Raw genomic sequence first — 54,914 nt, forward strand, 5'->3', positions numbered from 1 at the left:
ATGGCCGTGACCGCGCCCCTCTCTCCGAACGTCCTCAGCCTCAAAAGCCGATAACGCAACAGGCCCCTTGTGGGAGAGGGTGGCTCGCCGCGGAGCGGCGAGACGGGTGAGGGGTCTCTCTCCGCGCGTCCAAGTCTCATTTGAATGCGTTGAGAGAGACCCCTCATCCGGCGCTTCGCGCCACCTTCTCCCACAAGGGGAGAAGGGAAGAAGGCTCACATCAGCGTAAACTGCGCCCGCTCGCGCTTCGCCAGCAGCGGCAGCGCCTGGCCGGCGATGTAGGTCTTGAAATGCGTGCTCTCCTGGTGCGCCTTGAAGGCGGCCTCGTCGCGGAACAGCTCGTAGAACAGGAACTGGGCCGGATTGTCCCTGGCGCGCGAAATCAGGAACAGCTTGACGCCGTCCTCGCGCTGCGCCTCCGGCAGGAAGCGGTCGAGGATCCCTGCGACTTTGTCGGCCTCGCCCGGTTTGGCCTCCCATTGCGCGACCACGAGCAGGCCACCGCCGTCGACGGCGTCGCTGAGGGATTTCTGCGTGGCATAGTGGTTCATGGTCCTTCCTCCTTGCTGCTGGGCTTGAGATGACGCCGTCGTCCACGGCGACAGATAGATCGCCAGCACGGCTCCGAAGGCCCGGACGACTGACCTGCGGCTGAACGCTTCGTTGGCGCGCGGCACCGGCCGCTGATGTGTCGATCGCTGCATGTCTGCCTCCATCGGTTGGTCGCGACTGCGATCGGCGCAGACTTGTAGCGACGGCCCGCCGGCTTTGGTTCGCCGATGATCGAAGTGTCGATGTCGTGAACGCTTCGATCATGATCGAGGTGTCGATGCTGCGCCCCGGCAGGAATCCAATCGCGCCGGCGATGGTCGTTGGCGTCACGCCGCATTTGATTTTGGCGGCGAATTTCGCTACCGCCTTTTCCCGTGGATACGCTCAGGGTCAGAGACGCCAAAGACGTCGAAGAGGTGGTGCGCGCGGCGATTGCCAACGAGCAGCCGCTCGAGATCATCGGCCATGGCTCCAAGCGCAGCATCGGCCACGCCATGGCGACCAACGCCGTACTCGACGTCTCCGCGCTGAATGCCGTCACCTCCTACGAGCCCAATGAATTGATCGTGACGCTCCAGGCCGGGGCGCCGCTCGCCGACGTGCTGTCGCTGATCGATGCCAAGAACCAGCAATTCGCCTTCGAGCCGATGAACACCGCGCCGCTGCTCGGCACGCCGGCGCTGGGCACCATCGGCGGCATGATCGCGGCCGGGCTCGCCGGGCCGCGGCGCATCCGGGCGGGCGGGGCGCGCGATCACCTGCTCGGCGCGCATGCCGTTTCCGGTTTCGGTGACAGCTTCAAGACCGGCGGCAAGGTGGTGAAGAACGTCACCGGCTACGACCTCTGCAAGCTGCTGGCGGGCTCCTGGGGCACGCTGTCGGTGATGACCGAGGTCACGCTCAAGGTGATGCCGAAACCGGAGGCCGAGCGAACGCTGCTGCTCCGCGGGTTGGATGATGCCGCCGCCAACAAGGCGATGACGGCGGCGCTCGGCTCGCCCTTTGACGTCTCCGGTGCCGCGCACCTGCCGAAATCGGCGTTTCGGGCCAAGACCGACGGGCTTGGCGACATTGCAGGCCAGGGCGAGGCGCTGACCGCACTGCGGCTCGAGGGCATCACCGCCTCCGCCGCCCACCGCGCCGGCTCGCTACGTGAATTGCTGGCGCCGTTCGGAACCGCAACCCTGATCGAGGACGCGGTGTCGTCCACGCTATGGGCGACGCTACGCGACGTGCTGCCGTTCGCGGCCGGCGGCGCGCTGGGGGCCTGGCCGGTCTGGCGGATCGTCTGCCCACCGGCATCGGGGGCGGCGCTCGGGACGCAATTGGCGCGCGAGACCGGCGGCGACATGATCTATGATTGGGGCGGCGGATTGATCTGGGCCGCATTGCCGCCGAAGGGTGACGCCCATGCCCCGGTCGTGCGTGCGTGCGCGAATGCGGTTGGGGGGCATGCCACGCTGATCCGGGCGGCCGAGGATGTCAGGCGCGATGTCGATGTGTTCCCTCCGCAGGCGCCCGGCATCGCCGCCCTGAGCGAGCGGGTGCGCGCCAGTTTCGATCCGAAGACCATTCTCAACCGGGGACGCTTGAGCCGGGGCGCTGCGCCATGAAGACCGAATTCTCACTCGCGCAGCTCGCCGATCCCGACATCGCGGAAGCCGACAAGATCCTGCGCGCCTGCGTCCATTGCGGCTTCTGCACTGCAACCTGTCCGACCTATGTGCTGCTCGGCGACGAGCTCGATAGCCCCCGCGGCCGCATCTATCTGATCAAGGAGATGCTGGAGAAGGACCAGACCCCGACGGCCAAGGTGGTCAAGCATATCGACCGCTGCCTGTCGTGCCTCGCCTGCATGACGACCTGTCCCTCCGGGGTGAACTACATGCACCTCGTCGACCAGGCCCGTGTTCGAATAGAGCAGCGCTATCAGCGGCCGCTGGCCGAGCGGCTGCTGCGCCAGGTTCTGGCCTTCGTCCTGCCGGACCCGCAACGCTTCCGCATCAGCATGTGGCTGGCGCGGCTGGCCCGTCCGCTCGCCGTGTTCCTGCCGACGCCGCGGCCCTCGGCCACGCCCGGCCTGATCCAGCGCATCAAGGCGATGCTGGCGCTGGCCCCTCACCGGCTGCCGCCGCCGGGGCCTCTCCCGGGCAGCGTGTTCGCAGCCCTCGGCAAGAAGCGCGGCCGGGTCGCGCTGCTCCAGGGCTGTGCCCAGCAGGTGCTGGCGCCGCGCATCAACCAGGCCGCCCTCAGCCTGCTCACCCGCCACGGCATCGAGGTCGTCCTGGTCAGGGACGAGCAGTGCTGCGGCGCGCTGACCCACCACCTCGGCAACGACCAGGATGCGCTGGCGCGGGCGCGTGCCAACGTTGCGGCGTGGCAGAAGGAGGCCGCCGGCGAAGGGCTCGACGCCATCCTGGTGACGACGTCCGGCTGCGGTACCGTGATCAAGGACTACGGCTATCTGTTGCGCGAGGATCAAGCCTTCGCAGCCGATGCGGCGAAGGTGTCCGCGCTCGCCAAGGACATCACCGAATACGTCGCCGGCCTCGACCTCGCGACGACTGAGCGAAGCGACAACATCGTCGTCGCCTATCACTCCGCATGTTCGTTGCAGCACGGACAGAAAATCACGGGGCTTCCGAAAGAATTGCTTTCCAAGAATGGATTCGTGGTGAAAGATGTACCCGAGAGCCATTTGTGTTGCGGCTCGGCGGGGACCTACAACATTCTCCAGCCCGAGCTTGCGGGCCGGTTGCGCGATCGCAAGGTCGCCAACATCGCAAGCGTCAAGCCGGACATGATTGCCGCAGGCAATATCGGCTGCATGGTGCAGATTGCCAGTGGCACGTCAGTTCCGGTCGTACACACGATTGAGCTTCTCGATTGGGCTACGGGCGGGTCGCGGCCGGCACTGAACGCGCAAGTTTGAGCTTTCAGAGCCTGAACTTTCCTCCCGAGGTGACGACTGAAGGCGCCCGATCGACCATTGTTCGGCGGCAACAGGAGGACCACGATGGCGAAAGCGAAGAAGAAGAAAAGCAAGAAGGCGAAAAAGGCCAAGAAGGCTGTAGCGGCGAAGAAGACCGCGAAGAAGGCGACGAAGAAGAAGGCGGCCAAGAAGTCCGCGAAGAAATCCGCCAAGAAATCTGCGAAGAAGGCCGCCCCGAAGAAGGCTGCCAAGAAGACAGCAAAGAAGGCGGCGGCCAAGAAGGCTGCCCCGAAGAAAGCCGCCAAGAAGACTGCAAAGAAAGCGGCACCGAAGAAGGCGAAGGCAGCTCCTGCGCCGAAGCCGTCAGCGCCGGCGTCAGCTCCGGCTCCCGAGCCTGTCGCCGAGACGAGCTGGGCGATGCCTTCGTCTTCTGCGGAACCGACGCCGGCCGAGGGGCAAGGCTAGGCCGAAGGCCCGTTTCTCGATCTCTCGGACGATCTACAAGCAGAAGGCCGTGGCGGTAACGCTGCGGCCTTTTTGCATCGCCTCATGAGAGGTGGGTGCCGTCGCTACTTTGAGGCGGGTTGATTCGTGGCGCCGGCACCACGAGGCCAAAAGGTATCCGTACTTGCACGGCCCCCCTGTGCACTCTGGAGTGCAAATAATGTGATCGAGAAGCCACACAGGCCGACAACCTTTCGTGGAAACGTTAAAACGCCTAAAAAGTCGGCAGATGCCCGCGCTTTTTGCTTCACCGTTCGCACCCCACGCTCCAGATTGTCGCAGTAACGCAATTTTGCAGACAGGTCGCACGACCCCGGGGGGCTTCCGGGATCCGACTGGGTAAGTAAGAACGGGTAGATGGGGATCGAAATGAAAAAAGTGGCTTTGTTGGCAACGGCGCTGGCAATGGTGACGACGGGTTCGGCCTTCGCGGCGGACATGGCGGTGAAGGCCAAGAAGGCCCCGCCGGTGGTTGCTTTCGATCCCTGGGATATCGCCTTCGGCGGCGCGATCATGAGCGACTACATCTTCCGCGGTATCACCCAGTCGAACCACAAGCCGTCGGTCGCGGCCTATTTCGAGCCCCGCTACAACGTCACCAAGGACCTCCAGCTCTATGTCGGCGTGGCCGGTGAGAGCATTTCCTTTCCGAACCGCGCTGCGGCCGAGATCGACGTCTACGGCGGTATCCGCCCGACCTTCGGTGCGTTCGCTTTCGACATCGGCGTGTGGGGCTACCTGTATCCGGGCGGAACCTGCTACTTCGGCGGCACCGGCATCGACAATGCCGGCGTCTTCCAGGGCGCCGAGTGCGCCGAGAAGGCCTTGCTCAACACCAACGTGATCAAGAAGGACCTGAGCTTCTTCGAAGTCTACGGCAAGTTCACCTACACCGTGAACGACAACTGGTCGTTCGGCCTGAACGAATACTACACCCCGAGCTATCTGAACTCGGGCGCCTGGGGCAACTACACCTCGATCGTCGGCAAGTATACCGCGCCCAGCACGGTGTTCGGCTCGAGCGGCGTCGGCATGTATGTGTCGGGTGAGTTCGGCCGTCAGTGGCTCGGCACCTCCGACAGCTTCTACGGCGTGCCGGCCTTCCCGAACGGTATCAAATATGCCGACTACAACACTTGGAACATCGGCATCGGCTTCACCTACAAGGTCATGACGCTGGATCTGCGCTACTCCGATACGGACCTGTCGAAGGGCGATTGTAACGCCTTCACCAGCGATTTCTCGGCGCGCGGCAACATCACGGCGTCGAGCGGCACCTTCGTGACGCCGATCAATCCGACGGGCGTCGGCTCCAACTGGTGCGGCGCGGCCGGCATCGCCAAGCTGTCGTTCGACCTGACGGCGATGACCAACCTGAAGTAAGTTTCTTTCCAGAACTCCTCACGAGGGCGGCAGGGCAACCTGCCGCCCTTTTGCTTGGGGGGGAGGTGAGGCGGGGACGGCCTTGGGGGTGGGGCTGGCCAAGAGATTACAAAGCTGCGTCTGCGGCTCGACATGCGAGCCGGGAGAGTGGCGCTGCTGCCTCACACTCCGTCATTGCGAGCCACCGGGTCCGCGCGAAGCGCGCGGCCCGATGACAGGCTCAGCGAAGCAATCCAGAACCTTTCTGCCGAGGCAATCTGGATTGCTTCGTCGCAAGAGCTCCTCGCAATGACGAGGCCCGAGTTGAGGACGTCTCTTGGACCGCAAGGAAGCGGCCCATCCGGTTCCTTCGATGCGACAGCCGGCGAGGGAGCCCTACGCCTCAGCGCACCGCCGTCGGCTCCTTCTCGGCCGGCGCGGCCGCGTTGCCGAGGACGTGGATCTCGCCGTCCTGCACCATCGCTACCTTGCGGGTGTGGAAGACATCGAGCGTCGAGCGGTGGCCGATCGAGACGATGGTGGCCTGCGGCAGCTTCTCCGCCAGCAGCCGGTACAGCCGCGCCTCGGACGGCTCGTCCAGCGACGCCGTGGCCTCGTCCAGGAAGAGATAGTCGGGCGCATGCAGCAGCGCGCGGGCGAGCCCAAGGCGCTGCTGCTCGCCGAGCGACAGCATCCGGTTCCAGTGACCGTCCTCGTCGAGTCGTCCGGCGAGGTTGGGCAGCCCGACCGCAATCAGCGTGTCCCTCACACGTGCGGCTTCGAACGCATCAGGCTTTGCCGGATAGACCACGGCATCGCGCAGCCTGCCGACGGGGAAATAGGGGCGCTGCGGCAGCATCATCAGCCGGGCCTTTTCGGGCACGAGGATGGTACCGGTGCCGAACGGCCAGATGCCCGCGATGGCCCGGAACAGCGTCGACTTGCCGGAGCCGGACGGTCCGGTCACCAGCACGCGTTCCGAAGGCTGGATGGCAAAGGCATCGGCGGCGACCAGCGGCGCGCCGTTGGGCAGGTTCACGCACAGCTGCTCGAGGGCGATGATGCGGCTGCCGCCCGCGGCCTTGAGGGCGATCGCAGGTTCATGCGCCGGCAGGGTTACGGAGGACGCGACCGACATCTCGAAGCCGTCGAGGCGAGCGACGATCGAGCGCCATTCCGCCAGCGACCGGTAAGCCGTGACGAAGAACGACAACGCGCCCTGTACGCTGGAGAAGGCGGATGCGGTCTGCATCATGTCGCCGAGCTGGATCTTCTTGGCGAAGAAGGCGGGTGCCACCAGCACATAGGGAAAGATCACGGCGGCCTGCTGATAGCTCGCCGTGAACGCGGTGAGTCGCTTGGTCCGGCTCATGATGGCGTACCAGTTGCCGATCACGAAGCCGAAGCGATCCAGCAGCCGGCCGCGTTCGGCGCCTTCGCCCTTGAGCAGCGCAATCTGCTCGGAGTTCTCGCGGACGCGGACGAGGTTGAAGCGGAAGTCGGCTTCATAGCGCTGCTGCTCGAAATTGAGGTTGACCAGCGGGCTGCCGATCCAGTGCGTCAGCGCGGTGCCGAAGATCGCGTAGATCAGTGCGCCCCAGCACAGATAGCCGGGGATCATGAGGTCGGTGCCGAACAGGTGCAGCGGTGCGGCGTTGGAGAGGCCCCAGAGGATGATCACGAAGGAGAACAGCGTCACGATCGAGGAGAGCAGGCCGAGCCCGATCGTCAAGGTCTGCTCGACGAAGTTCTTGACGTCTTCGGTGATGCGCTGGTCCGGGTTGTCGGCCGCATCGCCCTTGAGCTGCATGCGGTAGTGCGTGGCGCTCTCGAGCCATTCGCCGAGATAGTGCCGGGTCAGCCATTGCCGCCAGCGGATCTGGAGCCACTGGTTCAGGTACAGCTTGTAGACCGCCAGCGCGATGTAGGTGGAGGCGAGGCCGACGAAGATCCAGATCTGCGTGACGAACGCGTCCCAGTCGCTCGCCTGCAGAGCGCTGTAGAACCTGTTCTGCCACTGGTTCACCAGCACGTCGATCGCCACCAGCGCCAGCTCCATGGCAATGACGGCGCCGAGCAGGCCGCGGCCGGCCCATTTGTCCTCGGATCGGAAATAGGGGATGGCGATTCGCCAGACGATCGCGAGCGTGGCGCGGATGTTGTTCACAGAGCTCTGTCTCCTCGAGGGGATGTGCACAAATGCCCTGAGCCAAAGACTTGAGGCAATGGCGGAAACGGGCGCGCTTAGACTAAAGTCGCAAGTTCTGCAATTTGCGTTGGATTGTCGCAGCCTGCAACCCTAGCATGGGCTCGACGGCGCGGGGCGGGGTGCTCCGGGATTTCGCGAGCTTGTGAGCGGAGGGGAACCGCCGCATTCGCGAGGAATTCGCGTCCAGCTCGGGGGTTATCGCTTCCAGCGAAAAAGCAGGATCGGCTCTCCACGCGGGCCGTCTGCCGCAAACATGCGTGGGGGAGGAAGACCATGTGGAATCAAATTTATGATCCGCTACACAGCTCGGTGCTGTCGACGATTTCGGCGGCGATCCCCGTCGTCACGCTGCTGGTCCTGATCGCGAGCGGTCGCGTCAAGGCGCATATTGCTGCAATCATCGCCGTGATCGTCACCAACCTGATCACGATCTTCGTCTTCACCATGCCGGTGAACATGTCGATCCGCGCCTCGATCCTCGGCATCGTGACCGGCTTCTTCCCGATCGGCTGGATCGTCCTCAACGTCATCTTCCTCTACCAGGTGACAGTGGCCACCGGCCGCTTCGAACTGTTGAAGCGCGCGATCGGCGGCGTCACCGAGGACCGGCGGCTGCAGCTGCTGCTGATCGCGTTCTCGTTCGGTGCCTTCTTCGAGGGCGCCTCGGGCTTCGGCACGCCGGTCGCGATCACGGGTGCCGTGCTGATTGGGCTCGGCTTCTCGCCGCTCGCGGCCTCCGGCCTCTCGCTGATCGCCAACACCGCGCCGGTGGCCTATGGCGCGCTCGGCACGCCGATCCAGGGCCTCGCCTCGGTCACCGGGCTCGATCCCTACATCCTCGGCGCGATGGTCGGCCGGCAATTGCCGTTCTTCTCGCTGATCGTGCCCTTCTGGGTAGTCTGGGCTTTCGCGGGCTGGCGGGGCATGAAGGACGTCTGGCCGGCGATCCTCGTCACCGGCGTGTCCTTCGCGATCCCGCAATTCGTGATCTCGAACTTCATCAATCCGTGGATCGTCGACATCGGTGCGTCGCTGATCTCGATGGGGGCTCTCATCCTGTTTCTGAAGGTCTGGCACCCGAGGCAGCTGTGGCTGTCGCCGGAGCTGCGCGGACACGACGAGTCGCATGCGACCATGGCGCCGGCGAAGCCGCTCGACAAAACTCCGCTCACGCAAGCCCAGCTCTGGAGCGCGCTCTTGCCGTGGATCATCGTCTGCGTCGTGATGCTGCTGTGGGGAAGCGGCTGGTTCAAGACCTGGGCGAACTCGATCTTCACCTTCAACTACGCGGTTCCCGAGCTCGACAAGATGATCAACAAGATGCCGCCGGTGGCGGCGAAACCGACGCCGGAAGGCGCAGTGTTCGCCTTCACCTACCTGTCCTTCACCGGCACGGGCATGCTGATCGCGGCGATCATCTCCGGCATCCTGATGGGCGTCGGTCCCGGCAAGCTGCTCGTTGAATATGGCCGTACTATCCGGCTGTGCGCGATCTCGCTGATCACGATCTCGGCGATGCTCGCGATCGGTACCTTGACGCGGCTCTCCGGCGTCGACGCGACGCTCGGTCTCGCCTTCGCCGCAACCGGCGTGCTCTATCCCTTCTTCGGCACGCTGCTCGGCTGGCTCGGCGTGGCGCTGACCGGATCGGACACGTCGTCGAACATCCTGTTCGGCAATCTCCAGAAGATCACCTCCGAACAGCTCGGCCTGTCGCCGATCCTGATGGCTGCTGCGAACTCCTCGGGCGGCGTGATGGGCAAGATGATCGACGCACAGTCGATCGTGGTCGCCTCCACCGCCACCAACTGGTATGGCCACGAGGGCACCATCCTGCGCTTCGTGTTCTGGCACTCGATCGTGCTGGCCTGTCTCGTCGGTGTGCTCGTGACGTTGCAGGCCTATGTCTGGCCGTTCACGGCGCTGGTGCTGAAGTAGCAGGCCACGCCCGGCTTCGACCAAATCCCCGCGGGGCTTCATCCCCCCGCGGGGATTTTTACGTCGCGCGCGGGCGAACCTTCTCAATGACGCCGCCGTCTTATAGAAGGTGCGGCAAATCAGGTCGGTCGAGAGGTTTCATGGTTTTGCTCAGGCAGGTGGTGTGCGCGGCGGTTGCAATGCTGGCGATGTCCACGCTCGCGCGCGCCGAGGACGGTTTTCCGTTCGGCACCGAGATGACGCTGGAGGCGTTGCCGCAAGCAGGCTCGAAGCGGATTCCGAACATCGAGATCGGCGACAATGGCGAGGTCGTGCTCGAGCTCTGGTGCAAGGGCGGCAAGGGCCAGTTCTCGGTCGCCGGCAACACCGTGATCTTCGTCCCCGGCCAGATCCAGGATCGATCCTGTCCGCAGGCCAAGGCCCAGGCCGACGACGAGTTGGTTGCAGCGCTCGGCAGCGTCGAGACCTGGAAACGCCAGGGCGATGTGCTGACGCTGATCGGCCCCAGGCCGCTGCGCTTTCGCGTCAACGGGAATTAGGTCTCGCGTGTCCCGGACAAGGCGTAGCGCGCAAGCGCTACGACGCAGAGCCGGGACCCAGCCTATCGATCCAGCACTTCGCTTGTGGCTTCTGGGCCCCGGCTCAGCAGCGCATCACTAACGTGCTGCGCTGCGTCCGTGGCACGATAGTTCAGCGCGCCTACTTCCACACCGACTTGTCGGCGTCCCAGCGCTGGCCCTTCAGCTCCTTGGCGAGCGCCTCGACCGATCCGTTGTCGTCGGGCAGATCGCCTTCCTCGTCGGCCGAAGCGTCGTCCGAGAGGTTGAGCTTGGCGCCGCTGTTCTCGTCGGCAGTCGTGGTCGCGGGGCTGCCGATCCAGAGCATCAGCTTGTCGGTGGTGCCGGGCTTGTCGGGCGAGACGAGGCCTGCGACCTCGATCGTGTCGGTGAGCTCGAGCGCCGGATGATCCTGGTTCGGCCGCTTGAACACCAGCTTGAGCTTGCCGGTCGCCGGGTTGAAGCTTTGTGAGACCGGCTTTGCCGCAAGCGTCTTGCTCAGCACGCCCGCAACTGCGGCCCCGAGCTTGTCGCGGTTGATCTTGTCGCCGTCGCGCCAGTCGGCGGCGGGGAAACGGATGGTGCGGTCCATCTCGGTCATGCCCGCGGTCCAGCCTGCCGCGGTGACGCCCGGCATCGCCTTGAATTTTGCCAGCAGCGCGGCTGCGCGTTCCGGGTCGACCGACATGTTGATGGTCTGCTCGCCGGCGCGCAGCGCGTCGCAGCCGACATTGAGGCTCGCCAGCGTCACCTCGACTGCCTGGCCCTTCAGGCTCTTCAGGAACTCGGTCGCCGCATCCAGCTTGACCTTCACCGCGATCGCCTCCGGCGAGACGTCGGTGAAATCCTTCGGCTGCGACGTGATGCCGTCGTCGGAGGTCTGGTTGTCCTGAAACTCCTTCTCGCTGAGATCGGAATTGTCGGGCGAGGTGACCTCGGTCACCGCCTGGCCAATGCTGATCTGGCCGCGGAACTCGAACGTGTCGCCGGCCTGCTTGCGCAGCAGCTTGACACTGACGGGCGCCTTCTCGCCGAGGCTCTGCGTCGTGCCGGTCAGCGTCTGGCCGGCAACCTGGAGATTGACGACGAAACGGTCCTTGCGCTCGGAATTTTTCGCGATCGGGTAACAGACGTCGAGTACGGCCGCCGTCACCGTCTTGCCCTGGCGCGTCTCCTTCAGGATCACGTCGGCATTGCCGTCCATCAGCCCGTCGATCGACGTGAAATAGCGCGTCTCGGTTCCGCCCGGCGCGGCGGCCTTGGGCGACAATTTCATCTGGGCGGAGGCGACTTCGGGCGAGACGGCGAGCAGGGCCGCCAGAAGGGCAGTCGAACAAACCAGGAGCGCGCGCATCGACGAAATCCTCGGGCAACGGGCATGATCCGGAAAAGTGTGAAGCGGTTTTCCGAGAGGGTCATGCCCAAACAATCAGAATCGGCGCCACCGTAGTGGGTTTTGGCCGCCGGTTGAATCGGAAAGCGGCGGGGCAGGGTCGGCAAAAAAGAAGGCCGCCCGGAGGCGGCCTTCGTTAGTGCTGTAAGATGAGGAAGGGCTTAGAAGCCGCCCATGCCGCCGCCGGCGGGCATGGCGGGCGGAGCTTCCTTCTTCGGCAGCTCGGCGACCATGGCTTCGGTGGTCACCAGGAGGCCGGCCACCGAGGAGGCGTCCTGCAGCGCGGTGCGCACCACCTTGGCGGGGTCGATGATGCCCTTCTCGACCATGTCGACATAGTCCTCGTTCTGGGCGTCGAAGCCGAAGGTCTCGGACTTGTTCTCCAGGATCTTGCCGACCACGATCGAGCCTTCCACGCCGGCGTTCTCGGAGATCTGGCGGATCGGGGCTTCCAGCGCCTTCAGCACGATGTTGATGCCGGCCTGGACGTCGTCATTGGCGTTGGACAGACGGCCCACCGCCTTCTTGGCGCGCAGCAGCGCGACGCCGCCGCCGGGGACGATGCCTTCCTGCACCGCGGCGCGGGTGGCGTTGAGCGCGTCCTCGACGCGGTCCTTCTTCTCCTTGACCTCGATCTCGGTGGCGCCGCCGACGCGGATCACCGCGACGCCGCCGGCGAGCTTGGCGAGGCGCTCCTGCAGCTTCTCGCGGTCGTAGTCCGAGGTGGTCTCCTCGATCTGGGCCTTGATCTGGCCGACGCGGGCCTCGATCTCGGGCTTCTTGCCGGCGCCGTTCACGATCGTGGTGTTCTCCTTGTCGATCACCACCTTCTTGGCGCGGCCGAGCATCTTCACCGTGACGTTCTCGAGCTTGATGCCGAGGTCTTCGGAGATCAGCTGGCCGCCGGTGAGGATCGCGATGTCCTCGAGCATGGCCTTGCGGCGGTCACCGAAGCCCGGCGCCTTCACGGCGGCAACCTTGAGGCCGCCGCGCAGGCGGTTGACGACCAGGGTGGCCAGCGCCTCGCCCTCGACGTCCTCGGCGATGATGACGAGCGGCTTGCCCGACTGCACCACGGCTTCGAGCACCGGCAGCATGGCCTGCAGGCCCGAGAGCTTCTTCTCGTGCAGGAGGATGTAGGCGTCCTCGAGCTCGGCGGTCATCTTCTCGGCGTTGGTGACGAAGTAGGGGCTGAGATAGCCGCGGTCGAACTTCATGCCCTCGACGATGTCGACCTCGGTGTCGAGCGACTTGTTCTCCTCGACGGTGATGACGCCCTCGTTGCCGACCTTCTGCATCGCCTGGGCGATCATCTTGCCGATGGCGGCATCGCCGTTGGCCGAGATGGTGCCGACCTGGGCGACCTCGGAGGAGGCGGCAACGGGCTTGGCGCGCTTCTCGATGTCCTTGATGACGGCGGCCACCGCGGTGTCGATGCCGCGCTTGAGGTCCATCGGGTTCATGCCGGCGGCAACCGCCTTGGCGCCTTCGCGCACGATGGCCTGGGCCAGCACGGTCGCGGTGGTGGTGCCGTCGCCGGCGAGGTCGTTGGTCTTGGAGGCGACCTCACGCACCATCTGGGCGCCCATGTTCTCGAACTTGTCCTCGAGCTCGATCTCCTTGGCGACGGTGACGCCGTCCTTGGTGATGCGGGGCGCGCCGAAGCTCTTCTCGATGACGACGTTGCGGCCCTTCGGGCCGAGCGTCACCTTGACGGCGTTGGCGAGAACATCGACGCCGCGCAGCATGCGTTCGCGCGCGTCTCCGGAAAACTTGACGTCTTTGGCAGCCATGGTCTGCAATCCCTTGTGTTTCGTGTTGTGTCTTGGTTCGGAATGTGGCCGGCGGAATGATGGATGCCCGGATCGCGCGATCCGGGCATGACATTCAGCGGCCGTTCAGGCGGACGGCCTTAGGCCAGAACGCCCATGATGTCCGACTCCTTCATGATCAGGAGCTCTTCGTTGTCGATCTTGACCTCGGTGCCCGACCACTTGCCGAACAGCACGCGGTCGCCGACCTTGAGGTCGATCGGAATCAGCTTGCCGGTCTCGTCGCGGCCGCCGGGGCCGATGGCGACAACCTCGCCCTGGGACGGCTTTTCCTTGGCGGTGTCCGGAATGATAATGCCGCCCTTGGACTTTTCCTCGGCGTCGATACGTTTGACCACGACACGGTCATGCAGCGGACGAAATTTGGATTTAGCCATGACGTTTCCCTTTGGAGGCTCGCTTCGGAAGTAGTGGAAGTGGGTGGGGCGGCGCTTCCGTTCCCCCTCGTCCCGAGGATCGAACGGCGCGCTTAGCAATCGGGCTTTCCGAGTGCTAATAGTGCGCCCGGGAATATGGCTTGGCCGCGATCCTGTCAAGCAAAGGTGGTTAAGCGATTGGTGAGGCGGATATAGGATGGTGGCATTGGAAATTTGTTCGGGGCGGCGGCGTACAGAAGGACGTCATTGCTCCGGCAGCGTTTTTGCGCTTGGCTGCGAGAGGGGTGCGGCCATGGTCTTGTTCGGGGGAATGCCATGATCAGTTCAGCTCACGCGCGCACGGTCGCCAACCTGGCGGCTGCCTCTTGCCTGGCGCTGCTGCTCGGCGCCTGCGGCGGCGGCATGAGCCTGCCGTCCTTCTCCTCGTCGACCCCGCCGCCCGAGGCCGAGCCCGGCACCGGTCCGGAAATGCCGGCGACCATCCGCTCCGACGAGATCGTCGGCCGCTGGGGCCTTGCCTCGTTCCAGAACCCGGCCGACCGCGCCCGCACCGAGGCCGCGGCGAGGGCTCAGTGCAAGAATCCTTATGTGATCACCGCCGGCTCCTCCGGCGGCGTGATCATGCATCTGGCCGACCAGGCAACGCCGCAGGAGCTGCGGCTGAAGGGCTCGCCCAGCGGCAAGAACTATATCGGTCCGGCCGGTCCGACCCCCGGCGAGCAGGACCGCGAGATCGTCTCCTTCGACGGCCGCGTCCTGATCACCCGCTTCATCGACAAGGACGCCGCCACCCGCTACGGCAACATGGTCTACGTCCGCTGCGCGCCGAGGGCGTGATGTTCTAACGTTACGTCGCGCTGCACCCTCTCCCCTTGTGGGAGAGGGTGGCTCGCCGCGTAGCGGCGAGACGGGTGAGGGGTCTCTCTCCCCGAGTCTGTCTCTTGTTTGAATTCGCGGAAGCAACCCCTCATCCGGCGCTTCGCGCCACCTTCTCCCACAAGGGGAGAAGGGGAAGTGCGCCTACGGTTGTGCCTCCCAAAAACAAAAACGCCGGCCCCAGGGCCGGCGTTTTGCTTTGTCTCTATCTCGCGCGCTCAGTCGAACAGCGCGTCGATGTCGTCCTGCGAGGCGTGGCCGACGTCGCCGGCGAGCTTGGGACCGTTGAGGAGCTTTTCGTCCTCGCTGCGCTGGTCGACCGGCGCCGGCACATGGGCCTTGATCGCGTCGACGCCGCCCCAGATCTCCATCATCGCATTGATGTGCTGCTCGATGAACTTCATCGTGGTCATGACCTTGCTGATGCGCTGGCCGGTCAGGTCCTGGAAGTTGCAGGCTTCGAAAATCGAGATGACGCGTTCCTGGATGTCGTCGGCGAGCCGCTTCTGCTGATCGGCCGAGTCCACCTTGGACATCGCGCTGGCGGCCTGGTCGATCGATTCGGCCGCTTCGAGGATCTGCTGGGTCGCCTGTTCGGTGCCGCCGACCACCGCGCCGAGCTCGCCATTGACCTTGGCCATCTCGCCGCCGTCGAAGCTCTTGCCGTGCAGGGTCGCGATCTCGCGCTTGGTGCGGTCGATGGCGTCGTGGATGAGGTCGAGCTCGACCTTCAGCTTCTCGCACTGCTCGATCTGCGCCCGGTAGGTCTCGAGCATGGTGCGCGCTTCGGACAGCTCATGCGCCGTCGACGCGTCGATCGCCGCCATCGCGGCGCTGCCGGACAGCGGGGCAGCCGTGATGCCCTTCGCCATCTGGGCGCGGATCGCGCGCAGCTCGGCCATGATCTCGCTGTGCATCGGCCCTGCCTCTTCAGTTACGTCTAGAATGGGCATCTCGCCACCGGCGATATCCTCGACACGAAAACGTTTGCGGTGAACAGCCATCAGGACACTCCCCCCACCTCACTCACGCGTCTTTGTAGGCAGAAGCGATTTAACACGAAGTTCACAGCAGGAACTGTCGTTGCGGCCGCGCGCGACGGCGCGCAAAGACGCGATTAACCATGCTCGTGCGGCGTTCATCGAAAATAAACGCTGATCGCCAAATTGCGGGCCCGCTGGCGACGTGGTGAATCGAAACGCCTGATACGTTTACCAAACAAAACGGCTTTTGCTTTTTATTGACCACGTCGAAGGGCGCGGATCAGCCACCAGCCCTGCACGACGCATGTGATCTAGACGAAACAGTACAGAGTACGTCGATGTTCAAGAAAATGTCTGTCGCGCTGCTTGGCAGCGCTTGCACCTTCATTGCCGGCATCAGCGGCGCCAGCGCCTTCGACAACACCGTGCCGAACGATCCGCCCGCGGTGCTCTATCAGCCGCGCGTGCCGCCGGCGCCGGTGCGCGTCGCCTCCAATGCAAACATGGGCGGCGGCTTCATCGAATTCCTGTTCGGCGACGGTCCGGGCCGCGGCCCCGCCTACGCGCCCGAGCGGCCGGTGTATCAGCAGCAGCCGGGCTATTACGACCAGCGTCGCCTGCCGCCGATGGGCGAGCCGCAGATGCAGGGTGGATATCAGCAAGGCGCAGGTCTGCAGCAGGAAGCAGTCGACCCGCGGCAGCGCCAGTTCGATCCGAAATTCGAGAAACAGGTTGTTGACTATAGCGGCAAGGAAAGTGCCGGCACGATCGTGGTCGATACGCCGAACAAGTTTCTCTACCTCGTCGAGGGCAACGGCCGCGCGATGCGCTACGGCATCGGCGTCGGTCGCCCCGGCTTCACCTGGTCCGGCGTGAAGTCGATCACCGCCAAGCGCGAATGGCCGGACTGGACCCCGCCGGCGGAGATGATCGCACGCCGGCCCGATCTGCCCCGGCACATGGAAGGCGGCCCGGAAAATCCGCTCGGCGCGCGTGCGATGTATCTCGGCTCGACGCTCTACCGCATCCACGGCTCCAACGAGCCCTGGACCATCGGCACCAACGTCTCCTCGGGCTGCATCCGCATGCGCAACGAGGACGTCATCGACCTCTACGGCCGCGTCAATGTCGGCACCAAGGTCGTGGTGATGTGATGTCTTTTTACCCTCTCCCCTTGTGGGAGAGGGTGGCTTCGCTGCAAGCGAAGCCGGGTGAGGGGTCTCTCTCCTCACGAACGCTTTCGCGAGCGGAGAGAACCCCTCATCCGGCGCCATAGCCGAAGCTTCGCTTCGGCGTTCTTAAGAACGGCGGCCGAAGGCCGCCTATGCCACCTTCTCCCACAAGGGGAGAAGGGAAGAGGTTCTAAGCAAGACGCAAAAAAAGGCCGCCTCTATAGGGGCGGCCCTTTGCATTGAGCTTCGTTTTGAGCCTCACGCGTAATCGCTGCCGCCGTCGTCGTCGCCGAAATCGCTGTCGTCGGCCATGTCCGTATTGTCGTCGTGATCGTCGTCGTAGTTCTGGTCGTTGTTGTCGCGGTCGTTCGAGGCCTGGTCGACGAAGCCTTGACGAGAATCTTGGCCGGAATCGCGGTTCGATCCGATGTCGTTGAGGCCGGCGTCGCGCGCGAGCGAGCCGCCGGACTGATCGCTGCCGCCCCAAGGACTTCCACCAGCGCTGCGGTCGCCGAGCGCGTTGGTGTCGCCGAAGGCCTGCTGGTGACCTCCGCCCATCATGCCGCGGATGCTCGAGAGCAGCAGCGAGCCGCCGACCACGCCGGCCGCGGCTGCCGCCGCCGTGCCGAGGAACGAGCCGCCGCCACCGCCGACCGGCGGGGCGCCATAACCCGGGGCCTGGCCCTGACCTTGGCCGTAAGCCTGTCCATAGGGAGGAGGTGCGCCATAGCCCGGCTGGGACTGCTGCATCGCCTGGCCGCTGTTCCAGACCGGTCGCGCGTCACGCGGCGGGACGTTCGGAACCGAGCCACGCGACGGGCTCGATCCGAACAGCGTGTCGCGCATGGTATCGAGGAAACCACCGGACTGGGCCGGCTCGGGCGCATGGGCCGCTTCCAGCTCCTGGATGCGGTTATGGGCGCGCTTCAGCGCTTCGTCCTGCAGCAGTGTGGTCTGCACCAGCGCATAGACGGCGCCCGGGGCCTTGCGCAACCCGTCGGAGATCGCGGTGGTCGCGTCGGGATCGCGCGGTGCATTTTCCAGCTTTGAAAGCCGGTCGAAAAGGTCGTCGACGAGCTGGCGTTCCTGCGGCGTCATGATCTGTCTCCTTCGCGCAAAACCAAGCGCGCAGGAGATGTAGGGTTCCATTGTGGCCCCAACAGTGCCGGCCGGATTAAATTTCGGTATGCGACAAGCTGCCCCTTAGCGGCCCCTTGGCCCGCTTTTCGCCGGTTTCATGCCAATGTCACGTTGCTGTCGGCCAGCAGGCGGGCGAAGGCGTCGCTCTTCAGATACCCGTACTCGCGCTCGCGGACGTCGGTCATTGGATCGAGGCTGGCGAGGATATCGTCGACGAAGCCGGGATGGCACATCACGAGGCCGCCGTCGGGCAGGCCGTCCAGGAACTGCCGCATCAGCTCGCCGAAATCGGCCCCGCGCGTAAAATCATAGGCGCCGGCAAAGCCGGGATTGAAGCTGAGGCCGGCGCCGCCGGCGCGGCGGCGGAATTGTGCGCTGAGGATGTCGAGCACCATGGCTTTGGGCGAGGCCAGCCGCTGCGCCAGCGGCAGCTTGCGGCCGCCCTGGCGCACCCAGGCCTGTGGCGCAGCCTCGACGACCGCATCGACAAAGCCGTCGCGCACCTGCGGATAGAGCTGCACGTGCTGATGGCCGTCGACGAAATCTGGCGCGCGGCCGAAGGCGTCCACGAAGGCCGCGAGCTGCGCCTTCACCTCGGCACGAAAGAATTCGCGGTCGAGCCGCCGCGCAAGGCCGGCGCGCAGCAGCTTCGGAAAGGGCATGAACATGTCGCCATCGAGGGGGCGGAAATGCATGGTGAGCGGCCGGAACGGCGCCGACAGCGTGACGTGCAATCCGATCGCGCAGCGCGGACTTTCCTTCGCCGAGGCCTGAAGCGCCTCGGCCTCGCTGCGTTCGATCGCAGATCCCACCATCATCACCGAGGTCGCGTTGAGGCGGCCGCGTTCGATGAGGTCACGGATGGCGCGGTTGACGCCCGGGCTGATGCCGTAATCGTCGGCGCAGAGCCAGATCCGCCGCGGGCTCGCGGCGGTGCTCATTCGGCTGCCGTCCTGCTCGAGGCCTCGTCGGCCTTGCCGGCCTCGAAATGCTTCTCGCTGTGCTCGGCGACGAAGTAGATCGGGCGCGCCTTCAGCTCGGAGAGGATCTTGCCGATATATTCGCCGACGATGCCGATCATGATGAGCTGCACGCCGCCGATCGTCATCAGGCCGACCACGAGCGAGGGATAGCCGGGCACCTGCTTGCCGGTGGTCCAGACCTCCCAGAGGATCGACAGGCCGAACAGGAACGCGCCGCCCGCGAGCACCACGCCGAGCAGGCTGGCGAAGCGCAGCGGCGCCACCGAGAACGAGGTCAGGCCCTCGATCGACAGACCAAGCAATCGCGCGGCGTTGAAGGTGGTGACGCCATGGGCGCGCGGCGCCGGCTCGTAGTCGACGCGGATCTGGCGGAAGCCGATCCAGCTGGCGAGGCCCTTGAAGAAGCGGTTGCGCTCGGGCAGTTGCCTGAGCGCTGCGACCGCGCGCGGTGACAGCAGGCGGAAATCGCCGGCGTCCTCGGGAATTTTCTGGCGCGCGCCCCAATTGATCAGCGCGTAGAAGCCGTGCACGGCGAGGCGGCGCAGGAAGGTCTCGTTGTCGCGATGCGCCTTGGCGGTATAGACGACGTCATAGCCGTCATCGATCCAGTGCCGCACCAGTTGCTCGACCAGGGCCGGCGGATGCTGGCCGTCGCCGTCCATGAACATCACGGCGCCGAGCCGGGCGTGGTCGAGGCCGGCCATCAGCGCCGCTTCCTTGCCGAAATTGCGCGACAGCGAGACCACCTGGACGCTGATCGCGTCAGCCGGCAGCGAACGCGCGATCGACAGCGTTGCGTCGGCGCTGCCGTCGTCGACATAGACGACTTCGCAAGCGAGCCGATAGCGCTCCCGCAAGGTCCTTGCGAGATCGCAGATGCGCTGGTGCAGGGCGGCGAGGCCCGCCGCCTCGTTGTAGACGGGGACGACAATCGACAATCCCTTCGCCGCGGCGGTGACTGCGGTGGTCGTCATGCCGGAAACGTCAGAGCCCAGCGTCATCGATCAAGGTTCCAGAGGCGATCAAGTTCATCTCAACAGCATATGGTAGCTGCCGTTTGCTGTCGCTACGCTGAACGAACCTGAGGCTCACCGCCGCAGGAACGCCTCGAGCTTGGCGAACAGCGGGTTCTCCCGGTCGAACACGTAGTCGAGCGAGACCACCGAGACGGTCTCGGCGCCATGCTCGCGCAGGAAGCTCGCCAGCGCATAGAGCTGCCCCGGCGGGCAGTGCAGCGTCAGCATGCCAGACGAGGTCGGCCCGCCGAACGGGGCCTCGACGCCGAACCGGCTGTGGGCTTCGCCGAGCAGGGCGGCATCGCACTGCCGGAAGCGGGTGCGGACCTCGCGGTATTTGTTGGCGCGCGCCCTGGCTGCGATGTGATCGAGGATGACGCGCGCGGTCTCGCGCGCCTGCGGTGACCAGTCGGCGTCCTTGGAGGCGACCAGATTGGCCTGGCTGCGCAGGATCACGCCGTCGTCGAGCACCCGCAGGCCGTTGGCGGCGAGCGTCGCGCCCGTTGTGGTGATGTCGACGATCAACTCGGCGCTGCCGGCCGCCGGCGCGCCTTCGGTTGCGCCTGCGCTCTCGACGATGCGGTAATCGGTGATGCCGTGGCTCTGGAAGAAGGCGCGGGTGAGGTTGATGAACTTGGTCGCCACCCGCATCCGCATATGATGTTGTTCGCGGAAGCCGGTGGTGACGTCGTCGAGATCGGCCATGGTGCGGACGTCGATCCAGGCCTGCGGCACCGCGACGACGACGTCGGCATAGCCGAAGCCGAGCCCCTCGATCAGCGACACGCGCTTGTCGGCATCGGCGATATTCTCGCGCACTAGGTCTTCACCGGTGACGCCGAGATGGGCGAAGCCGCGCGACAGCTGCGCTGCGATCTCGCTCGCCGATAGATAGGCGACCTCGACATTGTCCAGCCCTGCGATGGTGCCGCGATAGTCGCGGGCGCCGCCGGCCTTCGACAGCTTGAGGCCGGCACGGGCGAAGAAGGCTTCGGTGTTTTCCTGCAGGCGGCCCTTGGAGGGAACGGCCAGAACGAATGGCGCGCTCATGACTTAAGCTCCCACCTTGCGGCCGATGCGGTTCAGCGCGTCCACCCAGACCGAGAAGCCGACGGCGGGGATCGGAGTTGCCGAGCCGAGCTGGGTCATCAGCCCGTCATAGCGGCCGCCGGCGACCAGCGGCTCGGCGCCGTTGCCCCTGTGATGCAGCTCGAATTCAAAGCCGGTGTAATAATCGAGCCCGCGCCCGAACGCGGTCGAGAAGCGCGTCTGCTTCACGTCGATGCCGCGCGCGGCCATGAAGCCGACCCGGCTCTCGAACTGATCGATCGCCGAGGCGAGATCGAGCTTCGCGTCAGTCGTGAGCGCGCGCAGCTCGGCGACGGCATCGTCGGGATTGCCCGCGATCGAGAGGAAACGCTTGAGCACGGCGATGGCCTCGCGCGGCAGTGCGCCGCCCTTCAGCGTCGATTGCTCGAGGAAGCGGTCGGCGATCTCGGCCGTGGTGCGGCCGCCGACATTGGTGGTGCCGGCGATCGACATCAGGTCGGTGACGAAGGCGAGCGCCGCCTTGCGGTCGGAGCCGGCAAGTGCCGCCAGCACGCCCTCGTATTCGCTGCGCGTCGCGGTGGCCGCGGCCGCCAGCCGCTCCAGATCCTGCTCCAGGCTGATCTTGCGGTTGAAATCCTTGACCAGGCGGCGGCGCCAGACGGGATAGAGGTTGAGCGCGTCGAGCAGCGCGTTGAACAGCGCGACATCGCCGGTGCGGATCTCGACGTCGCGGACGCCGAAGGCGGCCGTCGCCTCCAGCGCCAGCGCCAGCATCTCGGCGTCGGCCGCGGCGCGGTCCTGACGCCCGAACGATTCGATGCCGGCCTGAAGGAATTCGCTGGCCTGGCCGCTGCGGTATCGAAACACCGGGCCGAGATAGCTGAACCCGGCGGGCTGGCCGGCCCGGCCGGAGGCAAGATAGTCGCGGGCGACGGGAATGGTGAGGTCCGGGCGCAGGCAGAGCTCTTCGCCCGACAGGTCGCTCGTCAGGTACAGGCTCTTGCGGATGTCCTCGCCGGAGAGGTCCAGGAACGGCTCGGCCGGCTGCAGGATCGCGGGCTCGGCCCTGACATAGCCGGCCTGCGCGAACGACAAGAGCAGCGTATCCGCCCAGGCGGCGGAGCCGGCAGCATTTGAGGTGGCAGTCGCGGTCATCTCAGGGGTCCATCGTCCCGGTGGAACCGGGCAGGGCAAGGGGCAAGGGGAGGCAAGCGAATTGGCGCAGCCCTTAGCATGGCCCGACAGCGGTTTCGACCTCCAAAGGATCAATCGCTTAACGGGCGGGCAATGCGCCGCGAAACCGCTGCCCTCCCTCTCCCGCTTGCGGGGGAGGGCCGGGGTGGGGGTGCTTCCGCGTCGGGATCGCCTGAGGTCTATGGATGAAATCCCCGAGTGGAGAGAGCCCCCACCCGGCGCTTCGCGCCGACCTCCCCCGCAAGCGGGAGAGGTTGAAGGCGCCCGCGGCACGACCCGTCCAACTCGGCTTCACCTGCCGCTAGGTCTTGCCGCCCCAATCGCCCAGCACCGCCTGCACCAGCGCCAGCGCGGCGACGGCGGCCGTGTCGGCCCGCATGATGCGGGGGCCGAGCGCCAGCCGCAGGATCCTGGGCTGCCGCAGCAGCAGCGCCCGCTCTTCCTCGGCAAAACCGCCTTCGGGGCCGATCAGCACGTCGATACCGTCTTCGGCCTCGCGCGCGCCGTGCAGGCTCTGAACGGGGTTTTGGACTTCCGCCGCCTCATCGCAAAAGATGAGCAGCCGGTCGGCAGGGCGCTGACCGAGGTATCGCTCCAGCGGCACCGGCTCGCCGACGCTGGCAATGCTGAGGATGCCGCATTGCTCCGCCGCTTCGACCACATTGGCCCGCATCCGCTCGGTGTTGACCCGGGAGGCCTGGGTGAACCTGGTCAGGACCGGCTGCAAGCTGGCGGCGCCCATCTCGATGGCCTTCTGGACCATGTAGTCGAGCCGGGCATGCTTGAGCGGGGCGAAGACATAAGTGAGGTCGGCGAGCCGGTCCTGGGGCCGGGTCTGCTGCAGGATCACGAGGCCGTCCGGCCGCTTGCGGCCTTCGATCGCGGCCTGCCACTCGCCGTCGCGACCGTTGAAGGCCAGGACCTCGGCCCCGGCCGCCAGTCGCAGCACATTGCCGAGATAATTGCTCTGGTCGCGGTCGAGCGGAACCCTGGCGTCCTGGGCGAGAGGGGCATCGACGAACAGGCGGGGAGCGCGAAAATCGTAGGATGGCATCGTTCAAAGGTCCGATTTGGGGCCGTTCTTAACCCAAACCAGTAGTTTTGGGGGTAAATATCGCCTAATCGGTGCGTCCCCGCGCCGCGCTCTTGCCCTATTCGGCGGGTTGTTAAGCGCCGGCGGGAATCGTAAAAACGCGAGCACGCTGGTTGCGCTTCAATTGGGAAGACGCCGAACCCCGTAAGCTCCTGCCGGAGAGACTGCCTTGATGATCCGTCATCTGATGGTTCCGATCACTGCCGCCATGGTCACCATGGGTGCCGCGGGCGCCTATGCGCAGAGCGCCTTCCCGGCGCCGCTGCCAAACCAGGCCGCGAGCAGTTCGGCATTTCCGCCCGTGAACGGCTCGGCGCCGACGGCCTCCGTCGGCACGGCGCCGCAATCCTCGTTTCCGGTGAACGGCGCAGCGCCGCTCGGCGGCGCTGGCGCGTTCAGTGCGGCCCCTCCGACGCAGGCCCCGGGTGAGGACTGCATGAAGGCTTTCGTTCCTCTGCGCGAGGAGGCCGAGAAGCGCGGCAAGGCGATCAAGGCCGCGAGCGACCGTCATGCGCCGCCGGACGAGGCCTGCAAGCTGATCCGCAATTTCAGCCAGGCTGAAACGAAGATGATCAAGTACATCGAGACCAACGCCGCCAAATGCGGAATCCCGCCGCAGATCGGCGCGCAGATGAAGGACGGCCACAAGAACACCGAGGCCATGCAGACCAAGGTCTGCAACGTCGCGCAGCAGATGCAGAACCAGCCGCGCGGTGCGGCCGGTCCGTCACTGAGCGAGGTGCTGGGTTCGGGCTCGGCGCCCGAGGCTAATGCCGGCAAGAAGGGCGGCAGCACGTTCGATACGCTCAACGGCAACGTTCTGACCCGATGAACGACACATCCGCCCGCGTTGCCGACTCCACCGGCAACTGGGTCGATACGCTCGCGCCGCAATGGGCGCGGCCTTACTTGCGCGTGTCCCGCTTCGATCGTCCGATCGGCTCCTGGCTTCTGCTGATGCCTTGCTGGTGGTCGGCGGCGCTTGCCGCCGGCATCGCGCACGATGCCAGCCGCCTGCCGCTCACCATCATCCTGTTCTTCATCGGCGCCTTCGTAATGCGTGGCGCGGGCTGCACCTGGAACGACATCACCGACCGCAACCTCGATGCCAAGGTCGAGCGCACCCGCTCGCGGCCGCTGCCCGCGGGACAGATCACCGTGAAGCAGGCGCTCGCCTTCATGATCGCGCAGGCCGTGATCGGTCTCGTCGTGCTGCTCCAGTTCAACCGCTTTGCCGTCGCGACTGGTATCGCCTCGCTCGCGGTCGTCGCCATCTATCCTTTCATGAAGCGCGTCACCTGGTGGCCGCAGGTCTTCCTCGGGCTTGCCTTCTCCTGGGGGGCGCTGATGGGCTTTGCCGTCACCTTCGGACGCATCGACCTCACCGCGCTGGTGCTCTATGCAGGGTCGATCGCCTGGGTGATCGGCTATGACACCATCTATGCGCATCAGGACGCCGAGGACGACGCGTTGATCGGCGTCAAGTCCACTGCGCGTTTGTTCGGCGCGCATACGCATCAGGCGCTGATCCTGTTCTACGGGCTTGCGGTGGTGCTGATCGGCGTCGCGCTGGCCTCAGGCGACGTGCGCTGGCCGGCCTGGCTCGGTCTTGCGGCCTTTGCCGCGCATCTCGCTTCGCAGATCGTGCGCTTGAGGATCGACGATCCCGAACTGTGCCTGCGCCTGTTCAAGTCGAACAAGCATGCGGGCGCGCTGCTGTTTGCGGGATTGCTCGCCGACGCGGTGATGCGGGCGGCGTAACGCGAATCCGTAGGGTGGATTAGCGAAGCGTAATCCACCACTTTGCTTTCCATGCGGATAGATATTGGTGGGTTACGCCTTCGGCTATCCCACCCTACGGCACCGTGATTGCCGCTCAGTTCCTCGCGATGATCTCGCGTTCGTCGCGATGGACAGGCAGCTCGCGCACCATGCCGGTACGCCGGCGCATCAAGAATTTCGGACGGCGGGCGCGGATTGCGTTGGCGCGGCGGCGGCGGGCTGCGGGCTTGCGCGCGCCTTCGTCGAGCTGCGGAAGCGCAAAAATCTCGCTCCAGACCGCCCAGGCCTCGGTAAGCTCATTGGCTTCGGCGCCGACCAGCAGCGGAACGGAGAGTGAGGGGTCGCGATGGACGAGGACGAGCGCCTGCGCCTCGTCATTGCCGCGCAGCGCGACGCCGGTGAAATCGCTGACGCGAACGTTGATCGCCATCTGCATGCCGCGGACGGCACGGCGCAGCACGACACGCTCGCGATGAAGCTCGATCTGCCTGGTGTATCCGTCGGCGCGCGGGTCATGCGCGTCGAAGCGGACCGGAAGGGAAAGGGGGTCGAGCCGCAAGCTGCGGCTCGACCCGGCGGGAGCGACCCCGCATGTTGATGTTTGACGCCTCACGGCTTTCGTTCTCCCCGCCGGGATTATGTTCCCGGTCGATGCGAGGACCTTAGCGCGGCCCTTTCCGAAACCGCTTAAAAAGGCTGGTTAACCCAGCGTCACCACGGCTCATGATTGACAAGACCTTGGCGCGCATGATTGACGAGACGTTGCGCCGGGGAAGCGAATCTGAGCTTTTTGCGGGCTGAAAATGCTTGAAGTCCGCACCATTTGGGCACATCTGGTGGGTTCGGCCGTTCCGAGCCCGCCCCCGCCCCAACAGGATTTCGTTTGTGAACCCTTCACCAAGCTCGACGCTTTCGCCCCAGGATTCTTCCAAGGCCAATCGCGACCTGTTCGATCAGTCCGCGCTGTCCGATCTCGCACAGCGGCTGGTGGAGGCGGCCAAGCGCGCAGGCGCCGATGCGGCCGATGCGGTCGCGGTGCGCGGCGTCTCGCAGGGCGTCGAGGTGCGCGACGGCCGCGTCGAGGAATCCGAGCGGTCCGAGGGCGATGATGTCGGCCTGCGCGTGCTGGTCGGCCAGCGCCAGGCGGTGGTGTCGACCAACGACGTCAGCGGCGATGCCGTGACCAAGCTCGCCGAACGCGCGGTGGCGATGGCGAAGGTCGCGCCGGTCGATAAATATGTCGGCCTCGCCGATCCCGCGCTGCTGGCGCGCGACTTCCCCGATCTCGATCTGCTCGATCCCGACGTGCCCGCGACGAGCGAGCTCGAGCGCCGCGCGCTCGCCGCTGAAGCTGCGGCGCTCGCGGTGAAGGGAGTCACAAAATCCGGCGGCGCCTCGGCCTCCGCCGGCATGGGCGGCATGGTGCTTGTCACCTCGACCGGCTTCCACGGCTCTTACTTGCGCTCCAGCCAGGGCATCTCGGCCACCGCCATCGCGGGCGAAGGCACCGGCATGGAGCGCGACTACGATTTCACCTCGGCGCCGCACGGCGCCGATCTGCTGTCGCCGGAAACCGTCGGCCGTTCCGCCGGCGAGCGCACCGTGGCGCGCTACAATCCGCGCAAGGTCGAGACCTGCAAGGTGCCCGTCGTGTTCGACCCGCGCGTCGCGGGCTCGCTGGTCGGCCATCTCGTCGGCGCCATCAACGGCGCCTCGATCGCGCGCAAGACCAGCTTTTTGAAAGACAAGCTCGGCCAGCAGCTGTTCGCCAAGAACATCCGCATCATCGACGATCCCCTGCGCAAGCGCGGCCTGCGCTCGCAGAGCTTCGACGCCGAAGGCGTCGCGGTGAGGAGGACAGCGCTGGTCGACGAAGGCGTGCTGACGACCTGGCTGCTCGACTGCGCGACCGCGCGCGAGCTTGGGCTGGCCACCACCGGCCACGCCCATCGCGGCGTTTCGTCCTCGCCCTCGCCGGGGCCGTACAATCTGCATCTCGAAGCCGGCGCGCCGACGCCCGCCGAGCTGATCGCCGACATCAAGCAGGGCTTCTACGTCACCGACCTGATCGGCTCCGGTGTCAACGGCGTCACCGGCGATTACAGCCGCGGCGCCTCCGGCTTCTGGATCGAGAACGGCGAGATCACCTATCCCGTCAGCGAGGTGACGATCGCCGGCCATCTGTTCGAGATCTTCAAGTCGATGCAGCCGGCGAACAATCTCGAATTCCGCTACGGCATCAATGCGCCGACGGTGCGCATCGAGGGTTTGACGCTTGGCGGACGCTGACGCGAACTCCCTCGACGCAACCATCCTGACCCGCGACGCGGCGCTGCTGAAAGACACGGTGCGGGAGGCGGGCGCGCTCGCGCAGTCGATGTTCCGCACCGAGCTGAAGAAGTGGATCAAGGGCGCGTCCTCCCCGGTGTCGGAAGCCGACATCGCCGTCAACGATTTGCTCGAAGCGCGCCTGCGCGCCGCGACGCCCGACTACGGCTGGCTCTCCGAGGAGAGCGCCGACGATTCCACGCGGCTGTCGCGGCGGCTCACCTGGGTGGTCGATCCCATCGACGGCACGCGCAATTATCTGGGCGGCCATGACGAATGGTGTGTCAGCGTTGCGCTGGTCGAGGGCGCCACGCCCGTTCTCGCTGCGGTGTTCGCACCGAGCAGCGACGAGTTCTTCTTTGCGGTCCGAGGGCAAGGCACGACGCTCAACGGCACGGCCGTGCGGGCGACCTCCGGATCCGAGCTCGATTTCTCGCGCGTGGCCGGCCCAAAACCCCTGGTCGAACGCCTGAAGACCTCGCCCGGCGAGATCAAGCTGCACCCGCGAATCGGCTCGCTCGCGCTCCGGCTTTGCCGGGTCGCCCATGGCACGCTGGATGCGGCTTTTGCGGGCGGCAACAGCCATGATTGGGACCTTGCGGCGGCCGATTTGATCGTGCAGGAAGCGGATGGTAGGATGAGCGACCTCTCCGGAGATCCCATCCTCTATAACCGCCGGGAAGTGGCCCACGGGGTGCTGGTGGCAGCGGGACGCGATCGTCATGCGAGCATTGTCGCGCATTTTCGAAACCGTCCTTTGGCCTGAAGCGCTTTCGCGTGCCTGTCGACCACTGCTTTGCCGGGCAGCCCGTTAGAAAGAGAACCCATGCCAGATAGTGCCCCGCAACAACTGCTTCACCTCGTCATCGGCGGAGAGCTCGTCGATCTCGAGCGCAACATCTTCAAGAACCTGGACGACGTCGAGATCGTCGGGCTCTATCCGAACTACGCGACGGCCCACGCCGCTTGGCGGGCCAAGGCGCAGAGCACGGTCGACAATGCGCAGATGCGCTATTTCATCGTCCATCTCCACCGGCTGCTCGACCCGAATCAAGAACCGGCGCGTTGAAAAAACTGCTTCGCAATACGCTGCGAAGCAGCTTCGTTCAGCGTGCCGTCGGGGTCCTGGCGGCCGAATATCTGCGCTTTGTCTGGCGGACCAACAAATTCACGTTCGATCCGCCCGACGTCTATGACATCGTCGAGCCGCAGATCCCGGCCATCTTCGCCTTCTGGCACGGCCAGCACTTCCTCACCCCCTTCATCAAGAACAAGGACTGGTACAAGGCCAGGGTCCTGATCTCGCGGCACCGCGACGGCGAGTTCAACGCCATCGCCGCCGAGCGGCTCGGCATCGGCACGATCCGTGGTTCCGGCGATCATGGCGGGGCCTTCCACCGCAAGGGCGGGGTCGGCGCCTTCAAGGAAATGGTGCGGACGCTCCAGGACGGTTGTAATGTCGCGCTGACCGCCGATGTCCCCAAGCGCTCCCGCGTGGCCGGGCTCGGCATCATCATGCTGGCACGGGAATCGGGACGGCCGATCATGCCTTTCGCGATGGCGACCAGCCGCTTCATCCGGCTCAAGAACTGGGACCGCACCACCATCAATCTGCCGTTCGGCCGGGGCGCATTGGTCGGCATCAAGGAAATCCACGTTCCCGCAGATGCCGACGCCGCCATGATGGAAGCGCTGCGGCAGGAACTGGAGGACACGCTGAACGAGGCGACCCGGCGCGCCTATGCGCAGCTCGGCCGCCCGGGACCGGAAGATGCCTAAATCGCTGCCCATTGCGCTGCCGATCACGCTGCGGATGTACCGGCGCCTGGCTAGCGGCCTGGTGCCGCTCGCCCCTGCGCTGATCAAGCGGCGCTTGAAGCAGGGCAAGGAAGACCCCGCGCGGGTCGGCGAACGGCGGGGCCTGTCCCGCGACGTGCGCCCGCACGGCCCGCTGGTCTGGATCCACGGCGCCAGCGTCGGCGAGGTGCTGGCCGCCGCCGCCCTGATCGAGCGCCTGCGCGATCTCAATTTGCGCATCCTGCTCACCTCGGGCACCGTCACCTCGGCGGCGGTCGTCGCAAAACGCTTTCCGCCCGACGTCATCCATCAATACGTGCCGTATGATTCCCCGCGTTATGTCGCGCGCTTCCTCGACCATTGGCAGCCGTCGCTGGCGCTGTTCATCGAATCCGATTTGTGGCCGAACCTGATCCTGGCGGGCGCCGCACGGCGGGTGCCGATGGTGCTGATCAACGGGCGGATGTCGCCGCGCTCCTTCCCGCGCTGGCGGCGGATGCACGGCACCATCTCGGCACTGCTGTCGCGGTTCGATATTTGTCTGGCGCAGTCCAGGACCGATGCGGAGCGCTTCTCCACGCTCGGCAGCCGCGACGTCGTCACCACGGGCAATCTCAAGCTCGACGTGCCGGCGCCGCCGGCCGATCCCGCCAAGCTCGAACGGCTGATGGCGATGACGCGCGGGCGGCCGATCATCGTCGCCGCCTCGACCCATCCGGGCGAGGACGAGATGCTGGTCGCGGCGCATCGCAGCCTCGTCGGCTTCTTCCCGCAGCTTCTGACCGTGATCGTGCCGCGGCATCCCGATCGCGGCTCCTCGATCGCGGGCCTCGTCACGGCGTCGGGCCTGAAGCCCGCCTTGCGCTCGCGCGAGGAGCTGCCGACGGCCGCGACCGACGTCTACGTCGCCGACACCATGGGCGAGCTCGGCCTGTTCTATCGCCTCTCGCCGATCGTGTTCATGGGCGGATCGCTGATCCGCCACGGCGGGCAGAACCCGATCGAGGCGATCAAGCTCGGGGCCGCCATCGTCCACGGTCCGCACGTCTTCAACTTCACCGAGGTCTATGAGGCGCTCGATGCAAGCGGCGGCGCGCGCCAGGCCGATACGCAGGAGCTCCTGGTCAAGCAGCTCGGCCAGCTGCTGGCTGATCCCACGTTGCGCGACAAGATGCAGCAGGCAGGTGCCGGCGTCGTCGAGCAACTCGGCGGCGCGCTCAACCGCACCATGACCGCGCTCGAGCCGTATCTGCTGCAATTGCGGATCGAGATGGGAGCCGCCAATGCGTGAGCCGGCCTTCTGGTACCGGCCACGTTCTCTTCAGTCGCACGCGCTGTGGCCGCTCGGTGCGCTCTACGGCGCGATCACCGAACGGCGCATGCTGGGCAAGGGCGTGGATGCCGGCATCCCCGTGATCTGCGTCGGCAATTACCATGTCGGCGGCGCCGGCAAGACGCCGACCGTGCTGGCGTTGACCAAGCTGTTGCGCGAGCTCGGCGAGACGCCGGTGGTGCTGAGCCGCGGCTATGGCGGGCGCCTGCAGGGCCCGGTGATGGTCGATCGCGAGCGCCACACCGCGACTGACGTCGGCGACGAGCCCTTGATGATGGCGCGCGATGTTCCTGTCGCCGTCGCGCGCGACCGCCTCGATGGCGTGGCGCTGGCGAAGTCGCGAGGTGCCACCGTGATCCTGATGGACGACGGCTTCCAGAACCCGAGTCTTTTGAAGGATACCTCGCTGATCGTGATCGACAGCGAGCGCGGCCTCGGCAACGGTGCGGTGTTTCCCGCCGGTCCCCTGCGCGCGCCGCTGCAGGCGCAGCTCGCGCGTACTGACGCGCTGGTGCTGATCGGGGACGGCCGCGCCGCCAACGATGTCGCCGCCGAACTCGCCAAGCGCAACAGGCCCGAGCTGCGCGCGCGCTTGAAGCCGGATGCGGCGTCGCTCGCGCAGCTGCTCGGCAGGCGCGTCTTCGCCTTCGCCGGCATCGGCGATCCCCAGCGCTTCTTCCGCACATTGCAGGCCAGTGGCATCGAGGTCACGCGCACGCGCCGCTTCGACGATCATCACATGTTCTCGCGCGAGGAGCTCGCCGCGCTCGCAGCGGAAGCCCAGCGCGAGCAGTTGACGCTGGTGACGACGGAAAAGGATCTTGCGCGCCTGCATGGCAGCGAAGGCGTGCCCGCCGGCATCGTGCCGTTCGCCGTCCAGCTCGAATTCGACGACCCGGCCAAGCTGCGGCAATTGATCAGCAACCAACTCTACAAGGCGCGCGAGCGTCGCTTCACCAGACGCTGATCTCGTAGGGTGGGCAAAGCTTAGCGTGCCCACCAACTTCGTTCCGCACTCGCCAAAGCTCCCCGCTTCAGCAGCCAGTCATGCTCACCACGCCCCGACGACCATCAATCCGATAATGGTCAGGCACGAGACGCAGGTCACCAAGACGGTATAGCATTCGGGTGTGTTCATCGCAGCCTCGCAAACTGCTGCCAATTGCTTGGTCGCTGCCACGCGGGAGAGATGCCGGTCTTGGCCGCTTCAATTCGGCGCGGTCCGGTTGGCCTTGCGGTGTACCGCCGCCCTCTTGTCGTCACTCTGATCCGAAACGAGATAGTCCGCTTCGAGTGCTTCAAAGCGTTCAGCTGCGATCAGAAGCTGTTTGCGCATTTCAGCGAGGCGGGCGCGGCAATATTCGCGATAGAGCAAGTCCAGTATGATGGGCATGATCACCCCCATCGATTGACTTTGAATTTACAGATATTCCACCGCGGATTTCGAGGTGATCGTAGCCCGTCAGATAGCTCTTCGATATGAGCCCGTTCACAGACTGCGCCAATTCCAAAGCTCAATGGCCGTTTGGTTGACCTGATCGTCTGTGCGATAAAAAGAGCAGGGCTAATTACCTAACACGCAGTTTAGCAGCGCTCTGTTTCAGCAAGACTTCGTCGAACAACTTAAGGACGCCGGACTGCGACGAAAAATCCAACTACAGCGCGAAATTACTAACTACGAAGCGCAAGTACTATTCGATGCAACGCGGATTGAAACGACGGAAAACATTTCGGCTGCGGAGTGGCGATTCTGGTGCGCGTGCACATCGTCTCCATCCCCAGCTCGTGCGAGAAGTTGCGCGCGCGTGTTACGCTGGCGGAATGGTTGCGCTCGCCCCATCCCTGCAGACATTCATCCTGTCCACGACATCAACTCGGAAAGCAGGCCCGGGCGGTCAGCGTCACTGGAGAGAGGTTGAGAATCTGCGGAAACGTAAATGCATAATTCGCACTTACCTCGTTGCCGCATGCTGACGTGGCAAAGGTGAACGTCTCCGCAGGGAGCGTGAGGCCGTACGCCTGCTGGGCCGCGTAGCTCGTGATGGCGCTGCTGCTTGGGCAGAGCGTGCTGTTGACGGTTGCGCAACGCGCCGCCATCTCGCTCCCGTGCTGGATCCCCAGCTGAGTCCAGAACAGCAGCCCGAATTCGATGATGCCAAATATGAACAGGAAGAACACCGGAGCGGTCAGCGCAAATTCCAGCGCCGATGCGCCCCGATTGTCTCGCCATAGCGCCGTGAGTTTCACTGCAGCCTCGCAGTGGACTGCACGCTATAAGTGTATGTGGCCGCCACGATCTGGTAATCGATCAGCGTAGAGTACGTCGCTTGCGCCGAGACCGTCGTGTATGTTCCGGCCTGCGCGCCGCCGGGGCAGGCGGTCCCGCAAGTGACGGCGCTAACCCCCGTACTCGTTGGGCAGCCGCAAAATTGGACCGGCGCAGGTGAAGCAGTGATGTTTGTGGCGTTGGTGGCGCTTGTTACGGCGGAGGAAATGCCACTCTCGTTAAAGCCGCGCGCAATTGCGTATTGTGCGCCCGCTTGTGCGGCATTTTCGACCTGCATCTTGCGATAGAGGGCAAGCCCGATGTCTGTCACCGAAACGGCCATCAGAGACAACACCGGGATCAGGATGCCGAATTCGGCGGCCGCGACGCCACTCTTGTCGCGGACGGCGGCGCGGACGTGCCCCGTCAGCGAATTAAGCAGTCGACGGTGGCGCTTGGATGAGAAGTTCTGGCTTTGCATGGTCCAAACCTCATTCGATGAGCTGGGCGGTTTGCGAACCTATCGTCGCGGTGCCGAGCGCGCTGCAATTGACCTGGAGGTTCGACGTGCCGCTGAATGTCAGCGTGTCCGCGATGATTTTGGTGCAGGATGTGCTCGTGCCGTTGCCGCCGCTGAAGCTGAGGTTAGCCTTTGGCAGGTAGATGGCACCGCCGAAGTTCTGTGTGCTGCCGCCGGTGAGATTGAAGGCAGTCCCGGCCGGCATGTTGCGGTCGCCGTACATGACGATGCCTTTCGTGGGGCCGCTGGTCGGTGCGGTCAGGTCGACGGTGGCGTTGCTGCCGATTGAAGCGGTGCCCCAGTCGCTTCCCGAGCCCGTAAACACCAGGGTCACACCGCTGCCCGTGATGGTGGCGTTTCCGGCGACGCTCAAGTTTGCTCCGTCCAGATAATAGATGCCTGGACTAAGGTTCAGGGTTGCGCCGGCATTGACCGTAATGCTGCCCATGTAGCAGCCGGGGTCGAGCGAGTTGGTTTTTCCATTGGCGTTGACCGTGATCTTGGCGTTGGTGCAACTCGGCCTCGCGGGAGGCGAGACGTTGGCGTACGGATCGGCCACGGGCATTATGTGCGTCCTGATACCGTTGGTCGCCGTGATGCTGCTCGCCCCTGAGACGTCGCCGACCACTCCGACCTGATTTGCAGCGACCGTGGCGCTACCGGCGACGTTGAGCGAGGGGCTCGCACCTGAATTGCTGTAAAGGTTGCACTTGATCAGGTTGAGCTGGTTGCCGCCGCTGACGTTGACGGCGGGACTTGCGCTCGAGTTGAGCGCAAGTACGCAGCCTGTCCCGAAATTGGGCAGGGCGACCGAGCGGGCGGTTATCTGGACAGGATCCGAGCCGAACAGGGCTGACAGCAACCGCTGTTGCGGTTGACTCACGATGACTTCGATTGCCTGCGAATTCGATGCATGATTGCCCGATTTCGGTGGCTGGTTCACCGTGACCGTGACGTTGTTCGCTCCGTTCGCGTAACCGTAGTTTGCCGTAACCGCTTTGGCTTCGGACGAGGGGTCGGTCCCAGCACTCGCCGCTGTCGCGGCACTCACCGCGCCGGAGTCAGCCGCGCTCTGCATATTCTTGTGCTTGTAGTACCACCATCCGACTTCGGTGCCGAGGCCCGCGGTGCCGACCAGGACCGGCATCAGCAGCGCCGAGATGATCACATAGCTGCCCGACTGATCTCGGGCAAATCGCCTAAGCAGGCTAACCGTTCGCTCGCGCCGCCGGGCATGTCCCTCTGCACACAATGTTGCATCGAACGAACGGTTGCAAAGTCTCCGGCGGTCCATGTGTTACCTGCCTGATTGCCACTTTTTCCCATGAAAGGGTGGTGCAGACCGACTTAAACCTGGCTCAACGGGAGCGAGACAATTTTAGATATCGGCTGACATTCAGCCGACGTTCATGGCCGCGCCTCTATCGATTCATCTCCGATCAGGAGAATTCGATGAAACCGCGGTCCGCGATCGTTGCCGCCACCCTCTTATGTCTGCCGGTTTTGCCCGCCCTGGCTCAGACTTCCTCGCAGCCGCCCGCCGCCGCTCCGGCAGGCACGGTGCCGGTTCCGGCGACCAAGCGCGTCACCTGTCTGGCGACCACGCAAAACCTGAAAGGCCAGGACAAGCGCGACCAGATGCAGCTCTGCATGGCGCAGGCGCGCGTCGATTGCCTGAAGCAGGCGATCGATCAGAAGGTGGTCGGGGAGCCCAGGAAGAGCTTTATCAAGACCTGCGTAGGCGGAGATGCCACGGAGCAGTGAACAGGCTCGATGCCGTAGGGTGGGCAAAGCAACGCGTGCCCACCTCATTCGTCGCGATCGCGGAGGGACGGTGGGCACGGCGCTTTGCGCCTTTGCCCACCCTGCGGGATCACGACTGCTTCAGCGCGCCCGGAAAGTGCCGCTGCAGCACCGCGGCGGGCGTGGCGTAGGCCTCCTGCAGGTCCACGCTCCAGTACTTCAATTCGTCGAGCGGAATCCGCGTGTCGGTGATGGCGCAGCGCACGAAGGTCCCCGGCGAGATCACGCGGAAATCGCCATCGAGATATTGCACCTGCGCTTCGCCATGGCCGGAAGAGCCGAACTTGTTCAGCACGGTCGAGAGTCTCCGTGGAAGGCCCGTAAGGGCACGATGTGTTGGACGGGATGTAGCATAGATAGGGTGGCTTGTCCGCCCGTTAAACCCACCGGTTTGTGATGTTTTGCGGCCGTTTCCGCATGGTAGTGCTCCGGGCGAAGGATCGTCCCGCCGCTCGCGGCCGGCACCTGATACGGCAGAGTCCGATGCGCCTTCGACTGATCGCCCTGTTCCTGATGCTCCTGATACCGGCCGCACACGCGGCTGCGCCGGCGCCCGCGCCGCATCAGGTCGAGATTCCGCTCGCCTCGGGAATCCTGCATGCGCAGCTCTACAAGCCCGAGGGTGAGGGGCCGTTTCCGACCGTGATCGCGCTGCATGGCTGCGGCGGCCTCGGCGGCCATTCCGATCCCGTGCTGCCGCGCTATCGCGACTGGGCCGAGCGCCTGCTCAAGGCTGGCAATGCCGTGCTGATGCCCGACAGCTACGGTTCGCGCGAGCTCGGGCCGCAATGTCGCGTCAAGGAGAGTCACGTCAAGGCGCGGCGGGAGCGCGTTGCCGACATCGCGGCCTCGCGCGCCTGGCTGATAAAGCAGAGTTGGGTCGCGCGCGACCGCATCAGCCTGATGGGCTGGGCCAATGGCGCCAGCGCACTGCTTTGGGCGGTGCGCCCGCAGAGCACGTCGCGCGATCAGGGGCCGGATTTCCGCGCCGCGATCGCGTTCTATCCGGATTGCCGGATCTCGGCGGGTTTGGGGTGGAGCGCGCGGGTGCCGACGCTGGTGCTGATCGGCGGCAATGACGACGTCTCCTCGCCGCCCGCCTGCCGCCAGATGGTGGACGGCGCGCGCGGCCGCAGCGCGCTCGCGCGCATCGTGGTCTATCCCGGCGCCTATCACGATTTCGACCGTGCCAACACGCCGCTGCATGCAGCCGCCGGTAGCCCCGACGCCGCTGCGCCCGAGCACGGCCATCTCGGCACGGATGTCGATGCGCGCGCGGAGTCGCAGAAGGAAGTCGCGCAATGGCTGGCGCGGTAAGGACGGTGTTGTAGTGCCGTAGCCCGGATGAGCGACTTGTCCGCCGTAGCTCGCAGAGCGAAGGCGGAAGCGATATCCGGGGAAGATCATTCCCGCATGTCGCTGCGCTCATGCGGGCTACGCAGCTCGCCTGGGCGGGGCCGCCCGGGGAACAACATCGCGCGGACAGCCCCGCATCGACCACCGCCCTGCACGGAAAATGGCCGACGGTGAATCTACGGATCGCGCATTGCCGCGGTTTCAGCCTGTAGCCGTGCCATCATTCGACCACGATGTCGATTAAACGCATCTCACATGCGCAACCGCATCACGCTCTTCACCTCCGCCTTGATCGTCTTCACCGTCGCGATCTTCCTGTACGAGGCCCACGCCGGCGCACCCATGCTCGCGCCGGAACATTGCGGCTTCTGGACCACGATCGACGCGGGATTGTCCTGTAGGTAAGGATTTCCGTAGCCCGGATGAGCGAAGCGATATCCGGGACGACTGTTCCCGCATGTCGCTGCGCTCATGCGGGGCACGACGCTACGATCTCTCCACGACGGCGTTGTCGAGAGGGCGCGCGGTTTCTCCCCAACGTCGTCCTGGCGAAAGCCAGGACCCATACCGCGGAATCTATCGGTTGCGCGCGGTATCAGTCCCGAACGACCAGTCTTCGCCAAATTTCTCCCTGGGGTAATGGGTCCTGGCTTTCGCCAGGACGACACCAAGGAGCGCTCAAAACAAGCTGCCCTGATCCACCGGCTTGGCCACGCGCTTCGGCGCCGGCTTCGTCTCCTGCGTGGCCGGCTTCGGTTGCGACGGCGCGCGCTTTGCCGCGGGGGGCGGGCGATCCGCATCCGCGGTCGCGCCGACACGGCCATCGGCGAATTCGATCTCGACACGTGCGCCGGGACCGATCGTCTCCGCCGCATGCACGGGATGGCCGGCTTCATCGCGCACCAGGGCGAAGCCACGCGCGAGCACGCTGCGATAGGACAGCGCTGAGAGCAGCTTGCCGCTGTTCTCGACACGGGCATCGAGCCGCTGCAGCAGCGTGACGAGTGCGCGGCCGGCGCGCTCGGCGAGGCGATGCGTGCGCTCGCGCTGGCGGGCGATCGCGTTGCGCTGCGCCTGCGCATTCGAAAGCTTTGACGCACGCAGGCGCACCTCGAGCCCGGCAAAGCGGTCGCGCCGCTGCCGCAGCAGCGATCGCGCCGACAGGCCGAGCCGCTCGCCGCACACGGTGAGGCGGTGATCGGCCTGGGAGATCTGGCCGTGCAGCACGCGCAGCGTCAGCTTCGAACTGGCCGCGGTGAACCTGCGGAAATGCGCATGCGTGTTGGCCTTGAGGCCGCGGGGCAGGGCGCCACCCGCCGAATCCAGCCGCTGCCGCGGGATAGCCAAGAGATCGCCGGCTGCCGGTAGCGCGCGCGCGGCGGCACGCAGCTCGCTGCGGCGGCTCTCCTGGGCGCGCTGCCAATAGGCGTGGGTGCGGCGTCCGAGATCCGCGACCTCGACGAAGAGATCGCTGCGCACCGGCACCGCCATCTCGGCCGCCGCCGTCGGCGTCGGCGCGCGCTTGTCGGCGACGAAATCGATCAGCGTGATGTCGGTCTCGTGGCCCACCGCCGAGATCAGCGGGATCATGCTCTCGGCTGCGGCCCGCACCACGATCTCCTCGTTGAACGACCAGAGGTCCTCCAGCGAGCCGCCGCCGCGCGCGACGATCAAGACGTCGGGGCGCGGAATCTTGCCGCCCTCGGGCAGCGCGTTGAAGCCGCGAATCGCGGCCGCGACCTGCTCGGCCGAGCCTTCGCCCTGCACCTTGACCGGCCACACCAGCACGCGGCGGGGGAAGCGGTCCTCGAGCCGGTGCAGGATGTCGCGAATGACCGCGCCGGTCGGCGAGGTCACCACACCGATCACCTCCGGCAGCCAGGGCAGCAGCTGCTTGCGCGCCTCGTCGAACAGGCCTTCGGCGGCGAGCTTCTTCTTGCGCTCCTCCATCAGCGCCATCAGCGCGCCGATGCCGGCCGGCTCCAGCGCCTCGATCACGATCTGGTATTTCGAGGAGCCCGGATAGGTCGTCAGCTTGCCCGTGGCGATCACCTCGAGCCCCTCCTGGGGCTTGAAGCGCATGCGGCCGTGCACGCCCTTCCAGATCACCGCCTCGATCTTGGCGCTCTCGTCCTTGAGCGCGAAATAGCAATGGCCGGAGGAGTGGGGCCCGCGAAAGCCGGAGATCTCGCCGCGGACCCGGACATGGCCAAAGGCGTCCTCCACGGTCCGTTTCAGGGACAGCGAGAGCTCGGAGACGGTGAATTCGGGCGCGTTGAGCAGTGGTTCCGCAGGCGGCATCGGCAAACGATTCGGCATTTTGGGATCTAGCCCGACGTTAAGGATTTTCGCCGCGCGGCGCCAATCCGGGGATTGATTGGAAGAGTACTCTGTAATATAGAGTACTCTATAGTTGATGCGTTTGAGGGAGACGATCCATGGCGATCCGGCTGCTGAGAGGCGTTTTGAACGGACTGAAATGGGCCTTGTGTGCGGTCGGCGGCGTGACGCTGATCCTGGTCGCGATGATCGCAACCCCGCTGGAGCGGCCGCCTGAGCTGCAATCGGTCTCCGACTCATCCAAGGGGATCGACTGGTCCACCTTGCCTCCGCTCGAACGCTTCCAGGCCCGCGACGGCACCTGGATCGGCTATCGCCACTACGCGCCGAACGGCGCCGCGACCGGCCGCGGCGCGATCTTCATCCACGGCTCCTCCGGCTCCAGCGGCACCGTCAATCACGCGCTGACCCACGCGATCGCCGCGCGCGGGGTGGAGACCTGGGCGCTCGACATCCGCGGCCATGGCGGCTCCGGTACGCGTGGCGACATCGGCTATGTCGGCCAGCTCGAGGACGACCTCGTCGATTTCGTCGCGCATGTCCGCAAGAGCGCGCCTGATCTGCCCCTCACTCTGATCGGCCATTCCGCCGGCGCCGGCTTCTCGCTGCGCGTCGCCGCGACACCGATCATGCAGGACATGTTCGTGCGCACCGTGCTGCTCGCGCCCTATCTCGGCTATGACGCGCCCACCAACAAGCCGCATTCCGGCGGCTGGGCCAACGCCGACGTGCCGCGCTATCTGGGGCTCGCCGCGTTGCGCAAGCTCGGCATCGACTGCTGCTCGCAACTGCCTGTGCTGGCCTTCGCGGTGCGGCCGAACTTCGAGAAGATCCTCGTCTCCACCTATTCCGACCGGCTGATGCGCAATTTCGCCACCCGCGGCTACCGCGCCGATCTGCCCGCGGCGACACGTCCGATCACGATCTTCGGCGGTGCCGAGGACGAGATGATGATCTCGGACAAATATGGGGCGACGGTGCAGGCCATCAAACCGTCGGTCGACGTCAAGGTGCTCGACGGCATCAACCATATGGGCATCGTCACCAATCCGAAGGCGATCTCGATCATCGCCGAGGACATCGCGACGCGCGGGGCAGGGCAGTCATGATCGACAGCAAGGAAGCCTCTGCAGCGCTGGCCGATATCGACGACATCGTCCAGCGCGTGAAGCAATCCCAGCTCTACGAGCTGGCAAGCCTCGCGGCCGTGTGGTGGGGCGTGGTGGTGTTTGCAGCCAACCTCGTGACCTGGCTCTGGCCGATCTACGCGGTCTACGCCTGGGTCGCCGCGGATGCCCTGGGCGTCGGCGGTCTGATCGCGCTGCGCGTATTGAATCCGCCGCATCGCCACCATGGGGCCGGCCTCGATGTCAGGCTGCTCCTGGTCTTCGTGCTGTTCTTCGCCCTCGGCTATCTCTGCACCAACGTCGTCGGCCATTTCGGCCCGCGCCAGCTGGGTGCGTTCTGGCCAATCTACTTCATGCTTTTCTACACGCTGGCCGGACTCTGGTTCGGCTACGCCTTCGTGGCGATCGGCCTCGGCATCTCCGCGCTGACGTTGATCGGCTTCTTCTATATCGGCGAGGCGTTTCCGCTCTGGATGGCCTTCGTCAACGGCGGCGGCCTGATCCTCGGCGGCCTCTGGATGCGGCGGATCTAGCGGGATGGCAGAGCTCGACGACATCATCCATCAGCCGTTGCGCCTGAAGATCATGGCGGCCCTCAACGCGCTGCCCGCGACGGCGGGCCTTGAATTCGCCCGCCTGAAGAAGCTGACCGGCGCCACCGACGGCAATCTTGGCGCGCATATCGAGACGCTGGCGAAAGCCGGCTATGTTTCGGTCGACAAGGCCTTCGTCGGCAAGAAGCCGCAGACCACCGTCACCGCCACCGCCGCCGGCCGCGGCGCCTTCGCGCGGCATGTGGCGACCTTACAGGAGATCATCGCGGGGAAGCAGGTCTAGCGCTGCGATGCCGATTGTTGTGCCCTCTCCCCTTGCGGGAGAGGGCAGCTCCGCGGGTAGATACAGGCTCGCTTGGGTGAGGGGTCTGTCTCCGCGGATAGAGACCCCTCATCCGGCGCCTATTCGCGCGCCACCTTCTCCCGCAGGGGAGAAGGTGCAGTGGAGCACGCCTGATAGAGCGCCGCGCCCCGGAATGACGGGGAGTTTGGGGCCAGCCCCCCTTGAGCCCCACCCCGATTCGTGCGACCTCCGCCCCAGCAAACCCCTTATTTCTGAGCCCTCGATGCACATTCTCCTGCTCGGTTCCGGCGGCCGCGAACATGCCCTGGCGTGGAAGATCGCAGCCTCCCCTCTGGTGACCAAATTCTGGTGCGCGCCCGGCAATGCCGGCATCGCCCGCGAGGCCGAATGCGTGGCGCTCGATGTCGCCGACCATGCCGCCGTGATCGACTTCTGCAAGAAGAACGCAGTCGAGCTCGTGGTGGTCGGCCCGGAGACGCCGCTCGCGGCAGGCATCGTCGACGACCTCACTGCTGCCGGCATCAAGGCGTTCGGGCCGAGCAGGATCCCGGCCCAGCTCGAAAGCTCCAAGGGCTTCACCAAGGCGCTGTGCACCGAGTTCGGCATTCCGACCGGCGCCTACAAGCGCTTCACCAACGCCAATGACGCGCGCGCCTACGTCCAGAGCCAGGGCGCGCCGATCGTCGTCAAGGCCGACGGCCTTGCCGCCGGCAAGGGTGTCGTCGTCGCCAAGACCGTGCGCGAGGCGGAGGACGCCATCGCCATGATGTTCGAGGGCGCCTTTGGCGAGGCCGGCGCTGAAGTGGTGATCGAGGAATTTCTGCCCGGCCGGGAGATCAGCTTCTTCGCGCTGTGCGACGGCGAGACCGCCATCCCGCTGGCGTCCGCGCAGGACCACAAGCGCGTGTTCGACCACGACGTCGGCCCGAACACCGGCGGCATGGGCGCCTATTCGCCGACGCCGCTGGTGACGCCCGCGATCCACGACGCGATCATGGCCAAGATCATTTTGCCGACGGTCGCCGGCATGAAGCAGCGCGGCACGCCGTTCCGCGGCATTCTCTACGCCGGGATCATGCTGACGACGCAGGGGCCAAAACTGTTCGAGTTCAACGTCCGCTTCGGCGATCCCGAGTGCCAGGTGCTGATGCTGCGCATGATGTCGGACATCGTGCCGGCGTTCATCGCCGCCTGCGACGGGGAGTTGAAGCATTTCGATCTGCGCTGGCACCCGGAATCCGCGATCACTGTGGTGATGGCGGCGAAGGGCTATCCCGGCGATTACCAGAAGGGCACGCGCATCGAGGGGCTCGATGACGCGGCCAGGGTCGAGACCGTCGAGATCTTCCATGCCGGTACGGTTGAGAAGGACGGCGCGATCCTCGCCAATGGCGGCCGCGTGCTCAATGTCTGCGCGCTGGGCAAGACCGTGACCGAGGCGCAGGCGCGCGCCTACCAGGCCGTCGACCGCATCAACTGGCCGGACGGCTTCTGCCGCCGCGACATCGGCTGGCAGGCGGTGGAAGCGGAGAGGGCCAAGGGCTGACAGCGGTTTTTCCGCTGCGCGCGCAAAAACCTTGCGCCATCGCGCCGCCACATCGACATTCCAAAAATGCGTAGTCGGCTGTTGGGCTTAGCGTCCTTCGCCGAGGACGCGTGCTACTGTGCATGGGGTTGTTTTCGACATTTTTTTGTTGGGAGCAGGCTCCAGAACTGACCAGATAAGGATGCAGAAAGATGTCCGATCTCGCCGACCTCTATCCCGGCTTCGCCTCCGAGTGGATCAACACCTCCTTCGGCCGCATCTTCGCCCGCGTCGGCGGCGAGGGGCCGCCGCTGCTGCTCTTGCACGGCTTCTCCGAGACGCATGTGATGTGGCACCGCGTGGCGCCACAGCTTGCCGACAAGTTCTCGCTGATCATCGCCGACCTGCCGGGCTATGGCTGGTCCGACATGCCCGAGAGCGATGCGCTGCACATGCCCTACAGCAAGCGCGCGATGGCCAAGGCCATGGTCGAGGCGATGGAAAGCCTCGGCCACGTGCACTTCGCACTCGCCGGCCACGACCGCGGCGGCCGCGTGTCGTATCGGTTGGCGCTCGACCATCCAGGTCGGCTGTCAAAACTCGCCGTGCTCGATATCCTGCCGACCTATAATTACTGGGAGCGGATGAACCGCGCCTATGCGCTGAAGATCTATCACTGGACTTTCCTGGCCCAGCCCGCGCCGCTGCCGGAGACGCTGATCTCTGGCAATGGCGAGTTCTTCCTGCGCTTCAAGATGGCGAGCCAGACCAAGTCGAAGACGCTGGACGCGATCGACAAGCGCGCGCTCGAGCACTACATCGCCCCGTTCCGCGATCCGGCCCGGGTGCATGCGATGTGCGAGGATTATCGCGCCTGCGCCTATTTCGACTACGATCTCGACAAGGCCGATTTCGAGGCCGGCAAGAAGATCACGGTGCCGATGCTGGCGCTGTGGGGCAACGCCGGCGTGGCCCAGGCCGCAGCGACCCCGCTCGACACGTGGAAGCAATGGGCGACCAACGTGGATGGCATGCCGGTGGATTCCGGCCACTTCCTCACCGAGGAAAACCCCGATGTGACCGCGAAGGCGCTGCGCGAGTTTTTCCTCGCGGGTTAACGCCGCTCCCGGAAGAACTCCTTGAGCAGCCGCGCCGCCTCGCTCTCGCCGACGCCGGAATAGACATCCGGCGCGTGGTGGCAGGTCGGCGAGGCAAAGAACCGCACGCCTGACTCGACCGCGCCGCCCTTGGGATCGGCCGCGCCGTAATAGAGCCGGCGGACCCTTGCAAAAGAGATCGCGCCCGCACACATGGTGCAGGGCTCCAGCGTCACGTAGAGGTCGCAGTCCACCAGGCGCTCGCTGCCGATTTTCTTTGCCGCCTCGCGCAGCGCGACAATCTCGGCATGGGCGGTGGGGTCATGGTCGGTCAGCGTCCGGTTCGCCGCGGTGGCGATGACCTCGGAATTGCGGACCACCACGCATCCGATTGGAACTTCGCCCGCTTTTCCGGCATTTTCGGCCGCCAGAAGCGCCAAATCCATGAAAGAGGGGGCTTTCAAGCCTCGTATCATCGCCGGAAACCTGCTAGTAGCTGCGCCTTCAGCAAGAGTGGATACCGATTTTGCCTGAGCATGCGGCTCGGAACGAGCGCGCGCACTGCTTTCTGGCCACCCCCAAGTGAGATTATTCATGCCTCGCGACAGCGACAAAGACAACGATTCCCGCGGCCGGCGAGGCCCCCCCAAGGGACCGTCGAAGGGCCGCTCCGGCAAGGCGCGCGGCCCCGAGAAGAAGTTCGCCAAGCGCGGCTTCGAGGGCAAGGGAGACCGCGACAGCCGTCCGCCACGTGGCGACCGCGACAGCCGCCCCTTCCGCCGCCGTGAGGAGGGCGATGCCCCGCGCCGCGATTTCAGCGATCGTCCCCGCTTCAAGCGCGATGGCGAGGAGCGCGGTGAGCGCAGCTTCAAGCCGCGCGGCGACCGTCCGTTCTCCGATCGCGGCGCGCGTGATGGCGAGAAGCGGCCGTTCAAGCCGCGCGGTGATCGTCCGTCCTATGGGCGCGATGATCGTCCGCCGCGCAGGGATCGTGACGACTCTCGGCCGGCCGGCCGCTCCAGCGACAAGAAGTTTGGCGACAAGCGGCCCTACGCGCCGCGCGGCGACCGCCCGGAACGCAAGTTCGATGGCGAGCGGAAGTTTTCGCGCGGTGGCGACCGAGATCGCGGGCCGCGCGAGGATCGTGGCGAGCGCAGCTTCAAGCCGCGTGGAGACCGCCCGAATTTCGATCGCGGTGATCGCGCGCCTCGCGGCGAGCGTCCCGAACGCAAATTCGAGGACCGGAAGTTTTCGCGTGGCGGAGGGGATCGTGGGCCGCGCAAGGATTTTGGCGGTCGTGACCGCGGCGAGGACAAGCCCTGGCAGAAGCGCGACGACCGTCGCGACAGCGGCCGCGGTGACGACCGTCCGCGCTTCTCGCGCTCGCGTGATGATCGCGCGTCGGGTGATCGTCCGTTCCGCGACCGGCCGAAATTCGATCGTCCGCGCGAGCGCTCCGAAGGCCGCTCCGACTGGCACGAGCATCCGCGCAGCGAAGGCCGCTTCGGCGATCGTCCGCGCCGCGACAATGAGGACGACAGCAGGATCTTTGAGAAGCGTCCCGCCTTCGGTGGCCGCGGCGCCTATCGTGATCGCGATCGCGATTTCGAGGGGCGGCCGCGCCGCGACGACGCGCCGAAGCCGAAGAAGGCCGGCGAGCGCATCGCCAAGGCGCTGGCACGTGCGGGGCTCGCCTCGCGCCGCGACGCCGAAGAAATGGTCACCCAGGGTCGCGTCACCGTCAACGGCCGCGTCATCAACTCGCCGGCGCTCGACATCACGCCGAACGACGTCGTCCTGGTCGACGGCAAGCCGTTGCCGCCGCGCGAGCGCACGCGGTTGTTCCTCTATCACAAGCCGCGCGGGCTGATGACGACGCATGACGACCCCGAGGGGCGTCCGACCGTGTTCGACAACCTGCCCGAAGGCCTGCCGCGCCTGATTAGCGTCGGACGGCTCGACTTCAACACCGAGGGCCTGCTGCTGCTCACCAATGACGGCGGCCTCGCGCGCACGCTCGAATTGCCTGACACCGGCTGGCTGCGCCGCTACCGCGTCCGCGCCCATGGCGACGTCACGCAGGCGCAGCTCGACGAGCTCAAGAAGGGCATCGAGGTCGAGGGCGTCAAATACGGTCCGATCGAGGCGACGCTGGAGCGCGACCAGGGCGCCAATGTCTGGCTGGTGTTCGCGATCCGCGAAGGCAAGAACCGCGAGGTGCGCAACGTCTGTGCCCATCTCGGCCTTGAGGTGAACCGGCTGATCCGCGTCTCCTACGGCCCGTTCCAGCTCGGCGAGATTCCTGAAGGCCAGGTCGACGAGATCAAGTCGCGCGTGCTGCGCGAGCAGCTCGGCGACAAGGTGATCGAGAAATCGGGCGCCGAGTTCGACGTGCCGTCGAAATCCGCCGGACGCGGTGACGATGCGCCGAAGAAACCGATGAAGCGCGCTGTCATCAACGACCGCAAGGGCCGCCGCGTGCTGGTGCAGCGCACCGGCAGCGAGGAGGCGCGCGAGCGCAACGAGATGGAGGCGAACGGCTACGGCCCGCCGCGCCGTCCCAAGCGCGGCTATCACGGCAAGCGCGACCTGACGCCGCGGGAGGACTAGCTTGCGCGTCGTCGGCGGCAGGTTGAAGGGGCGCAATCTCGCCTCACCGTCCTCGCGCGACATCCGCCCCACGGCGGACCGCTTGCGCGAGTCCGTGTTCAACATCCTCGTGCACGCCTATGACGATCCGATCGCGGATGCGCGCGTGCTCGATCTCTTCGCCGGCACCGGCGCGCTCGGCATCGAAGCCTCATCGCGCGGGGCGAAGTTCACGCTGTTCGTGGACAATGGCGCCGAGGCGCGGGCTCTGCTCCGTAACAATGTCGAGTCGCTCGGCCTCGGCGGCGTCACAAAAGTCTATCGCCGCGATGCGACTGATCTGGGCCCCGCGCATCCCGTCGAGCCGTTCTCGCTGGTGTTCCTCGATCCGCCCTATGGCAAGGGATTTGCGGAGAAGGCGCTTGCCTCCTTGCGCGACGGCGGCTGGCTGACGCCGGGAGCGCTGCTGGTGGTGGAAGAGGCGAAGGCCGCGCAGTTCGTGACGCCGGAAGGGTTCGAGGAACTTGAGCGGCGCGCGTATGACGACACGGAGTTCGTGTTCTTGAAGAGGCCGTAGCATTGCTGCCGTAGGGTGGGCAAAGGCGCAACGCGCCGTGCCCACGAACTTTCCATGATTGCGATAGGTGGTGGGCACGCTTCGCTTTGCCCACCCTACGGCACCGTCACCGCCGTCCGAACAGCTTCTCCACATCGCTCAGCTTCAGCTCGACATAGGTCGGCCGGCCGTGATTGCACTGGCCGGAGTTCGGGGTGTCCTCCATCTCGCGGAGCAGGGCGTTCATCTCCTCGGGCCGCAGTCGGCGGCCGGCGCGCACCGAGCCGTGGCAGGCCATGGTGGCGGCGACGTGCATCAGGCGGCGTTCGAGAGGAAGCGCCTCGTCCCACTCGGCCATGTGCTCGGAGAGATCGCGCAAGAGCCCGCCCGCATTGGCCTTGCCGAGCAGCGACGGCGTCTCGCGCACCGCGACCGCGCCGGGGCCGAAGGATTCGATGGCAAGGCCGAACGACGCCAGCTCCTCGCCGCGCTCGAGCAGTCGCTCCACCGTGGCTTCATCCATCTCGACGATCTCGGGGATCAGGAGAATCTGCCGCTGCACGCCGTTTGCGGCGAGCGAGGCCTTCAGCCGTTCATACACGATGCGCTCATGTGCGGCGTGCTGGTCGACGATGATGAGGCCGTCGCGGGTCTGCGAGACGATGTAGGTCTCGTGGATCTGCGTGCGCGCCGCGCCGAGCGGGCGATCGACGAGATCGGCCACCGGCTGCGTCTCCATCCGCACGTCCGCGCTGGGCGCGCCAACATCGAAGGCAGCTTGCGCGCGCTCGGTGAAAGCAGGTGCGGCGGAGCCTTCGAATGCCGGCATTGGCGCCACGGGGGCGGATGGCGAGGCGCGCCAGTCCCAGCTCGCCGGGCGGGGCGGCGTGAAGGCGGGGCGGAACGAGGACAGGGCGCTCTCGCCGCTGTTGGCGGCGGTTCGGCGGCCCTCGCGCGCCAGTGCGTCCTTCAATCCGTGCACGATCAGCGCGCGGACGAGACCGGCGTTGCGGAAGCGCACCTCGGTCTTGGCCGGATGCACGTTGGCGTCGACCTCGCGCGGGTCGAGCGTGACGAACAGCGCCAGCACCGGATGGCGGTCGCGCGGCAGATAGTCGGAATAGGCCGCGCGCACGGCCCCCAGGATCAGCTTGTCGCGCACCGGGCGGCCGTTGACGAAGAGATATTGGCCGAGCGCATTGGCCTTGGTCAGCGCGGGAGCCGCGGCATAGCCGGCGACGACGACACCCTCGCGCTCGGCATGGACTTCGATGGCGTGGCTGCGGAATTCAGCGCCGAGGATATCGCCGAGCCGCGTCAGGCGGCCGGCGGCGCCGGGCAGGGCGGCAGCCCAGGTCACTGGCGCGCGCTCCTCGCCCGCGAGCGTGAAGGCGACGTCGGGCCGCGCCATGGCGAGGCGCCGCACCACCTCGCGGATGGCTTCCGCCTCGGTGCGGTCGGTCTTCAGGAACTTCAGCCGCGCCGGGGTCGCGTAGAAGAGGTCATTGACCTCGACGCGGGTGCCATGCGCCAGCGCCGCCGGCATGATCTCGGACTTCTCGCCGCCCTCGACGCTGAGCGCCCAGGCATGAGGCTCGCTGGCATGGCGCGTCGTGATCGACAGCCGCGCCACCGAGCCGATCGAGGGCAGCGCCTCGCCGCGGAACCCGAGGGTGCGGATCTGGAGCAGATCCTCGTCGTCGAGCTTGGAGGTGGCGTGGCGCTCAACCGCGAGCGACAGGTCCTTCGCGGTCATGCCACTGCCGTCGTCGGTGATGCCGATCCGCCGCCGTCCGCCGCCATCGGTGAAGACGTCGATCCGGCTCGCGCCGGCATCGATGGCGTTCTCGACCAGCTCCTTGACCACGCTCGCGGGCCGCTCGACCACCTCGCCGGCGGCGATGCGGTTGACGACCTGTTCTGGAAGCTGGCGGACGGGCATGCGGCTCTGATTTGGATTCGCTGACGGCGCTATTCTAGGCCGTGTTGCGTCAAAAGCATGTGTTGGGCAACAGGAACGTCGGGGGCTGGGGAAGAGCGGTGTCTATCACATTGAAGACATTGGCCGTTCGAGAAAATCGCACCCCCCGATGGCGCGACTTCCGGTGACCGTCCTGATTGTGGGGTGCCGGGTCACGGTGTAGCATCGTGAAAAAACGGCAACAGGACGGGAGGACGCCATGTGCCATCTCTTCGCGCACCAGCCCCAACGCGACTACGAATCCCAGACCCGGTCTTTACGGATCGGCGGGCATTGCACCTCGATCCGGCTGGAGATGGCGTTCTGGGACACGCTGGAGGAGATCGCGGCCAAGGAGAGCATGAGCCTCGGCAAGTTCCTGACCACCCTCTACAACGAGGTGCTCGACCATCACGGCGAGGTCAACAATTTCGCTTCGCTCTTGCGCTGCTCGTGTTTGATCTACCGCTCAAGGAGCATGGCGCCGGTGCAGGAGTTCAAGGCCACGGTGGCGCCCATCCTCGACGCGGCCGAGTAGCACCTCCACCCTCGATGTCGTCCTGGCGAAAGCCAGGACCCATACCGCGAGGTCCATCAGTGATCCGCGGTATGAGTACCGGACGACGGGTCTTCGCCAAACTCCTCCCTGGGGTAATGGGTCCTGGCTTTCGCCAGGACGACGACTGAAGCGGGAGTTCAAATCTCCTTCTTCTGCATCGCTCCCGCAATGTAATCCGCCTGCCGGATCGCCAGCGCGACGATGGTCAGTGTCGGGTTGCAGGCCGCGCCGCTGGTGAACTGGCTGCCGTCCGAGACGAACAGGTTCTTGACGTCATGGCTCTGCCCGAACTTGTTGACCACGCCGTCGCGCGGCTTCTCGCTCATCCTGTTGGTGCCGAGATTGTGCGTGCTCGGATAAGGCGGCGTCGGATAGGTCACGGTGGCGCCGACGGCGTCGTAGACGGCGGCGCCCTGCTTATAGGCGTGCGCGCGCATCGCGACGTCGTTGGGATGATCGTCGAAATGCACGCTCGCGACCGGCTGGCCGAACTTGTCCTTGACGACGGGATCGAGCGTGATGCGGTTGGTCTCCTGCGGCATGTCCTCGCCGACCAGCCACATGCCGGCCATCCTGGGATAACCGTCGAGCGCTGACGTGAACGAACGGCCCCAGGCGCCCGGATTGAGGAACGCCGCCATGAAGGGCAGGCCGATCGACAGCGTCTCCATCTCGTAGCCGCCGACGAAGCCGCGCTTCGGGTTGTTGACGGATTCGTCACGGATGATGCCGGCCATGGTGGTGCCGCGATACATGTGCACCGACTTCTCGAACACGGCATAGACGCTGCCGGTCATGTGCCGCATGTAGTTGCGGCCGACCTGTCCCGATGAATTGGCGAGGCCGTCGGGGAACAAGGTTGAGGCGCTGTTGAGCAGCAGCCGCGGACTCTCGATCGAATTGCCGGCGACCGCGACGATGCGGGCCTTCTGGCGCTGCATGGCGCCGGACTCGTCGGCGTAGACGACGCCGGTCACCTTGCCGCTGGCATCATGCTCGATCTTGACCGCCATACTGCTCGGCCGCACTTCGAGATTGCCAGTCGCCTCGCCCTTGGGGATCTCGGTGTAGAGCGTCGACCATTTCGCGCCCGACTTGCAGCCCTGGAAGCAGAAGCCGATCTGCTGGCAGGCGCCGCGGCCGTCGCGCGGCTGGCTGTTGATCGCCATGTTGCCGGTGTGCACGGTCTTGTAGCCGAGCTTCTTCGCGCCGGCCTCCAGAACCTTGAAGTTATTGTTGCCGGGAAGTCCGGGAATGCCGTTGGTGCGAGTCACGCCCATCTTGTTCTCGGCCTTGGCGTACCACGGCTCCATCTCTGCAAGCGTCACCGGCCAGTCCAGGAGGTTGGCGCCGGGAATGTTGCCATAGGCGCTCTTCACCCTGAACTCGTGTTCGTCGAAACGCAGCGACGCACCGGCCCAATGTGTCGTGGAGCCGCCGACCGCCTTGACGATCCAGGCGGGCAGGCCCGAAAAATCCTTGGCGACGCGCCACGTCCCCGACGTGGTGCGCGCGTCGGTCCAGGCGAGCTGAGAAAAACTCTCCCACTCGTCGTTGACGAAGTCCTGGTTCTCGATGCGCGGGCCTGCTTCGAGGATCACCACCTTGACGCCCTTTTGCGCGAGCTCATTGCCCAGCGTGCCGCCGCCGGCGCCGGAGCCGACGATCACCACAACGCTGGAGTCGTTCAGATCGAATTTTGCCATATGCGTTCTCCTGAACCGTTGGGTGCGTTAGGCCTTCGGCAGCCAGTCGATGTCGGCGAAGCCGCGGTTGATGTAGCCGCCATGCTCGGCGGAGGAGCCCTCGTAGCCGAAGCGCGGCCAGATCTCTTTCTGGTTGTAGAGCGAGACGACGAGGTCGCCGCGCACCTTCTGGAAGAAGTCGCTTCCCTCGATCTCCTTCAGCAGCACCACGCGGTCGGCTTCCCAGGGCACTTCGGCATAAGCGACCTTGTGGCGATCGCGCGCGTTCTGATCGAGCCGGCTGATGCCGTCACTGATCAGCGATTTGACGGCGGGATCCTTCGCCGCCTTGCCGTCCCACGGCTTGATCGCGGTGATGTAGTAGCTGTCGCCGAGCATATCGTGCGGATAGATGTCGCGCGCGACCTTCAGCAGCGTCTTCATCGTCGCGGGCGACAGTGTGCTCGCATCCTCGGCCCAGGCATCTTCGATGCTGACGGCAACGCTGGTCGCGACAGCGACGACCGGAACGGCGGTCGCCGCGCCCCTGAGAAAGACGCGGCGGCTATGCTTGCTTCGACGATCGACTTCTCTCATGGCATTCCTCCGTAATTTTTGTGATTTGGTTCTTGTGATGTGATCAGCCGAAGCGTCCGCCCCGCTGGATCACCTCGATCTTGTAGCCGTCGGGATCGCTGACGAAGAAGAAGCGCGCCAGCGTTCGGCCGTCATGCTTGAAGTCGCGCAGGGGTCCCGGCGCGAGCTTCTCGCGCTCGAAGCGCGCATGTTCGGCATCGAGATCCTCGACCACCACGGCGAGGTGGCCGTAGCCGTCGCCGAGCTGGTACGGCTCCTTGCGATCGAAATTCACCGTCAGCTCCACCTCGAAAGGTGAGGAGGGATGACGCAGATAGATTAGGGCAAAGTCGGAAAACTTCAGATGGTCGGCGACCTCCAGGCCGAAAGCGCGCCTGTAGAAATCGAGTGAGCGCGCCTCGTCGAGCACGCGGATCATGGAATGGACTGGCTTTGCCATTCAGTTCTGCTCCTTGAGAAAAGCGATGATGGCGGCGCGCGTCTCCGGTTTGGCTTGCCGGTACACCATGATCACGCCGGGAATGACGGCTTGCGGATTGGCCAGCCAGGCATCGAGCCGGGTCTCGTCCCAGCTGAAATCGGCCTTGGCGAGGCTATCCGAATAATGGAAGCCCTCGACCTTGCCGGCGGGTCGGCCCACGACCTTGACCAGGGGCGGGCCTTGCCGCATCGGCTCCGACAGGCTCAAGGTATGACAGACCGCGCATTGCTGCTTGAACAATGTGGCGCCATCCGGCGGCTTTGCGGCCGGCAACGGCATCTGCGCATCGGCAACCCGCGCCACCAGCACCATCGCGGTGCACAATCCCAGCACGATCACGCGCATTGCCAAGAATCCGCCATCTCCATCAACGTGCGCAAACACTAGGCGCGGCCAAACATGCGGTGGTAGTAGCGGGCTGTTTCGCTGCGCGCGTCGATGCTTGTGGCGTGTGGTGTTCCGCGCTGCCTTATATGCGGAGCACAATTCCGCGAAAGCGCCGCGAAAACCCTAAACGATCACCACACGACGCGGATTGCATCAGCACCGCGCCGTTCGAACTCTCTACGCGATGAACCGGTCCGGTGCAGGCGAACGGCGCAGAAGGCAGCCGAACCGTTCATCGCGAAAAAATCCAGGAGATAATGGATGAAGTTGGTGAAGACCTCTGCAGTCGCATGCGCTCTCGCGGCCCTCGTTGCGACGCCCGTTCTCGCGCAAGGGACGTCGTCCGGCGCCAGGCCTGGCGCCACCGTGCAAAGCAAGCCCATGCAGGGTAGCGCGTCAGGCAGCGAAGATGAGGATCTCGGTGCGCAGCAGGGGACTGCGGGCGAGAAAACCGGTATGAAGTCGAGCAAAGGAACGAAGGGCGCGGTCGGCACCACCGGTAGCGCCGCGCACAAGGGAACGGCCGACGATGCCGCGACTGGCGGCGCAGCCCCGTCCAAGCGTTACTAGTCAGCGGGTGAAACGACAAAACTCCGGTCGCCTTGCGGCCGGAGTTTTTTGCCGCGCCTGTTAGTCGTCGAAGCGGCCGCCGCGTCCGGCCTTGACATCGCTGCGGCGCTTCTTGCCTTCGAGCCGGCGCTGCTTGGAGGCGTAGGTCGGCCGCGTCGCGCGGCGGGGCGTCGGCCGCACCATGGCCTCTTTGAGGATTTCCAGGAGGCGGTCGATGGCGTCCTGCCGGTTGCGCTCCTGGGTACGGAAGCGCTGGGCGTGGATCACGATGACGCCGTCCTTGGTCATGCGCTGGCCGGCGATGCGGGCGAGGCGTAGCGCCGCATCCTCGGGCAAGGTCAGTTTGCGCGTGTCGAAGCGCAGCTGGGCCGAGGTCGCGACCTTGTTGACGTTCTGCCCGCCCGGGCCGGAGGCGCGGACAAAGCCGATCTCGATGTCGTCCTCGTCGATGACGAGATCGCGGGATATCCGCAGCATGATGGCACCATTCGTGATGCCCGGACATACCGCGGACATCAGCCTTCAGCAATGGCGCTCCCAGCGAAACGCAAATGGCCGGGGCGAGCCCGGCCATTTCACGAAGCCTATAGAGCAGAGATCAGTTCGAACGCTAATTCGACTTGGGCGCCGTGGCCGCGGGTTGCGCGGCGGCCTGCGGGGCGCGGCCGACGACGACCGTCAGCAGGCCCTGGCCCCAGAGCCGCTTGGCGGCCGCCTTGGCATCATCCAGCGTCACCGCATCGACGATGGCATTGCGCCTTTCGATATAGTCGATCGGCAGCTTGTCCTGCTGGTACTGCAGCAGCGCCTGCGCCAGCTTGGAGGAGGTGTCGAGCGCCAGCATCTGCGAACCCTTGAGGTAGGATTTGGCCTCGTCGAGCTCCTTCTGCGTCGGGCCCTCGTCGGCGATCCGGCGCACCTCCTTCTCGATGGCATCGATGGTGTCGCCGGCGCGGTCGGCGCGGGTGCCGGTATTGCCGATGAAGACCGCCGAATGCTCCATCCAGAGCAGGGATTCGAACACGGAATAGGCCAGGCCACGCTTCTCGCGAACTTCGCGGTAGAGCCGCGAGGACAGTCCGCCGCCACCGAGGATGTGATTGACGACATAGGCCGCCATGAAGTTGGGGTCGCTGCGCTTCACGCCGGGGCCGCCGAAGGTGATCACGGTCTGCGGCACGTCGAGCGGCACGAAGGCGCGCTGCGGCGGCTTGGCTGCCTCGACGTCGGCGACCGGCGTGAGATTGGCCTTTGCGGGCAGGCTCCCAAAAGTGTGGTCGAGCAGCTTGCCGAGGGTCGCCGGATCGACGTCGCCGACGACAGCGACTTTCAGCCCGTCCTTGGCGAGCACGCGGCCGACATAGTCCTTGAGGTCGGCGACCGTGATGGTCGGCACGCTGTCCAGCGTGCCGTTGCTCTGCCGGCCGTAAGGATGATCGCCGAAGGCGACCTCAAGGAACTTGCGGCTCGCGAGCGATGACGGATTGGTGGTCTCGCGGCGCAGGCCCGAGATCACCTGCGAGCGGATGCGCTCGACGTCGGCGGTGTCGAAATGCGGCGAGGTCAACGCCATGCGCAGCAGATCGAAGGCTTCGTCCTTGTTGTCGCGCAGCATGCGCAGGCTGCCGCGGAAGGTGTCGCGGCTGGCGCTGAAGGAGAGCTCGATGGCGCGGCGGTCGAGCCGCTCGTGGAAGGTCTTGGAGTCGAGATCGCCGGAGCCTTCATCGAGCAGGTCGCCGACCAGATTGGCGACGCCCGACTTGTCCTTGGGATCCTGGGACGAGCCGCCGGCAAAGGAATATTCCATGGCGATCAGCGGCACCGTGGCGTCCTGCACGAACCAGGCCTCGATGCCGCCGGGCGAGACCAGCCGCTGGATCTTTGCGGCCGCCTGCGACGGCGAGATCGTGGCGAGCGCGAGCGCCGCGCCGGTGACGAAAGACAGCGCGAAGTGACGCGCGCGGAGGAAAGGATAGGTCACGAACGCTTCTCCTCGCGCTTGGCGGCTGCAGTGTCCTTGATCAGGTAGCCCGTCACGGAGCGCTTCTTCTCGAGCCATTTCTGCGCGACGGCGCGCACCTGGTCGGCGGTGACGGCGCGAATGCGGTCGGGCCAGCTCCTGATGTCCTCGATCGACAGGCCCGTGGTCAGCGCGCCGCCATACCAACGCGCCAGTACGGCCTGATTGTCCTGGGCGTAGATCGCCTCGGCGATGAGCTGGGTCTTGACGCGCTC

At 65.6% G+C, this 54,914-nt stretch carries 56 protein-coding genes (1 of these 56 running past the window's edge); 28 read left to right on the forward strand and 28 right to left on the reverse strand.

Annotated elements, in window-relative coordinates:
- Positions 1–215: 215 nt before the first annotated feature.
- Positions 216–704: a putative quinol monooxygenase gene (locus JQ635_RS34375; protein WP_246583949.1), complete on the reverse strand. Its 489-nt coding sequence runs from the start codon at positions 702–704 to the stop codon at positions 216–218.
- 222 nt (positions 705–926) lie between these two features.
- On the opposite strand from JQ635_RS34375, the gene JQ635_RS34380 reads away from it, so the two are divergent.
- The 4 genes from JQ635_RS34380 (at position 927) to JQ635_RS34395 (ending at position 5,371) form a co-directional block, all read left to right on the forward strand.
- Positions 927–2,165, forward strand: a complete 1,239-nt coding sequence (locus JQ635_RS34380; protein ID WP_211414208.1) for an FAD-binding protein — start codon at positions 927–929, stop codon at positions 2,163–2,165.
- Complete coding sequence (gene glcF, locus JQ635_RS34385; RefSeq protein WP_211414209.1) at positions 2,162–3,484, forward strand: glycolate oxidase subunit GlcF; 1,323 nt, start codon at positions 2,162–2,164, stop codon at positions 3,482–3,484. The genes JQ635_RS34380 and glcF overlap by 4 nt, the downstream gene beginning before the upstream one ends.
- An 84-nt stretch (positions 3,485–3,568) precedes the next feature.
- On the forward strand, positions 3,569–3,949 hold the full coding sequence (locus JQ635_RS34390) for a histone (RefSeq protein ID WP_211414210.1): 381 nt from the start codon (positions 3,569–3,571) through the stop codon (positions 3,947–3,949).
- Positions 3,950–4,357: 408 nt separating this feature from the next.
- The gene (locus JQ635_RS34395; protein WP_211414211.1) at positions 4,358–5,371 is read left to right on the forward strand and encodes a TorF family putative porin; all 1,014 of its coding nucleotides are present in this window, start codon (positions 4,358–4,360) and stop codon (positions 5,369–5,371) included.
- Between the two features lie 382 nt (positions 5,372–5,753).
- On the opposite strand, the gene JQ635_RS34400 is transcribed toward JQ635_RS34395, so the two are convergent.
- Positions 5,754–7,517, reverse strand: coding sequence for an ABC transporter ATP-binding protein/permease (locus JQ635_RS34400; RefSeq protein ID WP_211414212.1), 1,764 nt, complete (start codon positions 7,515–7,517; stop codon positions 5,754–5,756).
- 315 nt (positions 7,518–7,832) lie between these two features.
- Here JQ635_RS34400 and JQ635_RS34405 point away from each other — a divergent pair, with 315 nt between their 5' ends.
- Together JQ635_RS34405 and JQ635_RS34410 are read left to right on the forward strand one after the other, a co-directional pair.
- Complete coding sequence (locus JQ635_RS34405; RefSeq protein ID WP_211414213.1) at positions 7,833–9,497, forward strand: L-lactate permease; 1,665 nt, start codon at positions 7,833–7,835, stop codon at positions 9,495–9,497.
- Positions 9,498–9,637: 140 nt separating this feature from the next.
- Positions 9,638–10,036 carry an META domain-containing protein gene (locus tag JQ635_RS34410; RefSeq protein WP_211414214.1) on the forward strand — a complete coding sequence of 133 codons (399 nt, stop codon included), beginning with the start codon at positions 9,638–9,640 and terminating at the stop codon, positions 10,034–10,036.
- Positions 10,037–10,196: 160 nt separating this feature from the next.
- Here the strand turns inward: JQ635_RS34410 and JQ635_RS34415 are convergent, their stop codons facing one another.
- From JQ635_RS34415 to JQ635_RS34425, 3 genes are all read right to left on the reverse strand, one after another.
- A complete protein-coding gene (locus JQ635_RS34415) occupies positions 10,197–11,408 on the reverse strand; it encodes a hypothetical protein (protein WP_211414215.1) in 1,212 nt (403 codons plus the stop codon).
- Positions 11,409–11,608: 200 nt separating this feature from the next.
- Entirely contained in the window at positions 11,609–13,240 is a 1,632-nt protein-coding gene (gene groL, locus JQ635_RS34420) for a chaperonin GroEL (RefSeq protein WP_211414216.1), read from the reverse strand.
- Positions 13,241–13,359: 119 nt separating this feature from the next.
- Positions 13,360–13,656 carry a co-chaperone GroES gene (locus tag JQ635_RS34425; protein WP_211414217.1) on the reverse strand — a complete coding sequence of 99 codons (297 nt, stop codon included), beginning with the start codon at positions 13,654–13,656 and terminating at the stop codon, positions 13,360–13,362.
- A 315-nt stretch (positions 13,657–13,971) separates the two neighbouring features.
- On the opposite strand from JQ635_RS34425, the gene JQ635_RS34430 reads away from it, so the two are divergent.
- Positions 13,972–14,493: a hypothetical protein gene (locus JQ635_RS34430; protein WP_211414218.1), complete on the forward strand. Its 522-nt coding sequence runs from the start codon at positions 13,972–13,974 to the stop codon at positions 14,491–14,493.
- Between the two features lie 257 nt (positions 14,494–14,750).
- On the opposite strand, the gene JQ635_RS34435 is transcribed toward JQ635_RS34430, so the two are convergent.
- Positions 14,751–15,536 carry a protein phosphatase CheZ gene (locus tag JQ635_RS34435; protein WP_211414219.1) on the reverse strand — a complete coding sequence of 262 codons (786 nt, stop codon included), beginning with the start codon at positions 15,534–15,536 and terminating at the stop codon, positions 14,751–14,753.
- A 317-nt stretch (positions 15,537–15,853) separates the two neighbouring features.
- On the opposite strand from JQ635_RS34435, the gene JQ635_RS34440 reads away from it, so the two are divergent.
- Positions 15,854–16,669, forward strand: coding sequence for a L,D-transpeptidase (locus JQ635_RS34440; protein ID WP_211414220.1), 816 nt, complete (start codon positions 15,854–15,856; stop codon positions 16,667–16,669).
- 276 nt (positions 16,670–16,945) lie between these two features.
- Here JQ635_RS34440 and JQ635_RS34445 read toward each other — a convergent pair whose 3' ends face one another.
- The 6 genes from JQ635_RS34445 to JQ635_RS34470 all read right to left on the reverse strand — a co-directional run bounded on the left by JQ635_RS34445 (position 16,946) and on the right by JQ635_RS34470 (position 23,124).
- Positions 16,946–17,785, reverse strand: a complete 840-nt coding sequence (locus JQ635_RS34445; RefSeq protein ID WP_211414221.1) for a DUF2076 domain-containing protein — start codon at positions 17,783–17,785, stop codon at positions 16,946–16,948.
- A gap of 137 nt (positions 17,786–17,922) precedes the next feature.
- The gene (locus JQ635_RS34450) at positions 17,923–18,768 is read right to left on the reverse strand and encodes a ChbG/HpnK family deacetylase (protein ID WP_211414222.1); all 846 of its coding nucleotides are present in this window, start codon (positions 18,766–18,768) and stop codon (positions 17,923–17,925) included.
- Positions 18,765–19,811 (reverse strand): glycosyltransferase family 2 protein, encoded by a 1,047-nt coding sequence (locus tag JQ635_RS34455; RefSeq protein WP_211414223.1) that lies wholly within the window; start codon positions 19,809–19,811, stop codon positions 18,765–18,767. Before JQ635_RS34455 ends, JQ635_RS34450 begins: the two co-directional genes overlap by 4 nt.
- Before the next feature lie 87 nt (positions 19,812–19,898).
- On the reverse strand, positions 19,899–20,876 hold the full coding sequence (gene hisG / locus JQ635_RS34460) for an ATP phosphoribosyltransferase (protein ID WP_211414224.1): 978 nt from the start codon (positions 20,874–20,876) through the stop codon (positions 19,899–19,901).
- Positions 20,877–20,879: 3 nt separating this feature from the next.
- Entirely contained in the window at positions 20,880–22,031 is a 1,152-nt protein-coding gene (locus tag JQ635_RS34465) for an ATP phosphoribosyltransferase regulatory subunit (protein WP_211414225.1), read from the reverse strand.
- A gap of 340 nt (positions 22,032–22,371) precedes the next feature.
- The gene (locus JQ635_RS34470; RefSeq protein ID WP_211414226.1) at positions 22,372–23,124 is read right to left on the reverse strand and encodes a 16S rRNA (uracil(1498)-N(3))-methyltransferase; all 753 of its coding nucleotides are present in this window, start codon (positions 23,122–23,124) and stop codon (positions 22,372–22,374) included.
- A gap of 211 nt (positions 23,125–23,335) precedes the next feature.
- Here JQ635_RS34470 and JQ635_RS34475 point away from each other — a divergent pair, with 211 nt between their 5' ends.
- Positions 23,336–23,995: a hypothetical protein gene (locus JQ635_RS34475; protein WP_211414309.1), complete on the forward strand. Its 660-nt coding sequence runs from the start codon at positions 23,336–23,338 to the stop codon at positions 23,993–23,995.
- Positions 23,992–24,924, forward strand: coding sequence for a 4-hydroxybenzoate octaprenyltransferase (ubiA, locus tag JQ635_RS34480; protein WP_211414227.1), 933 nt, complete (start codon positions 23,992–23,994; stop codon positions 24,922–24,924). The genes JQ635_RS34475 and ubiA overlap by 4 nt, the downstream gene beginning before the upstream one ends.
- A gap of 115 nt (positions 24,925–25,039) precedes the next feature.
- Here the strand turns inward: ubiA and JQ635_RS34485 are convergent, their stop codons facing one another.
- Positions 25,040–25,558 carry a DUF6101 family protein gene (locus JQ635_RS34485; protein WP_211414228.1) on the reverse strand — a complete coding sequence of 173 codons (519 nt, stop codon included), beginning with the start codon at positions 25,556–25,558 and terminating at the stop codon, positions 25,040–25,042.
- 272 nt (positions 25,559–25,830) lie between these two features.
- Here JQ635_RS34485 and JQ635_RS34490 point away from each other — a divergent pair, with 272 nt between their 5' ends.
- The 6 genes from JQ635_RS34490 to lpxK are packed head-to-tail and all read left to right on the forward strand — an operon-like array spanning position 25,831 to position 31,370.
- The gene (locus tag JQ635_RS34490) at positions 25,831–27,234 is read left to right on the forward strand and encodes a TldD/PmbA family protein (protein ID WP_211414229.1); all 1,404 of its coding nucleotides are present in this window, start codon (positions 25,831–25,833) and stop codon (positions 27,232–27,234) included.
- A complete protein-coding gene (locus JQ635_RS34495; RefSeq protein WP_211414230.1) occupies positions 27,221–28,039 on the forward strand; it encodes a 3'(2'),5'-bisphosphate nucleotidase CysQ in 819 nt (272 codons plus the stop codon). Before JQ635_RS34490 ends, JQ635_RS34495 begins: the two co-directional genes overlap by 14 nt.
- Positions 28,040–28,099: 60 nt before the next feature.
- Positions 28,100–28,342 (forward strand): DUF4170 domain-containing protein, encoded by a 243-nt coding sequence (locus JQ635_RS34500; RefSeq protein WP_211414231.1) that lies wholly within the window; start codon positions 28,100–28,102, stop codon positions 28,340–28,342.
- A complete protein-coding gene (locus JQ635_RS34505; RefSeq protein ID WP_211414232.1) occupies positions 28,339–29,052 on the forward strand; it encodes a lysophospholipid acyltransferase family protein in 714 nt (237 codons plus the stop codon). Before JQ635_RS34500 ends, JQ635_RS34505 begins: the two co-directional genes overlap by 4 nt.
- Positions 29,015–30,361, forward strand: coding sequence for a 3-deoxy-D-manno-octulosonic acid transferase (locus JQ635_RS34510; protein WP_211414233.1), 1,347 nt, complete (start codon positions 29,015–29,017; stop codon positions 30,359–30,361). The genes JQ635_RS34505 and JQ635_RS34510 overlap by 38 nt, the downstream gene beginning before the upstream one ends.
- Positions 30,354–31,370 (forward strand): tetraacyldisaccharide 4'-kinase, encoded by a 1,017-nt coding sequence (gene lpxK, locus JQ635_RS34515; RefSeq protein WP_211414234.1) that lies wholly within the window; start codon positions 30,354–30,356, stop codon positions 31,368–31,370. The genes JQ635_RS34510 and lpxK overlap by 8 nt, the downstream gene beginning before the upstream one ends.
- A 240-nt stretch (positions 31,371–31,610) precedes the next feature.
- On the opposite strand, the gene JQ635_RS34520 is transcribed toward lpxK, so the two are convergent.
- The 4 genes from JQ635_RS34520 to JQ635_RS34535 form a co-directional block, all read right to left on the reverse strand.
- Positions 31,611–31,796 (reverse strand): hypothetical protein, encoded by a 186-nt coding sequence (locus tag JQ635_RS34520; protein ID WP_246583951.1) that lies wholly within the window; start codon positions 31,794–31,796, stop codon positions 31,611–31,613.
- A 476-nt stretch (positions 31,797–32,272) separates the two neighbouring features.
- Complete coding sequence (locus tag JQ635_RS34525) at positions 32,273–32,650, reverse strand: TadE/TadG family type IV pilus assembly protein (protein WP_349631897.1); 378 nt, start codon at positions 32,648–32,650, stop codon at positions 32,273–32,275.
- Positions 32,647–33,150: a TadE/TadG family type IV pilus assembly protein gene (locus JQ635_RS34530; RefSeq protein WP_211414236.1), complete on the reverse strand. Its 504-nt coding sequence runs from the start codon at positions 33,148–33,150 to the stop codon at positions 32,647–32,649. The genes JQ635_RS34525 and JQ635_RS34530 overlap by 4 nt, the downstream gene beginning before the upstream one ends.
- A 10-nt stretch (positions 33,151–33,160) precedes the next feature.
- Positions 33,161–34,483 (reverse strand): TadE/TadG family type IV pilus assembly protein, encoded by a 1,323-nt coding sequence (locus tag JQ635_RS34535; RefSeq protein ID WP_246583952.1) that lies wholly within the window; start codon positions 34,481–34,483, stop codon positions 33,161–33,163.
- Between the two features lie 158 nt (positions 34,484–34,641).
- On the opposite strand from JQ635_RS34535, the gene JQ635_RS34540 reads away from it, so the two are divergent.
- A complete protein-coding gene (locus JQ635_RS34540) occupies positions 34,642–34,953 on the forward strand; it encodes a hypothetical protein (RefSeq protein ID WP_211414237.1) in 312 nt (103 codons plus the stop codon).
- Positions 34,954–35,062: 109 nt separating this feature from the next.
- Here JQ635_RS34540 and JQ635_RS34545 read toward each other — a convergent pair whose 3' ends face one another.
- Positions 35,063–35,287, reverse strand: coding sequence for a DUF2093 domain-containing protein (locus JQ635_RS34545; protein WP_183242872.1), 225 nt, complete (start codon positions 35,285–35,287; stop codon positions 35,063–35,065).
- A gap of 188 nt (positions 35,288–35,475) precedes the next feature.
- Between JQ635_RS34545 and JQ635_RS34550 the strand changes: the two genes are divergently transcribed.
- Both JQ635_RS34550 and JQ635_RS34555 read left to right on the forward strand, forming a co-directional pair.
- A complete protein-coding gene (locus JQ635_RS34550) occupies positions 35,476–36,309 on the forward strand; it encodes a dienelactone hydrolase family protein (protein WP_211414238.1) in 834 nt (277 codons plus the stop codon).
- 294 nt (positions 36,310–36,603) lie between these two features.
- The gene (locus JQ635_RS34555; protein WP_183242876.1) at positions 36,604–36,753 is read left to right on the forward strand and encodes a hypothetical protein; all 150 of its coding nucleotides are present in this window, start codon (positions 36,604–36,606) and stop codon (positions 36,751–36,753) included.
- A 273-nt stretch (positions 36,754–37,026) separates the two neighbouring features.
- Here the strand turns inward: JQ635_RS34555 and xseA are convergent, their stop codons facing one another.
- A complete protein-coding gene (gene xseA / locus JQ635_RS34560; RefSeq protein ID WP_211414312.1) occupies positions 37,027–38,649 on the reverse strand; it encodes an exodeoxyribonuclease VII large subunit in 1,623 nt (540 codons plus the stop codon).
- A 137-nt stretch (positions 38,650–38,786) separates the two neighbouring features.
- On the opposite strand from xseA, the gene JQ635_RS34565 reads away from it, so the two are divergent.
- The 5 genes from JQ635_RS34565 (at position 38,787) to JQ635_RS34585 (ending at position 43,316) form a co-directional block, all read left to right on the forward strand.
- Positions 38,787–39,797, forward strand: coding sequence for an alpha/beta hydrolase (locus JQ635_RS34565; RefSeq protein ID WP_211414239.1), 1,011 nt, complete (start codon positions 38,787–38,789; stop codon positions 39,795–39,797).
- Positions 39,794–40,348, forward strand: a complete 555-nt coding sequence (locus tag JQ635_RS34570) for a hypothetical protein (RefSeq protein WP_211414240.1) — start codon at positions 39,794–39,796, stop codon at positions 40,346–40,348. The genes JQ635_RS34565 and JQ635_RS34570 overlap by 4 nt, the downstream gene beginning before the upstream one ends.
- Before the next feature lie 4 nt (positions 40,349–40,352).
- Positions 40,353–40,652, forward strand: a complete 300-nt coding sequence (locus tag JQ635_RS34575) for a winged helix-turn-helix domain-containing protein (protein WP_211414241.1) — start codon at positions 40,353–40,355, stop codon at positions 40,650–40,652.
- 283 nt (positions 40,653–40,935) lie between these two features.
- A complete protein-coding gene (purD, locus tag JQ635_RS34580; RefSeq protein WP_211414242.1) occupies positions 40,936–42,219 on the forward strand; it encodes a phosphoribosylamine--glycine ligase in 1,284 nt (427 codons plus the stop codon).
- Between the two features lie 191 nt (positions 42,220–42,410).
- The gene (locus JQ635_RS34585; RefSeq protein WP_211414243.1) at positions 42,411–43,316 is read left to right on the forward strand and encodes an alpha/beta fold hydrolase; all 906 of its coding nucleotides are present in this window, start codon (positions 42,411–42,413) and stop codon (positions 43,314–43,316) included.
- Here the strand turns inward: JQ635_RS34585 and JQ635_RS34590 are convergent.
- Entirely contained in the window at positions 43,313–43,771 is a 459-nt protein-coding gene (locus tag JQ635_RS34590; RefSeq protein ID WP_211414313.1) for a nucleoside deaminase, read from the reverse strand. The genes JQ635_RS34585 and JQ635_RS34590 overlap by 4 nt on opposite strands.
- 118 nt (positions 43,772–43,889) lie before the next feature.
- Here JQ635_RS34590 and JQ635_RS34595 point away from each other — a divergent pair, with 118 nt between their 5' ends.
- Both JQ635_RS34595 and rsmD read left to right on the forward strand, forming a co-directional pair.
- On the forward strand, positions 43,890–45,905 hold the full coding sequence (locus JQ635_RS34595; protein WP_211414244.1) for a pseudouridine synthase: 2,016 nt from the start codon (positions 43,890–43,892) through the stop codon (positions 45,903–45,905).
- A 1-nt stretch (position 45,906) separates the two neighbouring features.
- Positions 45,907–46,461, forward strand: coding sequence for a 16S rRNA (guanine(966)-N(2))-methyltransferase RsmD (rsmD, locus tag JQ635_RS34600; RefSeq protein ID WP_211414245.1), 555 nt, complete (start codon positions 45,907–45,909; stop codon positions 46,459–46,461).
- 106 nt (positions 46,462–46,567) lie between these two features.
- Here the strand turns inward: rsmD and mutL are convergent, their stop codons facing one another.
- Positions 46,568–48,382, reverse strand: a complete 1,815-nt coding sequence (mutL, locus tag JQ635_RS34605; protein ID WP_211414246.1) for a DNA mismatch repair endonuclease MutL — start codon at positions 48,380–48,382, stop codon at positions 46,568–46,570.
- Between the two features lie 238 nt (positions 48,383–48,620).
- Between mutL and JQ635_RS34610 the strand changes: the two genes are divergently transcribed.
- Positions 48,621–48,938 carry a ribbon-helix-helix domain-containing protein gene (locus tag JQ635_RS34610; RefSeq protein ID WP_211414247.1) on the forward strand — a complete coding sequence of 106 codons (318 nt, stop codon included), beginning with the start codon at positions 48,621–48,623 and terminating at the stop codon, positions 48,936–48,938.
- A 158-nt stretch (positions 48,939–49,096) separates the two neighbouring features.
- On the opposite strand, the gene JQ635_RS34615 is transcribed toward JQ635_RS34610, so the two are convergent.
- From JQ635_RS34615 to JQ635_RS34630, 4 genes are read right to left on the reverse strand one after another with little or no spacing between them, the layout of a single operon-like run.
- Positions 49,097–50,665 (reverse strand): GMC family oxidoreductase, encoded by a 1,569-nt coding sequence (locus JQ635_RS34615; RefSeq protein ID WP_211414248.1) that lies wholly within the window; start codon positions 50,663–50,665, stop codon positions 49,097–49,099.
- Between the two features lie 27 nt (positions 50,666–50,692).
- Complete coding sequence (locus JQ635_RS34620; protein WP_211414249.1) at positions 50,693–51,241, reverse strand: gluconate 2-dehydrogenase subunit 3 family protein; 549 nt, start codon at positions 51,239–51,241, stop codon at positions 50,693–50,695.
- A gap of 43 nt (positions 51,242–51,284) precedes the next feature.
- Positions 51,285–51,680, reverse strand: coding sequence for a VOC family protein (locus tag JQ635_RS34625; RefSeq protein WP_211414250.1), 396 nt, complete (start codon positions 51,678–51,680; stop codon positions 51,285–51,287).
- Positions 51,681–52,067 (reverse strand): c-type cytochrome, encoded by a 387-nt coding sequence (locus tag JQ635_RS34630; RefSeq protein WP_211414251.1) that lies wholly within the window; start codon positions 52,065–52,067, stop codon positions 51,681–51,683.
- Between the two features lie 303 nt (positions 52,068–52,370).
- Here JQ635_RS34630 and JQ635_RS34635 point away from each other — a divergent pair, with 303 nt between their 5' ends.
- Positions 52,371–52,679: a hypothetical protein gene (locus JQ635_RS34635; RefSeq protein WP_211414252.1), complete on the forward strand. Its 309-nt coding sequence runs from the start codon at positions 52,371–52,373 to the stop codon at positions 52,677–52,679.
- A 60-nt stretch (positions 52,680–52,739) separates the two neighbouring features.
- On the opposite strand, the gene arfB is transcribed toward JQ635_RS34635, so the two are convergent.
- The 3 genes from arfB to JQ635_RS34650 form a co-directional block, all read right to left on the reverse strand.
- Positions 52,740–53,156 (reverse strand): alternative ribosome rescue aminoacyl-tRNA hydrolase ArfB, encoded by a 417-nt coding sequence (gene arfB / locus JQ635_RS34640; protein WP_211414253.1) that lies wholly within the window; start codon positions 53,154–53,156, stop codon positions 52,740–52,742.
- A gap of 133 nt (positions 53,157–53,289) precedes the next feature.
- A complete protein-coding gene (locus JQ635_RS34645) occupies positions 53,290–54,660 on the reverse strand; it encodes a M16 family metallopeptidase (protein WP_211414254.1) in 1,371 nt (456 codons plus the stop codon).
- A protein-coding gene (locus tag JQ635_RS34650; protein ID WP_433996589.1) for a M16 family metallopeptidase crosses the window boundary here: on the reverse strand, positions 54,657–54,914 show its 3' portion. Its footprint extends 1,137 nt past the window's final position; only the last 258 of its 1,395 coding nucleotides appear in the window; its start codon lies off the right edge, out of view; its stop codon occupies positions 54,657–54,659. Before JQ635_RS34650 ends, JQ635_RS34645 begins: the two co-directional genes overlap by 4 nt.

The organism is Bradyrhizobium iriomotense, from assembly GCF_018130765.1.
In the GTDB taxonomy this organism is placed as follows: domain Bacteria; phylum Pseudomonadota; class Alphaproteobacteria; order Rhizobiales; family Xanthobacteraceae; genus Bradyrhizobium; species Bradyrhizobium iriomotense_A.

Bases quoted from the DNA above. Each gene is read 5' to 3' on its own strand.
- JQ635_RS34375 (WP_246583949.1), bottom strand. From the start codon at position 704: ATGCAGCGATCGACACATCAGCGGCCGGTGCCGCGCGCCAACGAAGCG.
- glcF (WP_211414209.1), top strand. From the start codon at position 2,162: ATGAAGACCGAATTCTCACTCGCGCAGCTCGCCGATCCCGACATCGCG.
- JQ635_RS34390 (WP_211414210.1), top strand. From the start codon at position 3,569: ATGGCGAAAGCGAAGAAGAAGAAAAGCAAGAAGGCGAAAAAGGCCAAG.
- JQ635_RS34395 (WP_211414211.1), top strand. From the start codon at position 4,358: ATGAAAAAAGTGGCTTTGTTGGCAACGGCGCTGGCAATGGTGACGACG.
- JQ635_RS34405 (WP_211414213.1), top strand. From the start codon at position 7,833: ATGTGGAATCAAATTTATGATCCGCTACACAGCTCGGTGCTGTCGACG.
- JQ635_RS34410 (WP_211414214.1), top strand. From the start codon at position 9,638: ATGGTTTTGCTCAGGCAGGTGGTGTGCGCGGCGGTTGCAATGCTGGCG.
- JQ635_RS34415 (WP_211414215.1), bottom strand. From the start codon at position 11,408: ATGCGCGCGCTCCTGGTTTGTTCGACTGCCCTTCTGGCGGCCCTGCTC.
- groL (WP_211414216.1), bottom strand. From the start codon at position 13,240: ATGGCTGCCAAAGACGTCAAGTTTTCCGGAGACGCGCGCGAACGCATG.
- JQ635_RS34425 (WP_211414217.1), bottom strand. From the start codon at position 13,656: ATGGCTAAATCCAAATTTCGTCCGCTGCATGACCGTGTCGTGGTCAAA.
- JQ635_RS34430 (WP_211414218.1), top strand. From the start codon at position 13,972: ATGATCAGTTCAGCTCACGCGCGCACGGTCGCCAACCTGGCGGCTGCC.
- JQ635_RS34435 (WP_211414219.1), bottom strand. From the start codon at position 15,536: ATGGCTGTTCACCGCAAACGTTTTCGTGTCGAGGATATCGCCGGTGGC.
- JQ635_RS34440 (WP_211414220.1), top strand. From the start codon at position 15,854: ATGTTCAAGAAAATGTCTGTCGCGCTGCTTGGCAGCGCTTGCACCTTC.
- JQ635_RS34445 (WP_211414221.1), bottom strand. From the start codon at position 17,785: ATGACGCCGCAGGAACGCCAGCTCGTCGACGACCTTTTCGACCGGCTT.
- JQ635_RS34450 (WP_211414222.1), bottom strand. From the start codon at position 18,768: ATGAGCACCGCCGCGAGCCCGCGGCGGATCTGGCTCTGCGCCGACGAT.
- JQ635_RS34455 (WP_211414223.1), bottom strand. From the start codon at position 19,811: ATGACGCTGGGCTCTGACGTTTCCGGCATGACGACCACCGCAGTCACC.
- hisG (WP_211414224.1), bottom strand. From the start codon at position 20,876: ATGAGCGCGCCATTCGTTCTGGCCGTTCCCTCCAAGGGCCGCCTGCAG.
- JQ635_RS34465 (WP_211414225.1), bottom strand. From the start codon at position 22,031: ATGACCGCGACTGCCACCTCAAATGCTGCCGGCTCCGCCGCCTGGGCG.
- JQ635_RS34470 (WP_211414226.1), bottom strand. From the start codon at position 23,124: ATGCCATCCTACGATTTTCGCGCTCCCCGCCTGTTCGTCGATGCCCCT.
- JQ635_RS34475 (WP_211414309.1), top strand. From the start codon at position 23,336: ATGATCCGTCATCTGATGGTTCCGATCACTGCCGCCATGGTCACCATG.
- ubiA (WP_211414227.1), top strand. From the start codon at position 23,992: ATGAACGACACATCCGCCCGCGTTGCCGACTCCACCGGCAACTGGGTC.
- JQ635_RS34500 (WP_211414231.1), top strand. From the start codon at position 28,100: ATGCCAGATAGTGCCCCGCAACAACTGCTTCACCTCGTCATCGGCGGA.
- JQ635_RS34510 (WP_211414233.1), top strand. From the start codon at position 29,015: ATGCGCAGCTCGGCCGCCCGGGACCGGAAGATGCCTAAATCGCTGCCC.
- lpxK (WP_211414234.1), top strand. From the start codon at position 30,354: ATGCGTGAGCCGGCCTTCTGGTACCGGCCACGTTCTCTTCAGTCGCAC.
- JQ635_RS34520 (WP_246583951.1), bottom strand. From the start codon at position 31,796: ATGCCCATCATACTGGACTTGCTCTATCGCGAATATTGCCGCGCCCGC.
- JQ635_RS34530 (WP_211414236.1), bottom strand. From the start codon at position 33,150: ATGCAAAGCCAGAACTTCTCATCCAAGCGCCACCGTCGACTGCTTAAT.
- JQ635_RS34535 (WP_246583952.1), bottom strand. From the start codon at position 34,483: ATGGACCGCCGGAGACTTTGCAACCGTTCGTTCGATGCAACATTGTGT.
- JQ635_RS34540 (WP_211414237.1), top strand. From the start codon at position 34,642: ATGAAACCGCGGTCCGCGATCGTTGCCGCCACCCTCTTATGTCTGCCG.
- JQ635_RS34550 (WP_211414238.1), top strand. From the start codon at position 35,476: ATGCGCCTTCGACTGATCGCCCTGTTCCTGATGCTCCTGATACCGGCC.
- JQ635_RS34555 (WP_183242876.1), top strand. From the start codon at position 36,604: ATGCGCAACCGCATCACGCTCTTCACCTCCGCCTTGATCGTCTTCACC.
- xseA (WP_211414312.1), bottom strand. From the start codon at position 38,649: ATGCCGCCTGCGGAACCACTGCTCAACGCGCCCGAATTCACCGTCTCC.
- JQ635_RS34565 (WP_211414239.1), top strand. From the start codon at position 38,787: ATGGCGATCCGGCTGCTGAGAGGCGTTTTGAACGGACTGAAATGGGCC.
- JQ635_RS34570 (WP_211414240.1), top strand. From the start codon at position 39,794: ATGATCGACAGCAAGGAAGCCTCTGCAGCGCTGGCCGATATCGACGAC.
- JQ635_RS34575 (WP_211414241.1), top strand. From the start codon at position 40,353: ATGGCAGAGCTCGACGACATCATCCATCAGCCGTTGCGCCTGAAGATC.
- purD (WP_211414242.1), top strand. From the start codon at position 40,936: ATGCACATTCTCCTGCTCGGTTCCGGCGGCCGCGAACATGCCCTGGCG.
- JQ635_RS34585 (WP_211414243.1), top strand. From the start codon at position 42,411: ATGTCCGATCTCGCCGACCTCTATCCCGGCTTCGCCTCCGAGTGGATC.
- JQ635_RS34590 (WP_211414313.1), bottom strand. From the start codon at position 43,771: ATGATACGAGGCTTGAAAGCCCCCTCTTTCATGGATTTGGCGCTTCTG.
- JQ635_RS34595 (WP_211414244.1), top strand. From the start codon at position 43,890: ATGCCTCGCGACAGCGACAAAGACAACGATTCCCGCGGCCGGCGAGGC.
- mutL (WP_211414246.1), bottom strand. From the start codon at position 48,382: ATGCCCGTCCGCCAGCTTCCAGAACAGGTCGTCAACCGCATCGCCGCC.
- JQ635_RS34610 (WP_211414247.1), top strand. From the start codon at position 48,621: ATGTGCCATCTCTTCGCGCACCAGCCCCAACGCGACTACGAATCCCAG.
- JQ635_RS34615 (WP_211414248.1), bottom strand. From the start codon at position 50,665: ATGGCAAAATTCGATCTGAACGACTCCAGCGTTGTGGTGATCGTCGGC.
- JQ635_RS34620 (WP_211414249.1), bottom strand. From the start codon at position 51,241: ATGAGAGAAGTCGATCGTCGAAGCAAGCATAGCCGCCGCGTCTTTCTC.
- JQ635_RS34625 (WP_211414250.1), bottom strand. From the start codon at position 51,680: ATGGCAAAGCCAGTCCATTCCATGATCCGCGTGCTCGACGAGGCGCGC.
- JQ635_RS34630 (WP_211414251.1), bottom strand. From the start codon at position 52,067: ATGCGCGTGATCGTGCTGGGATTGTGCACCGCGATGGTGCTGGTGGCG.
- JQ635_RS34635 (WP_211414252.1), top strand. From the start codon at position 52,371: ATGAAGTTGGTGAAGACCTCTGCAGTCGCATGCGCTCTCGCGGCCCTC.
- arfB (WP_211414253.1), bottom strand. From the start codon at position 53,156: ATGCTGCGGATATCCCGCGATCTCGTCATCGACGAGGACGACATCGAG.